The sequence below is a fragment of the Pontibacter ramchanderi genome (assembly GCF_002846395.1).
Taxonomy (GTDB): domain Bacteria; phylum Bacteroidota; class Bacteroidia; order Cytophagales; family Hymenobacteraceae; genus Pontibacter; species Pontibacter ramchanderi.
In genome coordinates, this window is the sequence record NZ_PJMU01000003.1 from 919,744 (window position 1) to 977,414 (window position 57,671).

Sequence of the window (57,671 nt, forward strand, 5' to 3'; positions counted from 1 at the left end):
TAGTTTCTTCCGGACAACCACAATTATTTACATACGTGCAGGTTCCATTCCAGCAGAAACAGGAATATCTGGCTGTCAAAGCCTTAACCCAAATCACCCCGCTATACCTGAGCTGGAAACCTAGCCGAGCACCAGCCGTTACAAAGTAAATATAGCGCTTCTTCTATCCTTTACTAACCCCCAATGCCATGGCAATAAGTAGTCTGGAGCAGCAAGTAACTGACATGTTGGCAACAGCCGGCATCATGGTAAACGGCCCCAATGCCTGGGATTTGCAGGTGCACAACGAGCGTTTCTATAAACGCGTGCTCAGCCAGGGCTCGCTGGGTTTAGGAGAATCCTACATGGACGGCTGGTGGGACTGCGAGCGCATAGACGAATTTGTGCACAAGGCTATCCGGGCCGATTTGTACAAAAACGCCCGATTTGGCTGGCGCACTGTGCTGGAGGTGCTGCTGGCTAAAGTGGTTAACTTACAACCCAAAGGCAAAGCGGCCCGCAATGCGCAGCGCCATTACGACATTGGCAACCGCCTGTACCAGCGTATGCTCGACAAGCGCCTGGTCTACAGCTGCGCCTACTGGAAAGACGCCGACACCCTGGACCATGCGCAGGAGCACAAGCTCGACCTGGTATGCCGCAAGCTGCGGCTACAGCCCGGGCAGCGCGTGCTCGACATTGGCTGCGGCTGGGGTAGCTTTGCCCGGTATGCAGCCGAAAGGTATGGCGTGGAAGTAATAGGTATAACGGTATCGAAAGAACAGGCAGCACTGGCCCGGGAGCTTTGCAAGGGACTGCCCATCGAAATCAGGCTGCAGGACTACCGCGACGTGCGCGAGCAATTTGACCACGTGGTGTCGATCGGGATGGCCGAGCACGTGGGCTACCGCAACCACCGCACCTACATGCGAACGGCTGCCCGCTGCCTCAAAGACGAAGGGCTGTTCCTGCTGCACACCATCGGCGTCAACTTCTCCAAAACCTCCCCTGACCCGTTCATCGACAAGTACATCTTCCCCAACTGCCTAATTCCTTCGCTGCGGCAACTCACGGCTGCCATGGAGCACGTTTTTGTGGTGGAGGACCTGCACAACTTCGGTCCCGACTACGACCGCACGCTCCTTGCCTGGCACCACAACTTTAACCAGCACTGGCCTGAGTTGCAGGGCGAATACGGGGAGCGTTTCTATCGCATGTGGACCTACTACTTACTGTCCAGCGCCGGCTCATTCCGGGCGCGCAACAACCAGCTCTGGCAGTTCGTGCTTTCCAAGAAAGGTATACCGGGCGGCTACGAAGCGGTGAGGTAAGTAATGAATAATGAGGAATGAATAATGAAGAATTAGTGATGAGTTATGATGAATGGTTGTACTGGGGCTACTGCGAGGTGGTAGAAGATCAGAAATAGTGATTGGGTGTGGGCCTACATACCCGGCGATAGGTATAGGAGCAGGTATAGGTATAGGAGCAGAAGCAGGTATAGATACTGGCTATACCTTAACCATAGAGCCCTGTAAAAAGCAAAGGCCGGTGGAGTGAATCACCGGCCTTGCCCTGTCAGGATAGTTAAACATGCATTATTTCTGCATCACGATTCGGATAAAGGACACGCCCTCGTCCGTTACCAGTCTGGCGATGTACATGCCGTTTGCCAGTCGGCCTTTCTCAAACGCATAGACTTTGTGCTCACCTGCTCTGCCAGCGCCCTGTGCCAGTACAGTCACCACGGAGCCGCGCATGTCCAGCACTTCCAGGGTATAGCTTCCGTCCTGTATTAGGGTAAAGCCGATGTCGGTTCTGGCGCCGAATGGGTTTGGTGTTGCACGCAGACTCATCTTCTCGGCACTGATCTCAGCTTTGGCCGTTGCTGTGGCTGTAGCAGCCAGACCGCAGTTGCCCAGCTTTCCGTTGGCAGCTGTCAGCAGGTATGGCACGGCACTAGGCGCCACACACTCTGCCACACCGTCCACACAAACCAGCACTTTGTCTTTCTTCTTGCCATCGCCGCAGCGCACATCTACCACCGAAATGGTAATTGACTTGTGCTTGATACAGCCATCGCCATTAACGGCACGCACCGTGAAGGTATAGGTACCGGCAGCTTTTGGTGTGAAGACCACACTGGCACCCGTCGTCGCGCTCAGGCCTTCCGCTCCGCTCCAGGTATACACGTTGTCGGCATCGCCACCCGCCTGCAGACGTACATTCTGCGGACCGTAACCAAGGTATAGGGTAGAGGCTACGCCGCCTGTGTAAACCTCAGAAGTAGCTACTGCATCAAGAGTAAGCGGCGTGGTACAGGCATAGGTTTCCGGCAGGTCAAAAGCCTCTACCTGGTCGAAACGACTTAGGTTAGAGCCCTGGCTTGCACTGTAGCCCAGACCTCTTTTGGCAAAGGCTTTCCAGATCAGCTCCTGGTTGGCGCCTTCATAGTTTTGGCGGTCGGCCAGCAGGATCGCATCGCGGCCATCAATGAAACCGGGGCGGCAGGCCTGTAGTTTCAGACCGTCGATCACCAGCTGCATGGCCATGTTGTTGCCACCTTTGCCATTGTACAGGTCCTCATCAAAACCGTATTTATCGATCATAGCCCAGGTCATGTCCCAGAGCATGGTAGACCATACAAAACCGACACCGTGCGGCTGGCTGATGGCCGCGTTGTTGGTAGATGCGTAGGTATGCGCGTTAATACCGAAATCAGTAGAATAAGGGGCCGGACGTATGCCGTTTCCGTCAGTTGCCTGTCCTTGTGCATAAGTACCGATACCGCGCTTTTTGGCGCCTGTGTCCCCGGGCTTCATGGTCATCATCAGGCCGAACCAGTCGCTCCAGCCTTCGCCCATCTGCTCGGCGTTGTTGAGGCAGTTTACAATGGTACGCCCGCCGGTCAGGCGGTTGGAGATACCGTGGCCGTACTCGTGCACAATGATGCCATTGTCGAAGTCGCCGTCAATTTCAGGTCTGCCATCGTCCTTCAGGCGAACGATCACGTCCTCACCGGCATTTATTCTAGCTCTAAGAAGCGCTCCTGCCTCCTGGCTGATCATCACAGCAGGTATCGTAATAGGCATGGTCGGTGTTCCCCCCATCGCAATCGGGCCACCAGGAGCGTTGTTGATCACGATAACGGCGATAGCGCCGGCCAGTTGGGCTGCTTCTACTTTCTCCGTAAACGGACAGTTTCCTCTGTACGCCACGGCGATGTTACCGGCAATCTCAGCCGTGTTAGAGAGCACACCGCAACCTTCCTGCGGCACAGCAGATGTACCCAGTCCTACCACCAGTTTGCCTACTACAGGGTCAGAGGTGAGTTTCCGGGCCCAGGCCGCTTCTGTTGCCGGGTAGCTGCCGGCCACTGAGGCTGGTGAGGAAACTGATACCATGTCCGGATCGGGCGGGCTGCTCCACAGGTACATCTGCATGCGGGGCGCGAAGCCGTCAGCCGGTGTCGAGAAATTGGCGTTGTTGCGCGAAGTACCGTTGCGGTTGTCCTGTGCCTCTGCCAGTACCGGGTCACTCTGCGATCCGCCTTTGCCATAGTTGTTGAGCTGGAAGTTTCCGCTGGCCTCGTCAAAGCCATACTGGTACCACACATCGTGGATCACGTTGTTCCAGTAAAACAGGTTGGTGATGGCCGCGTCGCGGTTAACTACCGGTGCCTTAGTAAAATCGATCGGGAAGTCGAAGCTTAGCTCAGATCCGCCGTCGGGGCTGTAGTTCAGGCTCCAGCTGTTGTTGTTAGTAGGGTCTTCGTAGGCGTACACGTTGTTGCCGCGTGTTCTGGTTTCGGTGTGCCAACCTTGTGGCGAGGCAGTTTGGTGGGCAGCAGACGTACTCACGATGGAACGCGGGCCATGGCTCGGGCTCTCCACCGGCATGGCAAACACATTGTAGGCGTTGGTCACGGCCGCTATGGTTGCCTGCGGTACCGCTACATAAGGCGAAGCCAGGGTATGTGCGTGATCATCGTGCATAAACTTGCCCCCGGGTCCGTCATTCTCGAACTGGCAATGCACCACCATGTTGTCTTTGTCCAGCACGGTGCCTGTGGTGGCGTCCAGGCGGATGTTCCACCAGTTCTGGGCATCCAGTTCGTAGATGGACACTTCCCAGGCCAGGCGCAGGCTACCGTCTTCCATAGGCTGGTAGACCAGTTTAGCAGGTATAGGCTCGAGCGAAATGCCGCCTTTGGAGAAGACAACCGCTCTGTTGCGGCCATTGCCCCGCTCCTGCACCGTAAGCGGTTCCTTCATGGCGATGCCCAGGTGCTGGGCGGCGGCGGCCACTGCTCCGGCAGCATCCAGGCCCGGCTGGTTCGATTTCACTCGCTTGCCCAACTGCTTCTGCATGCGGTTGCCCATGGTGAGCACGCGGCCCTCTTTGCTTATGCTGATGTTGGTTACGGCGCCATGTACTTCAATCCCTCGGTAGAGTTGCTTGATGTACATGTGTTTCATGCCGCTTTTAGGACTTTCGGTTTCGCTGGCCAGCTCGAGCTCCGATACGTCTTCGTCTTCTAAATCGAGCTGCTTTTTGTTTTGCTGAATGTGATTCAGGGCAGCCTGTGGGATTGGTTTTTGGTCGGACCTCCCCTGCCCGTAGGCGGTAAAAGTACCGGACAGGAATACGACCAGCAGCAGGAGCTGCCAGTGCAGTTGTACACGTTTTTTCATGCGCTAAGTTTTTAAGTGTTTGACAATCGCGGTTGGAAGACGCAGACTGATCAGGGAGAGAACTCTAAACAATCAAACATAAAAACAATGTGTGCCCAAAACCAGGAAAGTTTATCCAATTTAGTAACACTGAAAATATCCACTAATTCCTGCATTTTAATCACATAAACAGCTAAGAATGAACAAAAAGACACAAAGCGATGCACTACTTTTAATGACATAGTAACATTTATATATTTATATTATAACTAGTCAATCCAATTTAATTTTCCTTCACCTTGCCAGATCATGCATTTGCATTGGCTGCAGAAAGTGTTGCCCCCTGGATTGAGTAAATTCAACGCCTAACTAAGTTCCGGAAAAAGGTTGCCTTAGCACAGCTTGGCCCCAAGCGCCCTTTTATGGCAGAGTTTCTAAATATTTTCTCCTGGACTATTGAAAATCCAAGACTTATTTAACTATTTTTAAAGCTAGCAAACGCCTAAGCCTCCATGAAAAAGCATTACCGCTCCGATAAAAACTGCCTCAACTGTGGTGCAGTTGTACCCGATAAGTTCTGCACCAACTGCGGACAGGAGAATATTGAGCTAAAGGAGGATTTTGTGCATGTGGCCCTGCACAGCATTGGGCACTACTTCCACTTCGAATCGAAGTTCTTCAAGAGCATCGTACCGCTGTTCACCAAACCCGGACTACTGACTCAGGAGTACTTTGCAGGCAAGCGCGCCTCACACCTGAACCCGATCAGTATGTATATATTCATCAGCATTCTGTTCTTTTTCCTGTTCACGGTTAATTCCAATGTCAACAGAAAAGGCATTATTGAGGATAAAGCACCGGAGCAAAAAACGGTAGTGCAGGTAGATGTGGCAGCCCAGACAAATACAGAAGAGGAAAAAACTCCTGCCCTTAACACCACATCGCCAAAAGCGGGAGGCCACACCTATACCGTTCTCGATAAAACCAAAATGGGTAGCACCGACAACCAGGAGGGCGTTGTAGTGTATACAGGGCCAAGTGCGCAGGAAGCAGGTATAGAAAAAGCAGGTATAGCCCCTGAATCACCTTTAGAGATCAACGTTGGTGTCAGCCCAACGCTTCAGGAAAAGCTAAGTAAAGTGATGAACGATGATCTGAGCAGCGAGCTGTTCATAAACAAGCTGTGGAGCCACCTGCCAAAAATGATGTTTATCTTGCTGCCGCTGTTTGCCTTCATCCTGATGCTCGTGAACCGCAATTCAAAAAAGTACTATGTGGAGCACCTGATCTACTCGATCCATGTGCATTCGTTTATCTTCCTGTTCTTTTCAGCACTGATCCTCATCGGCTGGCTTTTGCCAGACTCCCTAACCGACTGGATTTCGCTCTTTGGCCTGCTGGTGGTGGTCTGGTACATCTACCGGTCGATGCGCAACATCTACAGGAGCACGCGCTGGCGCACGATTTACAAGTTCTTTGTGCTTTCTTTGGTGTATAGCATTTTACTGGCTGCAAGCGGCACAATCGTATTTGTTGCAACGCTCTATACCATGTGACAATACCCGGTCGGCTCCTTTAAAATTCCAGCTTCAAGAGATTTTTGCTAATTGGAACCGAGCTTACTTTTTACCCAATCCATTGCGCCCGAAGCTTTCTCGGCATAGTCGTTTATACCTTCTACTACCTCGCCTACATGGTGCTTTTCCCACAGCGAGCCGAATACCTTGCTCTGGGGTTTGGCAATGTTGAGCAGTTTGGTTTTGGCCTGGTCCCCATCCTTTCTGAAACCCATTACTTCGGTATACACATAATGCTCTTTGTTTAGCAGCACGTAAAAATAAGATGCCTTAGCCGGCCGCAATTCATACACAGCCGAATCGATGTCGGTATAAAGCACCATCTGCTCTTTCTGTCCGTTTACCTGTATATGCAGTGCGTTGGGGTTATACTCGGGTTTAATCGTCCAGAGGCCATTGACATGCACACTGCCAATGCGGGCATTCACCTTACTTGAATTTGCCTTGAGGAGCGGTAGGCCTTTGTAGGTACTTTGAGCAAACAGAGGTGCCGTCAGTGCTGAAAATAAAGCGGCTAAAAGAAGAGATTTAAGTATGTTCATGGTGTTGGAAACGGGTAATAAACTCTTAGAGTCAAAGGCGTTCCAACTTCATTATTTGCCTTTAGAGGCAGGTAAACAGCGGGCAGCACCAAGACAATAGTGATACAGCAATTTAGTATCAAAATATCAAATTATTCAAATAAAACTTTATAAACTTATTCTTGCGAGCTGCACGCAAGTATAGCAAGGCCGTTCTCAGATCGTGGATAACCCTATGGAAAACTACTGGAAAAATACCACTCCCATCTGAGCTTCAGAATGATTATCTTTGTAGTAATGGAAAATTTTGTAGTATCAGCGCGTAAATACCGTCCGGCCACATTCGATAGCGTGGTGGGGCAGCACCATATCACCAACACCCTCAAAAACGCCATCAGCAGCCACCATTTGGCGCAGGCATTCCTTTTTTGCGGGCCGCGGGGTGTGGGCAAGACAACCTGTGCCCGTATCCTGGCAAAGACCATTAACTGCCAGAACATTACCCCGGAGGTAGAGGCCTGCAACGAGTGCGAATCGTGCCGAAGCTTTAACTCCAACAGCTCTTTCAACATCCACGAGCTCGATGCTGCCTCCAACAACTCCGTGGAGGACATCCGCAACCTGGTGGAACAGGTGCGCTACGCCCCGCAGACCGGCAAATACAAAATCTACATCATAGACGAGGTGCACATGCTCTCGAACCAGGCCTTCAACGCGTTTCTGAAGACGCTGGAAGAGCCGCCTGCCTATGCCATTTTCATCCTGGCGACCACTGAGCGCCACAAGATTATACCTACCATCCTGTCGCGTTGCCAGATCTTCGACTTCAACCGGATTCGCATTGAGGACATGGTGCGCCACCTCGGCAACATCGCCCAGAAGGAGAACATACAAGCCGAGCCCGACGCCCTGCACTTGATCTCGCAGAAAGCCGACGGCGCCCTGCGCGATGCCCTGTCGATTTTCGACCAGATGGTGACCTTCTCGGGCCACAACGTGACCTACAAGGCCACGGTCGAGAACCTGCACATCCTGGACTATGACTACTACTTCCGCCTCACGGACCATTTACTCACGCAGAACCTGTCGGGCGCTTTGCTGCTTTTTGACGAGATCCTGAAGAACGGTTTTGATGCCCACAACTTCCTGATCGGCATTGGCGAGCACTTCCGCAGCCTGCTGGTGTGCAAAGACCCGCAGACAGTGCAGTTACTTGAGGTGTCCGATAACATCAAGGCCCGATATGCCGAGCAGTCGCAGAAGTCTAGTGTATCATTCCTGCTCTCAGGGCTGAACCTGGTGAGCACTTGCGACACGAGTTATAAGAGCAGCAAAAACCAGCGCCTGCACGTGGAGCTGTGCCTGATGAAAATGGCGCACCTGAATGCCGCTTTTAGTTTTGCGCAGGAAGGAGCTGAAGTAAAAAAAGCTAAGGTAGTAGCCCCGGCACCAGCCGCTACCAAGCCACTTGGTGCCCCACTTATACCTTCGGCAGCTATGCAGCAGCCGGTCGGCGCTTCTGTGCCCTCAGCGGCCATGCAGCAACAAGGCACGGCTATACCTTCGGAGGGACTGCAGCAGCGGCACCAACCAGGCCATGTGCCTTCGCAGGATTTGCAGCAGCCACCCAAACCGCAGCATGTTACACCTGATGGACATTTATCGGCCCCGCAGGACAAGGCTGTGCCAACTCCTGCTCCAGCACCTGCTCCGCAGCGCCCCTCTATACCTGTGCCGCCGCAGAAAAAGCTCGGCAAACTGCCCAGCCTGAAAGACCTGCAAAATCCGCAGGCTGCTGTAGTGGAAACCGCTGTGGCTGAGGAAGAGGATGAAACTGCCTATGGAACTGCCGCCCCACTGGACCAGGCCCGACTCAACACGGTGTGGCACGCCATCCTGCGTCGTAAAAAAGGCGAAAACATGATGGAGTATACCTTGCTCAACCGCCAGTTCCACATTGGCGAGGGCAACGAGATTGTGCTGCACCTGGAGAACCACGTGATGATGGACCAGTTCACGAGCCTGCGTCCGGAGATTTTGCGTGAACTAAAACAACAAACCGGCAACCGCAGCATCAAGCTTAGAGCCGAAGTAATCGAAGTGCAGGACGAGCGCAAACTCTATACCTCGCAGGACAAATTCAACTACCTCGCCGAGAAATACCCGGTGCTCGTCGATTTAAAGCAGCGCTTCGGACTCGACACTGACTTCTAATTGAAGAAAAAATTTATATTTGTAAAGTTCTAATTAAAACACAAGGTGAGTCATGAGGCTTTCTTTTGGGAAGCCTCGTGATTTCAGCCTTTTCTGTTTTGAACATCATTACAAAAATAATTTTAACGAAAAGCACAAAGACGCATAACTCTCTGATAAAATGACATATACCACTTAAAGTCTTTTGTCCTTTGTCTAAAGTTCTTTTGTCTTGTTACTTCCTATACCCTATCCTATACCTAACCTGAAACCCATGAAAAAAGGATTGTCCCTGTTTTTGGTTGCCTCGGCCCTCGTGCTCACGCAATGTAAAAACGAAACCTACCAAACCCAGTCAACCGACACGGCTGTGGCTACTCCAGCGCAGAAGGAGTACAAGTACGAGACTGTTGCCAACGACCCGCTCAACGCCCGCGTCTATACCCTGGACAACGGCCTGAAGGTATACCTGACGGACTACGAGGACGCGCCGCGCATCCAGACCTTCATCGCGGTGCGTGCGGGCTCTAAAAACGACCCGGCCGACGCCACCGGTCTGGCGCACTACCTCGAGCACATGGTGTTTAAGGGCACCAGCCAGCTGGGCACGCAGGATTGGGCCAAGGAGAAAGCCGAGCTCGATAAGATTGAGGCCCTCTACGAAAAGCACCGCAACACCACCGACCCGGCCCAGCGCAAGCAGATCTATCACCAGATCGACTCCATCTCGGGCGTGGCGGCTACCTATGCCGTAGCCAATGAGTATGACAAAATCCTGGGCGCCATCGGCGCGAAAGGCACCAACGCCTATACCTCTGTGGAGCAAACCGTATACACCAACGACATCCCGAGCAACCAACTGGAGCGCTGGGTAGAGCTGGAGGCTCACCGCTTCGGTGAGCTGGTGCCGCGCCTGTTCCACACCGAGCTAGAGGCTGTGTACGAAGAGAAAAACCGTACCCTCGACAACGATGGCTGGAAAGTGATGGAAACCCTGAATGCCGCCATGTTCCCGACGCACCAGTACGGCACGCAGACCACCATCGGTACCATCGAGCACCTCAAAAACCCGTCTATCACCGAGATCAAGAAATACTTCGACAAGTATTACGTGCCGAACAACATGGCCGTAGCCCTGAGTGGCGATATTGACTTTGATGAGGCTATCCGGGCGATTGATGCGCATTTCGGTAAACTGAAGCCGAGCACTGCGCCTACCTTTACCGTGGCGCAGGAGAAGCCGATCGCACAGCCGATTGTGAAAGAAGTAAGCGGACCAAGTGCTGAGAACGTTTCCATCGCTTACCGTTTCCCAGGCATGAGCTCGCGCGATGCGCAGGTGTTGAGCATGATCAGCGCCATTCTTTACAACGGACAGGCGGGCCTGATTGACCTGAACCTGAACCAGCAGCAGAAAGTGTTACAGGCTTATGGTTACGACAACCAGATGAAAGACTACTCGGTGTTCCGTTTAGGTGGTTCGCCGCGCCAGGGCCAGACCCTGGACCAGGTAAAAGACATGCTCCTCGCGCAGGTAGAACTGGTAAAGCAAGGCAAGTTTGACGACGACCTGATCCCGGCCATCATCAATGACAACAAGATCAGCCTGATGCGCGCCTACGAAAGCAACTCGGAGCGTGCCGACGCTTTCGTGACGGCCTTCATCTACGACATTCCGTGGGCGGACTACGTGCAGCGCCCTGAGGCTTTTGCCAAAATAACGAAACAAGATGTGGTGGAAGTGGCTAACAAGTACCTGGGCAACAACTACGTGCTGGTATACAAACGCAACGACAAAAACGCCACCGCCGAGAAGGTCGAGAAGCCAAGCATCACACCGGTGCCGGTTAACCGCGATACGCAGTCGGCCTACTACAGCCAGTTTATGGCCAAAGAAGCTTCGGATCTTCAGCCTGTGTTCGTGGACTATAAGGCCGATATCGAGGAAGCCAAGCTGAAAAACAACATTCCGCTGCTCTATACCAGGAACACCGAAAACGGCCTGTTCCAGCTCTACTACATCCTGGACATGGGTACCAACAACGACCAGAAACTGGGTATGGCCGTGAACTACCTCCGCTTTTTAGGCACCGACAAGTATAGCGCCGAGGAACTGAAGAAGGAGTTCTACAAGCTGGGCACTTCGTTCAACGTGTCTTCGTCCGGCGACCAGGTATACGTAACGCTGTCTGGACTAGACGAGAACTTTGAGAAAGCCCTGGCCCTGTTCGAGAGCGTGCTGCAGAACCCGCAGCCAAACCAGAAAGCCCTCGACGACATGGTACAGGGTATCCTGAAGGCCCGCAACGACGCCAAGCTGAACAAAGGCGTTATCCTGAACCAAGCCTTGGTGAACTACGCCAAGTACGGCCCGAAGAACCCGTTCACGACGGTGCTGTCGGAAAAGGAACTGAAAGCCGTGAAGCCGCAGGAATTGATCACCCTGATCAAGAGCATCCCGACTTACGAGCACCGCGTGCTATACTATGGTCCACGTGAAACGGATGCACTGGTGGCTACCCTGAACGAGGGCCACATTGTGCCCGCCAAACTGAAGCCAGTGCCAGCCGAGAAGGTATACGCGGAGCTCGACATCAAGCAGCCGACGGTATACTGGGTAGATTACAACATGGTGCAGGCCGAACTGATCTTCCTGACCAAAGCCGATGCCTTCAAGAAAGAAATGGTGCCGACCATCCGCCTGTACAATCAGTACTTCGGGTCAGGTATGAGCTCCATCGTGTTCCAGGAGCTGCGTGAGTCGAAGGCCCTCGCCTACTCGGCCTACTCGAGCTACAGCACGGCCAGCAAAAAGGACCGCTCGAACTACATCCAATCGTACATCGGTACGCAGTCGGATAAGTTGCCTGAAGCGATGGCAGGTATGCAGGAACTTCTGACGAACATGCCGCTGGCTGAAGCTAACTTCGATATTGCAAAGGCATCGCTGCGCAACAGCATCACTTCGGAGCGCATCACCAAGTCGTCTATCCTGTTCGACTACGAGCGTGCCAAGCGCCTCGGCCTGGACTACGACATCCGTCGCGACATCTACGAAAGCGCCAACAGCCTGACATTTGACCAGCTGCAGGAATTCCAGAAACAGTTCGTGAGCGGCAAGCCACAGGCGATTTTGGTAATCGGCTCAAAGGACAGACTGAACTTCAAAGAGCTGGAGAAATACGGCAAAGTACAGCAACTGACACTAGAGCAGGTGTTCGGGTACTAAGCCTGCGTGCTATACCTGCGTGAATGGAAGCGGCAGCCTGACTGGGCTGCCGCTTTTGTTTTTACAGATGAGTTAGGCAGAATTGACCTTGATCAAAAGAAGCCTGTATTACACGAACCAGGTATAGCAAAACCCAAAAGTACACCTCCAACCCAAACCCCAGCGTATGTGGCAGCATCATTCAGAGATATTGGATATCTTTATCCGACTGCCCTGCTATAACTATGAATAGACGCATAAAGCACCTGACCCGTATCACCCGCGAGCTGCAACTGCCCAGAACAAAACGCCTGCTAATGTTTTTCGGGATTGTGCTGATTGGGGTGCTGTCGGGTTGGGTTACTTCGGCTACCACCGATTACCCGCCGCCAGTCGCTTACATGACGGGCATTCTGGTAACGGCAGCTTTTCTGTGGGCGACCGAGATCATTCCGCTATTTGCCACGTCGCTCCTGATTATTGGCGCTCAGATTATATTGCTGGGCAATCCGGGCGAATGGGAGTTCCTGCAAACGGCAGGTATAGCCGCTATACCTTACCAAAGCTTTTTGGCGCCGCTGGCCGACCCGATCATCTACCTTTTTCTGGGTGGTTTCATTTTGGCCAAAGTCGGGGTGAAGGTGGGCGTGGACGTATACCTGTCGAGTGCCATGCTCCGTATTTTCGGGTTGTCTGCGAAAAGCGCCCTGATTGGCGTTATTGTGTGCACCACCATCTTTGGCATGTGGATCAGCAACACCGCTACCACCGCCATGATGATCACGCTTACGGGTTCGTTGCTGGCTTTTGTGCCAGCGGGCCACTCCTTCCGTAAGGGGCTAACACTGGCTATACCTTTCTCGGCCAGCATCGGCGGCCTGATGACGCCCATCGGTTCTCCGCCCAATGCCATTGCGGTCGGGCTTCTGGCAAACGAAGGCGTGCAGATCGACTTCCTGACCTGGATGATCATCATGTTCCCGCTTGTAATCATTTTGCTTTTCGTGCTGTACCAACTGCTCTGGCACAGGTATAAGCCCGAACCCCCCCTGATGCTCACCCCCGTCGAAGCCAAGCCTTTCGGTGGCGAAGGCATCTTTGTGATTGTTGTGTTTACCATCACCGTGCTCCTGTGGCTTACCGACAGCCTGCACGGCATTCCGTCGGCGGTAGTGGCGCTATTCCCGGCCATTATGTTCACAGCCACAGGGCTGCTCTCCGTCAAGGAATTCAACCGGATTGAGTGGAACATCCTGTTTGTGATTGCGGGCGGGCTGGCACTGGGGCAAGGCATGAGCCTGACGGGTCTCGACAAAGTAATTGCTAACTCTTTACCGCTGGAGAGTGAGTGGATTGTGCTGATCATCTTCACGATGACCTTGCTGGTAGGCACGTTTATGTCCAACACCACCACGGCGATCCTGTTCATCCCCATGGCCATGTCGATGGCACACCAGTTGGAGGGCGTGAACGTGAAATTTATGGCACTCGGACTGGCCGTAATGGCGGGCAGCAGCATGGCCCTGCCCATCAGTACACCGCCCAATGCCATTGCCTATTCCACCAACGAGCTCACCTCCAAGGATTTCATCACCAACGGCATTGTAATAGGAGTCTGCAGCCTCTTTATCACTTACGTGTATTTCTGGCTGCTCACTTACTTTGGTTTATGGTAGGTATAGCCTGTCGCAGCAGCGCTATACCTGCCCGGAGGATCTGCTTGACAGTAAGGCCTTTCTGTTTTCGGGTAAAAACTTGTGTTGGTCTGGCTTTGCGCTGTGTTAGTAGAAAAGAGAAAACCAGAGCGTTTAAATCTACTATATTAGCATAGGCATCAGGCACTTAGCCGCAGGTATAGCTATACCTGACACACAATACTGCAGGGTATAATTAAACTACCGAAACCATGGAAAACAAGATGAACTACACAAAAGCGACGCTGCTGCTTGTAGCAGGTATATTGGCACTGGCCATCTCATTTTGGCTGGGCGAAGAGAATGGGGCGTATGGCTTCTTCATTGGCTTTGGCTATGCGGCGCTGGCAGGTGGTGTATTGGGTTTGCTTATGGTAGCGCTGAAAAGAAGAGCGGAAAGAAGTGAAAAATAAAGGAGCTATACCGCTTGCCTACCCTTCTGCAGCAATTCACAAACCCTATCGCGCCTTCAGCACCTCCGCCACACGCTTCCACGTGATATCCGGATAGCGGTCGTTGTCCAGAGGATCGAGTTTTGGCAAACCCGTAAACATATCGCGCATGTACTGCATGCCCTGCCAGGCGGGGAAGACTTCCTTACTGGAAGGTGTAAGTGCTTTTGTGACCGTGATGATGGTGTTCAACAAACTAATTCCGCCTACCCGAAACAAGCTAAACTCCTCTCCCGTCGCTTCCGTGGCAGCTTCTCTTAGCCCCCTGGCACTTAGCACATCACCCGCTATCCGCAAATAACGTGGGGTGGTAGGGTCGAGGGCAGCAGCAGCGGTATAGTCGGCTGTATTTTGTATGGTTGTAAAGTCCATCAGCTGATCAGGGTTGCCGTAGTACATCACCCGCTTGATTGGAAAAAGCACGACAGGGGCCTGACCGGTAAGCAGATCGGTGAACATGCCGTTCAGGATGGAAGTGGCAGCGATGGGTGCTTTGTCCAACCGCTCGCCAAACTCCTTGCGGAGGTCCAGGTTCCGGTTATTGCCATAGGGCAGTTTGGTAAAATCAATGGAAAAATCGGATGGAATAAAGCGGGGCACACCGGCTGCCAGGGCAGCATTCAGCAGCAGAGACTGTATCCCGACCATCACGTAGTGCAAACCCGACAAGGCCGAAACCACACAGCTCGCCCCTTCACAAACTTTCGCTAATGCGGCGGGATTGTGGTAATCAACCTCGCAAATCGTAGCGCCCGCTTTCTGCAGTGCCTCCACTTTCGCTGCGTCGCTGTCGCGTCTTACGAGCACCCGCACGCTGGCCCCTTTGCTGAGCAATGACCTGGCAATGCGTCCGCCCAGGTCGCCCGTAGCCCCTGCCACCACGACAGGCCCCGACGTAATCCTGTTTTCCATAGCTGTAACTTTATCTATGGTTTGTAACAGGCTTTAGCGGGAAAGGTTGCCTGAGCATCGAAAGACTATTGATACCGCAGGTATAGCAAAGGTATGGGCTATACCTGCGCCGGACTACGGCGTTCGCTGCGATGCTAAACCAACCAGCCGGGCAATGACGATAGCGGGGAACAGAATGCCTATAGCAGCCAGGCTGGTAGACACCATTTTGGCTCCCGTACTGATGGGGTAAATATCGCCGAATCCCACCGTGGTAAGTGAGGTGAGGCTAAAATAAATAAAATGAACATAGTCCCGATCGGAGCCTGTGAGCAGGACATTTCCCCCGATGGAAACACCCGCAACAGCATGAATCACCTCCAATGTAAGGGCCCCCATCAGAGCGAGCAGCAGGTATACATTCACGGCCCCGATAATGCGGTACACATTCACACTCTGGTCGCGAAACAGCAAGCGAAAGTTGATGTACAGGAAAACCGCCGTGTTCGCAATGGCTACCACATTCTCCAGCACATAGTAAGAATAGGGATTATCTCCGAAACGGATAATTCGCAGGGTCAGGTGTATTCCGAATAGAATCGCGGAAAGCATCATCACCCAATAATTGTCGGTTGAAAAAGTACCTGACAGGAATACGCTCAGCAACAACACGTTGAACAGCAGCACACCATGCTCGCTCATTTCCATAATGACAGGAAGCACGAACACAACCGCCACCAGCATAATCAATAGCACAACAAAGCTGACATCGCCTAACCAGTAAGAGCGGAGTTTCTTTAGAAATTGAAGCATCTTTTATTCACAGCTTTGTTCCTGCTGGAGTTAGTAGTAAGAATAGATGGTCACAAAATACGCATATTACCTGAATTGGCAGATAAAATAAGAAAGGCCACCTGATCTCTCAGGCAGCCTTTCTTGTTAAGCACATATACTTCCGATTAGAAGCTAGCCAACGCCGCGTTCAGCGTTTCGCTTGGGCGCATGGCTTTGCTGGTTTTCTCTTCGTTAGGGTGGTAGTATCCGCCGATCTCAACCGGCTTGCCTTGTGCGGCGATCTGCTCGTCCACGATCTTCTGCTCGTTGTCGGTCAGTTCCTTCGCCAACTTCGAGAACTTGTCTTTCAACTCCTGGTTTTTCGACTGCTCGGCTAGTGCCTGCGCCCAGTACATGGCCAGGTAGAAGTGACTGCCGCGGTTATCGATGCCACCTACTTTGCGGGCCGGCGACTTATCATTCTCCAGGAACATGGCATTGGCCTTGTTCAGGGCCTCCGCCAGCACTTCAGCCTTTTCGTTTTTGGTTTTGTACGCCAGGTCTTCCAGCGATACCGCCAAGGCCAGGAACTCTCCCAGTGAATCCCAACGCAGGTAGTTCTCTTCCACGAACTGCTCAACGTGCTTGGGCGCAGATCCGCCCGCACCAGTTTCGAACAGGCCACCGCCGTCCAGCAACGGAACGATCGACAGCATTTTTGCGCTGGTGCCCAGCTCCAGGATCGGGAACAAGTCGGTCAGGTAGTCACGCAGTACGTTGCCTGTTACCGAGATGGTGTCTTTACCCGCTTTGGCACGTTCACAGGTATAGCGCATGGCTTCTACCGGCGACATGATCTTGATCTCAAGACCGTTGGTATCGTGGTCCTGCAGGTATTTCTCTACTTTCTGAATCAGGTTGGCATCGTGTGCACGCTGTGGGTCCAGCCAGAAAATAGCAGGTGTGTTGGTAATTCTTGCTCGGGTTACAGCCAGCTTCACCCAGTCCTGAATAGGCAGGTCTTTCGTCTGACAGGCTCTGAAGATATCGCCTTCTTCTACTTTCTGCTCCATCAGCGTGTTGCCATCCGCATCCACAATGCGAACTGTACCAGTGGCAGACATTTCAAAGGTTTTGTCATGCGAGCCGTATTCTTCGGCTTTCTGTGCCATCAGACCGATGTTTGGCACGGTACCCATGGTTGTCGGGTCGAAAGCACCGTTCTCTTTGTTGAACTGGATTACTTCCTGGTAGATCTGGGCATAAGAGCGGTCTGGAATGATCGCTTTGGTGTCGTGCAGTTTGCCGTCCGGACCCCACATCTGGCCCGACGAGCGGATAGCCGCCGGCATAGAGGCGTCGATGATCACGTCGCTTGGCACGTGCAGGTTGGTGATGCCCTTGTCGGAGTTCACCATGGCCAGTTCGGGGCGCTGCGCCATCTCTGCTTTCAGGTCAGCTTCGATCTCGGCACGCTTTTCTTCCGACAGATTCTGGATCTTCGCATATACATCACCCAGACCGTTGTTGGCATCTACGCCGATCTCTTTAAAGGTAGCGGCATGCTTGGCAAAAGTGTCTTTGAAGAACACCGTCACGGCGTGGCCGAACATAATAGGGTCAGACACCTTCATCATGGTCGCCTTCAGGTGCAGCGACAACAGGATGCCTTGCTCCTTGGCTTCTGCGATTTCCTTTTCCAGGAAAGAACGCAGGGCGTTGCGGCTCATAACTGACGAGTCCATTACTTCACCGGCTTTCAGCGCTATTTTGTCCTTTAGCACTTTGGTCTCGCCGTTGGCACCGACAAACTCAATGCGCACCTCGGCTGCTTTGTCAGCTACCACAGACTGCTCGCTGCCGTAGAAGTCGCCAGCTGTCATGTGGGCTACATGCGTTTTAGAGTCAGATGACCACTTGCCCATCGAATGTGGGTGTTTTTTGGCGTACTGCTTCACCGCATCAGCCACGCGACGGTCAGAGTTACCCTCACGCAACACTGGGTTCACGGCGCTACCTAAAATCTTGGCATAACGGGCTTTCACGTCTTTCTCCGTGTCGTTTTTTGGATCAGCCGGATAGTCTGGAATATTGTAGCCTTGTGACTGCAATTCTTTGATAGCCGCTGTCAGCTGCGGAATAGAGGCGCTGATGTTGGGCAGCTTGATGATGTTCGCCTCCGGCGTTTTGGCCAGCCCGCCCAGGTAGGCCAGGTCGTCCGACTGCTTTTGCTCCTCCGAAAGGTTTTCCGGGAAGTTCGCCAGAATACGGCCGGCCAGGGAAATGTCTCTCGTTTCTACTTCGATGTCAGCCGCTTTGGTGAAAGCCTGCACGATGGGCAGAAAAGAACGGGTCGCCAGGGCAGGCGCTTCATCTGTAATGGTATAGATGATTTTCGATGATTTTGTCGTCATGTAGGTCAGTATTTATAATTAGTTCGTTCCGGGGAGCATCGCCTACTGCCATTGTTGCCTGGCAAGTAGTCTTTTCCCCGCGCTCGTTTAAGAAGCAAATATAAGAGTCTTTTTGATAAGGCTAAACCTTCGTCTGGTGTTTCATTTGCTTCGTTTGGCAGGTCCTCTCTTTCATCAGAATTGGACAATAATCAGAGCCAACCAAAGGACATCACGCAACCGAATTTTGTACTTCTCGTTTTTAGCCACAGTGCTTACCTCATTCAGAATTTGTAATACGTACCATGTTTTCGACACTCAAGACCAACTTCAGATATATATCACTCCTTTCTTTTATCCTATTCTCGACAGCCTGCTCCGACGATGAAACAAAAGAAGAGATAGAGCCGCAGCAGGACGCGCTGTCGCTTCGGATCATGCCATTGGGCAACTCCATTACGCAGGGCGGCGAGACCAACCCCAGTTACCGCTATGAACTATGGAAAATGCTGGTAGATGCCGGACTGAAATTCGAGTTCGTCGGCTCCCTGGACACGAATTGGTATAGTCAAGCGCCCAACTCAGAACATGGCGCCGATGTGGCCTCTCCCAAAATGGGGGAAACTTACAAAGGGCAAACCTTCACAAACAAACACGAGGGGCACTGGGGCTGGATGACTGCCGATCTCCTGAACGGCTACGCAAACCCGACGCAGTACAAGCGCGACAAAGGCAAGCTGAGCGACTGGCTTAAAGGCTATACCCCGGATGTGGTGCTCATGCACCTGGGTACGAACGACATGATCCACAACAAAACAACAGGCGGCACTGTTTCCAGAATTGAACAGATTATCGGGCAGCTACGAGCCGACAATGAGAACGTTGCCATCATGCTGGCCAAGATCACGCCTATGCCTGCGCAGTATGCCAACGTTGACTCAACACAGCATTTTGTATCGCTGTTGCCAGCGCTGGCTTCGCGCCTCTCAACTCCACAATCTCCAATTATCATTGTCGATGTAAATTCGGGTTATAATCCGGACAGCTATACCTACGACGGGCTTCATCCCAACACCGCTGGTGAGAAATTTATTGCCAAGCGCTGGTACGACGCCCTGAAGGCCAATGAAGCGACATTGTACAATTTAGCAGCACAACGCGACCGCAGAGAGTCAGGCAACTAACCTCTGGTATTATCAATAATGCGCAACCCCAAGGGGTTGCGCTCGTTTTTAAGAGCCATGTAATTTCCATTACTTAGCTCTTACGCACATGCTCTTTCTACTCTCCTGCTTCCGAAAACAAGCTTATACCTTTATTCTTTTCCTTTTTCTGGGTTTTGAAGCACAGGCGCAGTCCCAGCCAATCAAGATCATGCCGCTGGGCAACTCGATCACGCAGGGCAATATGGAATTCGTCAGCTACCGCTACCCCTTGTGGACCAAGTTGATCGACGAAGGCTTGAACGTTGAGTTTGTAGGTTCGCATACAGAAAATGACGGGGGCACCCCTGTCTATAGGAAGTACAAAGGACAGTCGTTTAGCAACCGAAACGAAGGGCACTGGGGCTGGACTGCCGATGAAATTCTGAATGGCAGAGACGGGAAGGGTACTATTGCACAATGGGCAGAAACCTACACTCCGGACGTAGTACTGATGCACCTCGGCACAAATGACATGTTCCGGAATCAAGGTATAGATGAAACGGTGACAGAACTCAAGGCCGTTATAGCAGCCATTCACGAAAAATCCCCTGGTGTCACCATCTTTATCGCCAAACTTATACCTGCAGATGGGCAGCAGGTTGGCCCAACTCCGGCTCAGAACATTCAGTTATTAAACCAGCGCATTGAGGAACTGGTAGATTCGCAATCGCCAGCCGGCCCGCCGCTTATTCTGGTCGATCAAAATACCGGTTTTAATGCTGTAAAAGACACCTACGATGGTGTGCACCCCAACGCAAGCGGTATGGAGAAAATGGCGCAGGTATGGTTCGAGGCCATCATGAACGAAATAATCGTACCGCTTCCGGTAGAGCTGAACAACTTTAAAGGCGTCGCTACGCAGAGCGGAGTGCAGCTAAGCTGGGAAACGGCCTCTGAACTGGACAATGCTTTTTTTGAAGTGCAGCGCGGCCAATCGGCTACGGAGTTCGACTCTGTTGGCCGCGTAGAGGGCGCCGGCACCACCTCTTTGCCCCAACGCTATACCTATCAGGACGAAATGGCCGCACAGGGTGTTCACTACTACCGCCTCCGCCAGGTGGACTACGACGGTACCGAGAGCTACTCAGCAGTGCTGGCCGTGAGCCTGATGCAGGCCACCACAGAAGAGATGCGTGTTTTCCCCACCCAAACCAAAAGCAACCACACCGTAACGGTGCAGGTGCTGGCTCTGCAGCCCCAGGAAAAGTTCAGTATCTCGATCTATACCCTGGAAGGAAAGCTGGTGAAGGAATTTGAAGCGGAGGCAGACCATCGGGGTAACTTCACACAATTGCTCCCCACCGCCGATTTGCGTGATGGCAGCATGTACATGGTGCGAGCCACGCTGCCGGGCAGAGCTTTTATCCGGCATCTGATGGTGGGCCGCTAACCCTGGCTTCTGTCCTGTTGCCTGAGCAGGCGGATAACCTCTTCATCGCTTACCTGCTCAAACTCCTGGTAGAACTGCCCGACGGCCTGAAACATTGGGGGTACGAGCAGGCATACCACTTCGTCTACAATGCCTTCGATCTGCTTAATGGCAGCTTTGGGGGCGACAGGCACTGCTACAATTAGCCTGCGGGGTTGTTTGTGCCGGGCCATGTGTATGGTAGACAGCAACGTTTTGCCTGTGGCGATGCCGTCATCCACTATTATAACCACGCGGTCGTGCAGGTCTACTGGCTGGCGGCTACCCATAAACAACTGGTATTTTTGCCGCAGGCTCTGCTTTATCCGGTCCACTTCAGCTTGTATATACTCCTGCGAAACATCCGACCGTTTATCCACCTCCACATCCTCCAGACTCACGGCTCCTATCGCAAACTCCGGGTTGGCGGGATGGCCGATCTTTTTGGAGACGATCACATCCAGTGGCATTCCTAATCGCCTGGCAATGGGCGCCGCCACCGGAACGCCGCCCCGGGGTATGGCCAGCACCACTCCTTTCTGCCCCTTGTAGCGCTCAAGCCTGTCGGCCAGTAGCTCCGCAGCGATTTGTCTGTTCGGGATGTATTCCATAGGTATATATTTATTGAGTGATGGAGTGGGTAAGTGAAGGAATGAATTTCTAGCAAAATGATTTTGCCTTGGTAAGAGGAATGTTAGTGCGAGGTTGGGGAATTATGTTTCTATTAGACCAATCTTCACGTCAATGGTTAAAAGCTTAATCACCCATTCACTAAATCACCCATTCACTAAATCACTAAATCACTCATTCACTCAATCACCAACTCTCCCTCAACGGGTGCTGTTTGCCGGGTTCCAGGTACTTCCGAAACCAGTCTGTTGCGAGTTGCGCGGCCATTTCAAGTGCGCCGGGCTCTTCAAATAGGTGCGTGGCGTCAGGTACTATCTCCAGATCCTTCAGGCATTGCAGCCGGTCTTGCGCCCACCTGTTCAGGTCGAGCACTTCTTCATCCAGGCCGCCAACGATCAGCAACGTCGGGCTTTGCACGTCGGGCAGCACCCCGGCGGCCAGGTCCGGCCGGCCGCCACGGCTCACCACTGCATAAATGATTTCGTTACCCAACGCAGCTGCAGCACTAAGCGCCGAGGCAGCGCCGGTACTTGCCCCAAACAAACCGATGAGTAAGTTTTTGGTATAGTCGTTTTGCTGGGCCCAGGTCACGGCATCGATCAGGCGTTTGGTGAGCAAGGCAATGTCAAAGCGGTTTTCCTGCCGTTGGTCTTCCTCTTCGGTGAGCAGATCAAAAAGCAGCGTGGCAAAACGGGAGCGCTGCAGGTGCTCGGCTACAAAACGGTTACGCGAACTAAGGCGGCTGCTCCCGCTACCATGCGAAAAAATAACTAGTCCCTTTGCCGCTTCCGGCACAGCCAGATCGGCCGTTAGCTGGACGTTTCCCGCTCTCAGCGCAAGACTGTCCTTGAATATGAAATTTGTCATTCAGTTTGTTTTCGTTGATGAAGCGCTTACAAACTTAATTTACGTCTTGGAATAGTAATAGTTGAAACCTGCTGCGTATAACAGCTTCCCTAGGTATAGGCCCATGCAGCAGAAACGACGTATAGAAGCTATACCTAAATCCAAACACATGTGCAGCAAAATGTTGACTTTGCTATACCTGACGTTACTGACAGGTATAGCGTCCTGCGGATCCGGGGATAGGGAGAACAGCATGGCAGACGAGCAGGCCAGGGAGCACCAGCGCCTGGAAGAAGTGCAGGAAGAGCATCTCCGCAGGGATCGTGCTCCTGCCCAGGATTCCCTTTCTTTTGAGCAGGCTTTCTCCCATTTCATGACAGCCCTGCAAACAGCCGATACCAGCGCGGTCAACCAGTTCATCCACCCGGATCTTGGGCTTTGGGTTGTTGAACAGCCCGGTGCCCTACCCAAGATGACGCACGTGACAGATATCCGAAAGTTCCGGCGTGAGTTCCAGGGAAGGTCTTTTTTCACTATCCGGGACGAGGTAAAGGCATGTGATTTGCGGGAAGAGGCATGGCCTTCATTTGATTGCGGCAACATGGACTATGACAGAGGCCAGTCAGGCTACAGCAAGGACGGATGCTTCGTTGCAGGCCCTGCTAAGTTTCAGAAGAGCGGCTACTGGGACTATGCCAGCCTTTCCGAGACGGAGATCAGACAAGTAAAAGACACCTTGCCATTGCTTCAGCGATCTGTACTACACACGGCTACTTCTTTTGAATTCCACTTCGGCCAGATCGATGGTCAGTGGCGCCTGCTGTTCGCAAAACTGATCTACCCCTGCAGCGCTTGAGTTATTTTCAATTGAGTGGTTGAGTGAGTTAACGATTGAGTGGGTTTTGAACGAGTGAATGATTGGGTTTGATTAAGTGGATGGACGAGAGGATTTTGAATGAGTGAGTAAGCGAATGCAGGGAAGGAACATTGTCAATATCGTTCAAGGAGACAGTAGAAACAGATCCATAAATCGAACAGCCCGTCCCCACGAACGTATCCTCAATAAAAAATCACTCATTCACTCAACCACTCAATCAAAAATGCCCTACTACCGTCGCTTCGACCAGCCTGCTCCCGACCCTGCCCTGCTTGCCAGTCTCACGGCCCAGCAACAGGAAATGCAGGAGCGCGTCGTTATTCAGAAACCTGACTTTGACCTGAAGCTGATTGCGGGCTGCGACTCTTCTTTTGTAGGGGAGGATCATATTCTGTCAGTTTTCGTGCTGCTGTCTTATCCTGACTTAGAGGTACTGGAAAAGGTATGGCATTATGGGGAGGTGGAACTGCCATACGTTCCCGGCTTTCTTTCTTTTAGAGAAGCGCCCAACCTGCTCAAAGCCTACGAAAAGCTGCAGCAAAAGCCCGACCTGATCATGGTCGACGGCCACGGCATCTCCCACCCCCGCCGCTTAGGTATAGCCACGCATCTGGGGCTGCAACTGAGCAAACCAACCATGGGCGTAGCCAAGAAAGTACTCGTGGGCAGGTATAAGGAACCGGATGTAGTGATAGGCTCTGTATCACCGCTGGAACACAAGGGCGAGCTGATCGGGAACGTGCTGCGCACCAAAGACAACGTAAAGCCTGTATTCGTTTCGCCGGGCCACCTGATGGACCTGGAATCGGCGACGAAGGTAGCGATGGCCTGCACGACAAAGTATAAATTACCGGAGCCGACAAGGCTGGCGGACCACTATGCGGCGGTGTTTAAGAGTGAGGTAAAATAAAACCACGGAGTATTTCACTATCAGCAGGATAAGGCTAGCTTTGCAGCTCATATTTCATCCTACTACATGAAACACTTATACCTCTTTACCACACTTTTCTTCACCTTCATTTCGTGCCAGCTGTTTGCGCAGTCCGACTCTACCGTTTCGTTTGTGGCGTACTGGCACAAAGGCGAGACACAGAAGTACAAGGTGATCAAGAAAAAGCTGACACACCGCAACGGCAAGGAAACCCAGAACGAAGTGAGCTCATACCTGACAAGCTTCACCGTGCTGGACTCTACGGCCACCTCTTATCTGGTGGAGTACAAATACGAGAACACACTTTTCAACAGTTCGCCGGAGCTAACGCAGCAAATGGTCTCGCTCGGCGACAAGTACCGCTACCTGACGGTGAAGTACAAGACGGATGAGTTTGGCGCATTCCAAGGGATAGAGAACTGGAAGGAAGTCGGCACCATGATGAATGACATTTTTGCCCTCGTCATCAAAAACACCGAGAACTCCAAAAAGCTTGACCTCGAAAAAGCCCTGAAACCCATTAAAGAGATGTACGCCTCGAAAGAAGGTATAGAACGCCTTGTATTCAAGGAGCTTCAGAGCTTCCATAGTCCGTATGGAGGTGCCTTTAGCCTGGCAGACACCATCCGTTACGAAGATTTGCTGCCTAACCTGGTAGGAGGCGACCCGATCAAAGCGAACGCCTCACTTTACTTTAACCCGATCGATTATGAGACCGGGACCTGCACCTTCATTAACGAACTCAACCCCGACCCTGAAGATATACGCAAGATGATCACCGATATGACCAGCAAGATTATGTCGGCCACAAACTTCGGGAGCGCCGCCGAGAAAAAGCAAAAGATGGCAGAGATGCGAAAGGCTTTTGCCGACATGAAAATGGACATCAAGGACTACAGCACCTATACCTACGACCTCGAAAGCACCTGGCCCACTTTGGTAACCACCAAGCGGACAACTGTAATGGAGCTGCCCGGCGACTCAGGAAATGTTACCGAGGAGACTATTATTGAACGAGTGTATTAAAACCAGCCTTCAAGCCTCACCCCAAGTGAGGCTTTTGCTTTGCTGTCAATTTGGCTGCTAAATTGAATTTCAGCAAAATAATGTCTGCCATAATTTCAGTAAAATCATCTTTAAGTCCCATTGGTGTATCCTTTGCTGTACTGCTCGTAGTACTTAAACTAAGGGGAAAACACATAGGGATATGAATTTTAATAACTATACCATCAAAGCCCAGGAGGCCATCCAAAAGGCCACCGAGATAGCCGGTGGCTTCCAGCAGCAGGCTATCGAGACCGGGCATATTTTAAAAGCGATTCTGGAGACGGACGAGAACGTCACCAGCTTTTTACTGAAGAAACTCAACATCAACGGCAACATCCTGCACACCAAGCTGGATGAGGTGGTCGCGGCTTATCCGAAGGTGAGCGGTGGCAGTCCCTACCTGGCAAATGATGCAGCAGCAGCTCTGCAGAAAGCCACATCATACCTGAAGGAGTTTGGCGATGAATATGTGGCCATTGAGCACATGCTCCTGGGCCTGCTGGCGGACCGCGACAAGGTGGCCGGCATCATGAAGGATGTGGGCTTCAATGAAAAAGACCTCAAAAAAGCCATTAAGGAACTGCGCGGCGGTACCAAGGTAACTGACCAGAACGCCGAGGCGAAGTATAACTCGCTCAAGCGCTATGCCCGCGATCTGAACGAAATGGCCCGCAACGGTAAGATCGACCCGGTAATCGGCCGCGACGAAGAGATTCGCCGCGTGCTGCAGATCCTGAGCCGCCGTACCAAGAACAACCCGGTCCTGCTGGGTGAGCCCGGTGTGGGTAAGACCGCGATCGTGGAAGGACTGGCGCAGCGCATCGTGAGTGGCGACGTGCCCGAGAACCTGAAGAACAAGACGCTGATGAGCCTCGACATGGGTCTGCTGGTGGCAGGCGCCAAGTATAAAGGTGAGTTCGAAGAGCGCCTGAAAGCGGTGATCAAAGAAGTGGTGGATGCTGAGGGCGAGATCGTGCTCTTCATCGACGAGATCCATACCCTGATCGGTGCTGGTGCGGGTGGTGAGAGCGCCATGGACGCGGCCAACCTGCTCAAGCCAGCCCTGGCCCGTGGCGAACTGCATGCCATCGGTGCAACTACCTTGAAGGAGTATCAGAAGTACATAGAGAAAGATAAAGCTCTGGAGCGTCGTTTCCAGGCCGTTATGGTGGACGAGCCAAGCGTGCAGGACGCCATTTCTATCCTGCGCGGTATCAAAGACAAGTACGAGGTGCACCATGGGGTACGCATCAAGGACGACGCCATCATCTCTGCTGTGGAGTTATCGAGCCGCTACATCTCCGACCGTTTCCTGCCAGACAAGGCCATTGACCTGATGGACGAGGCGGCGGCGAAACTGCGCATCGAGATCGACTCGCTGCCGGTGGAGCTGGACGAGATTCAGCGCCGCATCATGCAGCTGGAGATTGAGCGGGAGGCGATCCGCCGTGAGAACGACAAAGACAAAGAAGCGGTGCTTTCGAAAGAGATCGCTGACCTGAGTGGCAAGCGCGATGACCTGAAAGCCAAGTGGCAGAACGAAAAGCAGATCATCGAGGGCATCCAGAAAGAGAAAGAGAACATCGAAAACTATAAACTGGAGGCTGAGCAGGCCGAACGCTCCGGCGACTATGGCCGTGTGGCTGAGCTGCGTTACGGCAAGATCCAGGAAGCTGAAAAGCACTTGGGTGAGCTGCAGGAGCAGGTACGCCAGATGCAGGGCGAGAACCCGATGCTGCAGGAGGAAGTTACTTCTGAAGACATCGCTGAAGTAGTGGCCAAGTGGACCGGTATACCTGTGAGCAAAATGTTGCAGAGCGACCGCGAGAAGTTGCTCAACCTGGAGCGCGAACTGGGCAGCAGAGTGGCAGGTCAGGAAGAGGCGATTGAGGCCATTTCTGATGCCGTGCGCCGCAGCCGTGCCGGTATGCAGGACCCGAAGCGCCCGATCGGTTCGTTCATCTTCCTGGGTACCACCGGTGTGGGTAAGACCGAGCTGGCCAAGGCGCTGGCTGATTACCTGTTCAACGACGAGAATGCGATGGTGCGTATTGACATGAGTGAGTACCAGGAGCGCCACGCCGTGAGCCGCATGATTGGTGCGCCTCCGGGATACGTGGGTTACGATGAAGGTGGTCAGCTGACCGAGGCCGTGCGCCGCAAACCCTACTCGGTGGTACTGCTCGACGAAATCGAGAAAGCGCACCCGGATGTGTTCAACATCCTGCTGCAGGTATTGGACGATGGTCGATTGACGGACAGCAAGGGCCGTGTGGTGAACTTCAAGAACACGATCATCATCATGACTTCGAACATCGGTTCACACATCATCCAGAGCAATTTTGAGCAGATGGACGAGTTCAACCACGACGAGGTGATTGAGCGCACCAAGGACGAAGTATTCGAGTTACTGAAAAAGTCTGTGAGGCCGGAGTTCCTGAACCGTATCGACGAGCTGGTGATGTTCCGTCCGCTGAGCCGCGGCGATATCCGCAAGATCGTTTCTATCCAGTTCGGTCACATCCAGGATCGTCTGGACGAGGCAGGTATACGCCTGATCGCGACCGACGAGGTGCTGGACTACCTGGGCGAGCAGGGCTACGATCCGCAATTCGGTGCCCGTCCGCTGAAGCGTGTGCTGCAGCGCCAGGTGCTTAACGAGCTATCGAAGGAGATATTGGCTGGTACCATAAATAAAGATTCTGTCGTAGAGGCGGTACTAGACCACGGAAAGATTCGTTTCAATAACGTGGACATCCAGTTGCCCACAGAATAGTGAATTGATTGTGTAATTAAAGTTTAGAGTTTAGTTGAGCAAAAGGCCTCTCCGTTTGGAGGGGCCTTTTTGTTTTTATAACTACCCGCAGCGGGATGCCGTACCCAAAGCACAACCATTCTCAAAACCTATACCTATGGACGAATTCATGCAACTGGCAATTAACGAGGCGAAGAAGGGCCGCAGCGAAGGTGGTATACCTATTGGCTCCGTGCTCGTGAAAGACGGTAAGGTAGTGGCAACAGGGCACAACAAGCGGGTGCAGGAGAACAACCCGATTCTGCACGGCGAGATGGACTGCCTCAACAATGCCGGCCGCATTGGGAGCTATCGCAATACTGTGATCTACTCCACCCTGATGCCCTGCTACATGTGCGCCGGTACCATTGTGCAGTTCAAGATTCCGAAAGTGATTGTGGGCGAGTCGAACACTTTTGACGGTGCACGGGAATTCATGGAGTCGCATGGCGTGGAGGTGGTGGACCTGAACCTGCCGGAGTGCATCGAGATGATGGAGGATTTCATCAAAGAGAAGCCGGAGCTTTGGAACGAGGACATCATGGAATTGTAATAAATGCTTTAATAACGTTTAACCTGCCATGTAAACCGAATCTTTTCCTACTCAATAAGCAGAATCGAAAAATTAATTTGATTGAACTTTCTTGTCTCTGCAAATCCCTATTCAAGTTAAATAGGGGCTATTTGGCAAATTAATTACTACTGTCCTAGCAGATTATCTTAGAGTGGAGAAATCATAACTTAAAGTATTCAAAATATACAAGCATTTGATTCATGAATAAAATATAAATTATTCATACAATATTATAACATATGATTTTTAATAGCGTAGACTCCCTATATAATAAATTCTATCCATTGTTATAAAAGTAGCAACAATGCTTCAAATATTAAAAAAGGGAGTCCGCTCTACCATTTATGCTTTAAAAGGTGAATCCAAACCCCAACCCGGAGAATTCGCTAAGCGAATAAAAAAAAGACATAATATCTTTTGGAAATCTATTGATGCAGATCTTGTGCGAAACAGCAACATGCGCAAAGGTGATTCACTAGAGCAGTGGCATAATGTTAAATACTGGCAGCGCAAACTAAGTAATAAGTACAATGCGCGTCTCTTTGCAGAAATGCATGGATGTAGAGTGCCTGATCTTTATTGGAAAGGTCGAAACTTAGATGATCTTGACTTTAATAAGCTCCCAAAGCAATATGTGATCAGGCCTACCATAGGACACTCTTGTAACATGGTTTTTCTGATGAACAACACCTTTAACCTGATGGATAAGAACTTTTATTCTGAAGAGGAAATTAGAGAGCGACTTCATCAGGCATTATTAGAAAACCCCTTTCAAGAGTTTCTTTTCGAAGAATTCGTTAAAAGTGAAAATGGAGAGTATAAAATACCTGATGACTATAAGTTTTCCCTTTTCAATGGGGAATTAGCAGTTATTGATGTAATTAATCGCACCAGTCCTAAAGCAGGCCTATCCGGTTGTTATGACGAGCACTGGAATAAAGTAGATACCCTCTCAGCCTACTACCATGAAGCCCCTTATCAAGCGCCTCCACATTGCCTTGCAGAGATGATTGAGCATGCTAAAAAATTGAGTAAAGCCTATCAAATTTTTGTCAGAATCGACTTTTACGCAACTGATAAAGGAGCGGTGTTTGGAGAGTTTACCCCTACTCCTGGCAGGGGGGAGGGCTTCACCATCGATGCTGACAAGAAGCTTTTGGAGTGTTGGGATAAATTCTGTCCAGGAATGATTTAGCGGTACTCAGCTATAGGTATTGCTACTCCTCCCCCTCCAGCACATACCGCATGGCCTGCTCTTTGTCGGTCAGGTTATAGTAACGTATGCCGTGTTTCTTGACGGTACTGGCCAGCTTTGCCGACCATTTCTGCCACCTCTTTTCTCCTACCATCGCCACCCGGCCATAGTCGAGCCCGTGGATGATGTCGAACAGCCCGTTTTCTATGGCAGCCACAGGGTTTATCCAGGCTACATCCACCATCTCGTAGTAGATGTGGGTCTCTTCATTCTTGAGCATCAGGTCGCGGACAATGTTGCGGTACCGATCAAAGTCAGGTATAGTCAGTCTGTCGCGCACCCGCACGGCCAGCACATTGCCGTGTGTTTCAGGCAGTATCTCGAGCATATCTTATGTATTGAATCCGGTTTCACTTCGCTTACACTTTATACCTGTACTTCTAATTAAATAGTTGAGTTAGATTGCACAAGAGGTGTTCTCTAATTTTCGAAGACGCTATTTGCCCGGTTTGCTTCAGAATACGTACTTTGCAGCTCCCCTATACCTGACGCCATGCAAAAAATACGCTATACCTTCCTCCTGCTGCTTATCTTCACCATTTTCACAGCCCAGGCCAAAGTCGATACGCTCGTCATCCAAAGCCCTTCAATGCAGAAGACGCTGAAGGCCGGCGTGGTGACACCCGAGAGTTACCAGAAGAAAAAGAGCGGCCCCTATCCCGTGCTATACCTGCTGCATGGCTACAGCGGCAACTTCAGTAACTGGCTCAAAGTGCCGCCGCAAAAAGACCTCCTCCAGACCATGGCCGATAAATACCAGCTCATCATCGTGACGCCTGACGGTGGCTACGCCAGCTGGTACTACGACAGCCCGGTGGACAAAGCAAGCCAGTACGAAACGTTCATCACGCAGGAATTGCGACAGGAGATCGAGCGCAGGTATAAGGCTATACCTGAACGCAAGAGCCGTTTTATCTCCGGCCTGAGCATGGGCGGGCACGGGGCGCTATACCTGTCGGCACGAAACCCGGGGCTATACCTAGCAGCCGGCAGCATGAGCGGTTCCCTCAACGTTTCAGGTATAGACCGTCAGAATCTCCTCCCCAGCATAGAAGCCGTGCTGGGCCCGAAAGTAGGAAACGAGCAGGTATACAAAGCCAACTCCATCGTGCACATGGTACCGCAGCTCAAGCAGAGCGGCGTGCAGTTTATTATTGATTGCGGGGTGGATGACTTCCTGATAGAAGACAACCGCGAACTGCACCGCCGCCTGGTGTACGAAAAGGTACCGCATGACTACATCGAGCGCCCCGGTGCCCACAGTTGGACTTACTGGGGTAATGCGTTGGAGTACCACCTGCTGTTTTTCCAGAAGGTAAAAGCAATGGCTGAGCAGCAAGCTCCGAACTAGGTACAGCTAGGCTGTCATCAGGTGCCGGATTTGCCGGATCACCCGCTTCAGGCGTACCCGGGAGATATCGTAAAACATAGTGATGAACAGGAGACCGGCCGGCACAAAGAAGATGCGGTGTTCCAGCATGGGGTATAGGTAACCGCCCGCCACAGCTCCTGCCAGAAAGAAAAAAATGATGACCAGACGGAGCGTGATCCGTTGCTGAAGCCCGTGCTTCTGCTCCGGTGCGGCGTGGGTAGCCGCGGCCAGGTCTATCCCCAGGTCAGTAAATATACCTGTCAGGTGGGTGGTGCGCACAACCGAGCCGGAGACCATGGTAACCAAGCTATTTTGCAGCCCCATGGCAAAGAGCAGGCTGCCGGCAAACACTTCCTGCATCCTGGTGCTCCCGTCGTAGTGGCTGCCATAGACCGCGTTTAAGATGAGGATCATGATCTCGAGCAGGATCGGAACGGTGTAGGCAAACACCTGATTGCGCCCGATCCGACCGATGATAATGCTCGTCGTGAAAGCACCCAACAGGAAGAGCAACATCCAAAGGCCAATGATGCGGACCAACCGGAAATCGCCCGCTGCCAAACTTTCAGCAAAATAAGCTGCGTGTCCTGTTACATTCGTGGTCAGCACGGCAAAGGCGAACAGACCGGCGATGTTCACAAAGCCTGCTATCAGGCAAAGCAGGGCTGCCAACTTGATGTTGTGCCTGAAATTGCGCCGCCGTCCGATGTGCCGTAACATGGGTATAGGAAACCTATTTAAATTCCGATACCACCAGCAGGCAAGCGAGCCGCGCTACTGCCACTTCATGCCTGGCCGGCGCTATACGCCCCCTTGTTTTGTCTGTCTTAAAAATCACGATGTAGGCCAGGGGTTGTTACTCCACATTATACTTATCAACGAAGTCGCGCCTTGCTTTATCTCCCTTCCGAACGAAAGGGCGGATGATGAGGCGTGTGCCGTTTTCGTAGGTGAAGAACCGGTATATCCAGTTGCTTAGTACCACCAGTTTGTTTCGGAAACCTACCAGCGCCATGACGTGCACAAACAGCCAGGTCACCCAGGCAAAGAAGCCTCCAAGGTGGATGTTGCCAGGCAAGTCCGCTACCGCCCTGTTGCGTCCGATGATTGCCAGCGAACCTTTGTCATGGTACTCAAACTCTTCCAACTTCTCGCCCCGGATCAGGCGACTCAGGTTTTTGGCCAGCAGTTTGCCCTGTTGTATGGCCGGCTGCGCAACGCCCGGGTGCCCCTTCGGCCACTTCTCTGTTTTCATCGCGGCAATGTCTCCGATTGCGAAGATGTTATCGAAGCCCAGCACCTGGTTGTAGCGGTTCACGAGGATACGCCCACGCTCCACTGCCTCTGCTGGCAAGCCGTCGATGAGGGCTCCCTGCACACCAGCCGCCCATACCAGCGTTTGCGCGTGTATCTGCTCCCCTCCTTTTATGGTGGCCACATAGCCATCGTAGTTTTCCACGAGCGTGTTCAGCTTCACGATGATTCCCATGTCTTCTTGCAGGTACTTCAAGGTCTTCGCGCTCGCCTCGGGCGACATGGGCGGAAGCACCCGGTCCATACCTTCTATCAGATAAATGTTCATCCGGCTGAAGTCTACGCCTGGGTAATCGGTGGGTAGGATGTGCTTGCGCATTTCGGCCAGGGCACCGGCGGTTTCCACGCCCGTAGGCCCGCCGCCCACAATCACGAAGTTGAGCAGGCTCTGCTGCAGTTCGGGGTCGGCGGTCATGCTAGCCTGCTCGAAGCACTGGAACAGGTGGCTGCGCAGGTTGAGGGCCTGTGGTACCTGTTTCAGCGGGAAGGCGTTTTTCTTCACCTCCTCATTCCCGAAGTAATTGGTTTTGGTACCGGTGGCGATTACCAGGTAGTCGTAGGCCAGGTCGCCTACCAGCGTATGCACCGTTTTTGCGATGGGGTTGACGCTATTAACCTTAACAAGGCGGAAGTGAAAGTCTTCGTAATTGTCGCTGCCGAACATTTTGCGGAGCGGCTCGGCAATAGAGTCCGGCTCCAGGCCGGCCGTGGCTACCTGGTAAAGGAGCGGCCAGAAACCGTGGTAGTTCTGGCGGTCAAGCATCACTACCTGAAAATCTTTGTCTTTCAGTCGCTTGGCCAGGTTAATCCCTCCAAACCCGCCGCCGATGATCACGACGCGGGGCTTGGTGGTGTCGGGTATATTGAGTGATAATTTATCTACATCAAGCATAACGAGATCTGATTTAACTGTGAAAAGTCAGTATGGACAACATGCACCCGCAGGTCAGTCCAGTATACGTTTTTTTCTATATGGACAGATAACGCAGCCTGCTGATGTTGGTTGTTTCTGATGCAATTTAACCAAACTGCCAGCCATTAAAAAGCCCGGCTCAGGTATAGCTATACCTGGGCCGGGCTCCTCTAAATCCTAAGTAATTACTTCTTGCTGTTGAACTCCCCGTTTCGGAGCATGTCGAGCAATTTGATGATTGCAAACGGGCTAACCGTTGGGAACATGTTGCGTTGCTCCTGCCGCTGCACCTGCTGCATGTTCCAGGCCCGGAAGTTGCCCCCTCCATCCATCGGTGTTGTGCTGAAGAGCTCTTCGAGGCGTTTGGGATCCAGGTTGCGCATGGCAATGGCCATCCCGTCATCGGGGAGTTTTACGGCCAGCACGGCCTCCTTAAAATCGCGCTCTGTTGGCCAAGGGAAAACGGTTACCTCGGGCAGTTGCGTGGGGTCTTCCTGCATCTGCATAATAATAGAGTAGCTCTGGCTCTGGTAGTTCTGCGGTATTTTCAGGTATTGCTTTTTGTAACCGAGCGCGCTGAACACCACACTGTCGCCGGTGAGCACGGGCACGGAGAAGAAACCGTAGGCGTTGGTCTGTGTGCCGCGGCTGGTCTTGGGCACATACACGCTTACGCCTGCCACACCGTAGAGGCTGTCTCCCACGGTTACAAAACCGGTCAGCTGCACCACACGCTTATGGCCCTGCGCCGCCGCCTCGTTGGGCGCGCCCAACATCAGGAACGCAAGAAAGGCCAAAGGCAATAGCAAGCCGAAGGTGCGTTTATTTGTAAGTAGTAGTTTTTGTAAATCGGGCATCATGTAGTACAATAATACTTCATATAATTTTATTATAGCAGCTTTTAGCTAATTTTGTTCTGACACGCCTTCCATTATGCGGCTCAAACACTTCAGTCTTACCTTCGGAGAACAGGTTTTAAAGGCCCTGGCAGACGACTCGCGGCTGCGCATGCTGCACCTGATCCTGCGCAACAAGGAAATGTGCACCTCGGACCTCGAACACGTGCTGGACTTCACCCAGACCAAGACTTCGCGCCACTTGGCCTACCTGCGCAATGCCGGCCTTGTAACGCCCCGCAAGCTCGACCAGTGGGTTTACTACTCTTTAAAGGAAGAAGCCTCTGATTTCGTTCAACAGATTTTCACTTACCTGGAGCGCGATACCCTGTTGCAGAAAGATCAGGAAACGTACCGTATCCTGTACTCTAACCGCGAACTGGCCGTTAACCGTATGCAAACCCGCCGTTGGACCGACAGTTAACTCTTATTAAGACAAAGTCTTGGGCTATTGGTTTAAACAGCGATATAGAACTTTTAGTATACTCAAGTCTGTTGCTTTTGCACATATTTTTTAAACATACCGCCCGCCAAACCGTTTCTCTTTAGCTGAACCCCTATTTATGAAGCCATACAAACATATCTTCTTCGACCTTGACCATACGCTGTGGGATTTTGAGAAAAACTCGGAGGAGACGCTCTATACCTTGTACCACGAGTTCGGATTGGCTGAATTTGACAAGTTCGACATTCACTCCTTCTATAAGAAGTACAAGTTTGTAAACCATCTGCTCTGGGATCTCTACAACAAAGGCAAGATAGACCAGAAAGAATTGCGTGAGGCCCGCTTCGTGAAAACCCTCACCGGATTGGGCCTCGAACCGCATCAGGTTCCGACAGGTATATCCGAGGCCTACACCGACCTTTGCCCCCAGAAGACGGCTGTGTTCCCCTATACCTTCGAAGTGCTCGATTACCTGAAGCCGAAATATGGCCTGCACATCATCACCAACGGGTTTAAGGATGTGCAGTACATCAAAATGAATGGCTCGAAGCTGACTGACTATTTCAAAGAGATCGTGACCTCGGAGTGTTGCGGGTATAAAAAACCGGACAAACGCATTTTTGAGCATGCCCTGGACCGCATACAGGTACGCCCGCAGGACTGCCTGATGATAGGCGACAACCTGGAGTGCGACATCGACGGTGCCCGTCTGGCAGGTATAGATCAGGTATTTTTCAACCCAGAGAAGACGAAAAGCAAGCTTTCGCCTAAGCCTACTTACCATATCCACTGCCTGAGCGAACTGCAGGCCATGTTATAGCAAAGCTATACCCTTTACAGGCCGGAAAATAAAATAATTCGCCTTACCTTTGTATAGAAGACTGCCTTGGGTAGTCTGTCGAATGTCTTATTCTGAATCTGTAAAATATCAAAACGAGATGGCAACAGGATTTTTTAGAGTACCTACCCCAATAAACGAACCTGTAAAATCGTACGCGCCGGGTTCTCCGGAGCGTGAGGAACTGCAGCGCACTTATAAAGAACTCAAGTCGAAAGAAATCGACGTGCCGATGTACATCGGTGGCGACAAGGTATACACGGACAAGAAAAAGCCGATGCTTCAGCCGCACGACCATAAGCACATCCTGGGTCACTTCAGCGAAGGCGATGCGTCACACGTGGAACAGGCCATTAACGCTGCACTAGCCGCTCGTGAAGAGTGGGCTAACATGGGCTGGGAGCATCGTTTGAGCATTTTCCTGAAGGCTGCCGAACTGTTGGCTGGTCCTTGGAGAGCGAGGCTGAACGCTGCCACGATGCTGGGTCAGTCGAAGAACGCATTTCAGGCGGAGATCGACTCTGCCTGTGAGCTGATCGACTTCCTGCGCTTCAACGTGCAGTATGCCACTGAGATTTACCACATGCAGCCAGAGTCGTCGCCGGGCGTATGGAACCGCATGGAGCACCGTCCGCTGGAAGGTTTCGTGTTTGCCTTGACGCCGTTCAACTTCACAGCCATTGCCGGTAACCTGCCGTCTTGCGTGGCCATGATGGGTAACGTGGTGGTATGGAAGCCTGCCAACACACAAATCTATGCCGCTCAGATGATCATGGAGTTGTTCCGTGAGGCGGGTCTGCCAGATGGTGTGATTAACCTGGTGTATGTAGACGGCCCGACGGCTGGAGAGGTGATCTTCAACCACGCGGACTTTGCGGGTATCCACTTCACAGGCAGCACGGGTGTGTTCCAGAACATCTGGAAAACGATTGGCACAAACATCCACAAATACAAAACATACCCACGCATTGTGGGCGAAACAGGTGGCAAGGACTTTATCGTGGCGCACAGCTCGGCCGACGCCAAGCAGGTAGCAACCGGTATCGTGCGTGGTGCTTTCGAGTACCAGGGCCAGAAATGCTCTGCCGCTTCGCGTGCCTACATCCCGAGCAACCTGTGGGAGGACGTGAAAAACTACGTGGTGGAAGACCTGAAGACTTTCAAGATGGGTCCGCCAGAGGATTTCTCTAACTTCATCAACGCGGTGATAGACGAGAAGTCATTCGATAAAATTGCCAAGTACATCGACAATGCAAAAGAGAGCAACGAGGTGGAAGTGATTGCCGGTGGCAACTACGACAAGTCGAAAGGCTACTTCATTGAGCCAACCGTACTCCTGTCGCACAGCCCGCAGTATGTGACCATGTGCGAGGAGATCTTCGGACCAGTGATTACGATCTACGTGTACGACGAGAACAACTTCGAAGAGACGCTGGAGTTGGTGAACTCTACTTCGCCATACGCATTGACAGGTGCTATCTTCGGGAAAGACCGTTACGCCGTAGAGTATGCCACGAAAAAACTGGACCAGGCAGCTGGTAACTTCTATATCAACGACAAGCCAACTGGTGCCGTAGTAGGCCAGCAGCCATTTGGTGGTGCCCGTGCTTCGGGTACCAACGACAAGGCTGGCTCTATGCTGAACCTGTTACGCTGGGTGTCTGCCCGCTCTATCAAAGAGACGTTCGTAACGCCAACAGACTACCGCTACCCATTCCTGGGCGAGAATAAATAAGGTATAGCTATACCTGAAAATAGAAAGCACCACGCCCTTACGAGCGTGGTGCTTTTGTGTTTTAGGTCATGACACGAGTGCAGACGCTCGCGCCAGAAGCCCGTCAAACCCATGTTCTAACACCCATCCTGCTATATCTGAAAAACTTTTCCAAAACCGGTCAATTTTAAACCAACCTCACCCGCTTCAGTCCAAAACCAAGTAGAATTGCATTCCCGCCGACCCATTCTACTTTAGAACAATTTTAAACGCCATTTACATTGGATATAGTCTTTTGATTGTTGGCTATTTATCCCTAATTTTGCTCCCAAATTTCAAGAAAGCATTACAGAGATATGGAAACTACTGGTACTCAGTATCTACCGTCGGACTACCTCCCCATTTTTATTCAATTTGCGGCAGCACTCGGCTTCGTTATTTTCGCGCTGGTGGTGACCCACTTGCTTGGTCCGAAAAGAAAAAGTGAGGTAAAAGACAGCTCCTGGGAAAGTGGTGTGGAGTCGGTGGGCGATGCGCGTACACCTATCTCCTATAAATACTTCCTCACGGCCATCCTGTTCGTGCTGTTCGATATTGAAATTATCTTCATGTATCCCTGGGCGGTGAACTTCCGCGTGTTTGGCTTGGAGGGCTTCCTACCGATGATGTTATTCCTTGGCGTTATCCTGACGGGCTTCTTCTACGAGATCAAAAAAGGCATTCTCAAGTAATCAGGCACCAGTAAACTTTAATAGGGTAAACGGTGTTTTTGAGAGGGTAAATGAAGGTTTAAACGCAGAATTACAGAAAAATGAGCGATACAAATAAAGATATAAACATGGCAGAGGCGCCAGAGGGCTATAGCGGCGCTGGTTTCTTTGCTACTTCTTTTGAAAAAGTGATTGGTCTGGCCCGTGCGAACTCGCTTTGGCCATTGCCTTTTGCCACCTCGTGCTGCGGTATCGAGTTCATGGCCACCATGGGCTCTACTTATGACATCTCCCGCTTCGGTTCGGAGCGCCCAAGCTTCTCGCCACGTCAGGCCGACATCCTGTTGGTAATGGGTACCATCGCCAAGAAGATGGGACCTGTAGTGAAGCAGGTATACGAGCAGATGGCTGAGCCTAAATGGGTAGTGGCCGTGGGCGCTTGCGCCACGTCAGGCGGTATTTTCGATACGTACTCGGTGCTGCAAGGTATAGACCGTGTGGTGCCGGTGGACGTGTATGTACCGGGCTGCCCGCCAAGACCGGAGCAGATTCTGGACGGCCTGATGCGTGTGCAGGATCTGGCCAAGAACGAATCACTTCGTCGCCGCCACTCTCCTGAATATCAGGCACTTTTGGCTTCTTACAACATTAAATAAGCAGCATGGAGCTTACGAACGAAAACGTACTCGGCAAACTGATAGCGCAGTTCGGTGAAGAGAACATCGTAGATGCCTACAACCCGGACGGCATTATGACTTTCACGACAAACCGTGAGAACATCATCGCCCTGATTCAATACCTGTATGACGACAAGGACCTGCAGGTGCAGTTCCTGACCACGATGGCAGGTATACACTTCCCGGACCACAAGGGCCGCGAACTGTGCATGATGTACCAGTTGCATAGCCTGCGTCACAATTTCCGTCTGCGCATCAAGGTGTTTGTACCTGCCGAAGATCCTGTGCTGCCAACGCTGACGAACATCTACGCGACGGCAAACTGGATGGAGCGTGAGGCCTATGACTTTTACGGTTTCATCTTTACCGGTCACCCGAACCTGATCCGCATTCTCAACATCGAGGAGATGGAGTACCACCCGATGCTCAAGCAGTATCCGCTGGAAGACCAGACGCGGGAAGACAAAATCGATACTTATTTCGGACGCTAAGCCAGATAAACCACTATGGCTACTGATAATAAAACAGCTGATACTGATCAGTTACAGGAGTTCCGCGACAACCGCGACCTGAAACTGCAGGACAAAAAAAACGAGAACCTGACGACCCTCAACCTGGGTCCGACGCACCCGGCCACACACGGTATCTTCCAGAACATCCTGCAGATGGACGGGGAGGTGATCATGGACGCGGTGCCGACCATCGGGTACATTCACCGTGCTTTCGAGAAGATTGCCGAGCGCAGACCGTTCTACCAGATTACGCCGCTCACCGACCGCATGAACTACTGTTCGTCCCCTATCAACAACATGGGGTACCACATGACAGTGGAGAAACTTCTGGGTATAGAAATCCCGAAGCGTGCGCAGTACATCCGCGTGATTATGATGGAGCTGGCCCGTATTTCCGACCACCTGATCTGTAACTCGATTCTGGGTGTGGACTCTGGCGCTTTCACGGGCTTCCTGTACGTAATGCAGGAGCGCGAGCACATTTACGACATCTACGAAGAGGTATGCGGCGCCCGTCTGACGACCAACATGGGTCGTATCGGCGGTATGGAGCGCGACCTTTCTCCAAAAGCTTTGCACCTGATTGGCGAGTTCCTGAAGCGCTTCCCGAAGGTATGGGCGGAGTTCGAGAAAATGCTGACCCGCAACCGTATCTTCATCGACCGTACGGTGGGTGTGGGTGCCATTTCGGCGGAGCGTGCTTTGAACTACGGCTTCACAGGCCCTAACCTGCGTGCCACCGGCGTGGACTACGACGTGCGCGTGATGAACCCTTACTCTTCTTACCAAGATTTCGAGTTTGAAATTCCGGTTGGCGAGAAAGGCGATACTTACGACCGCTTCTTGGTGCGCAACGAAGAGGTATGGCAGAGCTTGAAAATCATTGAGCAGGCCTACAAAAACTTGCCGGAGGGTTCTTACCATGCCGACGCCCCGCACTACTACCTGCCTCCAAAGCAGGAGGTATACACCAGTATGGAAGCGCTTATCTATCACTTTAAAATTGTGATGGGTGAGATTGACGCGCCGAAAGGCGAGGTATACCACAGCGTGGAAGGCGGCAACGGCGAGCTTGGTTTCTACCTGATTAGCGATGGTGGCAGAACGCCTTACCGTCTGCACTTCCGTAGACCTTGCTTCATTTACTACCAGGCGTACACCGAGATGATCAAAGGCGGTCAGCTGGCCGACGCGATCCTGACGCTGAGTAGCTTGAACGTAATCGCGGGCGAACTCGACGCATAATCTATAATACTATTCATCATCTAACACTGGCCTTTGGCTAGTGACATTTACAAAGATGGCAGAGACGATAAACGCATTTCAGTTTTCTGATAAAGCCCTAGCTGAGATTCAGCGCTATATCAGCCACTACCCAGAGGGGCGCCAGAAGTCGGCCCTGTTGCCTGCCTTGCACGTAGCGCAGGCGGAAAACAATGGCTGGGTAAGCCCTGAGGCCATGGACGCGATCGCTGAGATCCTGAACATACAGCCAATTGAGGTATACGAAGTGGCTACTTTCTATACCATGTTCAACCTGAAGCCAGTGGGCAAGCACGTGCTCGAGGTATGCCGCACAGGCCCTTGCTGCCTGCGTGGTGCCGACCAGATGATTGAGACATTCAAACAGAAACTCAACATTCAGGAAGGTGAGACAACCGCCGACGGTATGTTTACCCTGAAGCCAGTGGAGTGCCTTGCTTCGTGCGGAACAGGCCCTATGCTGCAGGTGCGCGAAACCTACTACGAGAACCTGGACAGCGAAGAGGCGGTGGACCAGTTCATCGAGATGATGCGCAACAAAGAGGTGGAAACGCCTGAGTGGAAGAAATAGTTTAGCAGGACTTTGTGACAAAAGACCATTAGACAAAAGACTTCTATACCTGAAAGAGTCCTTTGTCCTTTGTCAAAAATTCCTTTGTCCATTATAGATAAACATAGGCTAGCACCAGCAACGGTAGCTGCCGACATAGACATCCTGTAACAATGGGAATCAAGATATTAACCGAACATATTAACGTACCGGGTATCGAAACCTTGGAGGTGTATCGTAAGCATGGCGGCTACCGCTCGGTAGAAAAGGCCATCAAAACGATGACTCCAGACGAGGTGGTGGAAGAAGTGAAGACATCGGGACTGCGAGGTCGTGGTGGCGCTGGCTTCCCGGCTGGTATGAAGTGGAGCTTTTTGGCGAAGCCGGAAGGTGTTCCGCGTTACTTAGTTTGCAACGCCGACGAATCGGAGCCGGGAACTTTCAAGGACCGTGTGTTCATGGAGAAAAACCCGCACGCCCTGATTGAAGGCATGATTACATCGAGCTATGCGCTGGGTGCGAACACGTCTTATATCTACATCCGCGGTGAGTTGTTGTTCATCCTGCGCATTCTGGAGAAAGCAATCGCCGAGGCGTATGCCGCTGGTTTGCTGGGCAAGAACATTCTGGGCTCAGGCTACGACCTGGACCTGCATGTGGCCCCAGGTGGTGGTGCCTACATCTGCGGTGAAGAGACGGCTTTGTTGGAGTCATTGGAGGGCAAGCGTGGCAACCCGCGTAACAAGCCGCCATTCCCAGCTGTGAAAGGTCTGTTCGCTTCTCCTACTGTGGTAAACAACGTGGAGACCATCGCGTCTGTGCCGTGGATTGTGAACAACACAGGTGCCGAGTACGCCAAAATAGGTGTAGGCCGAAGCACAGGTACCAAACTGATTTCTGCCAGCGGTAACATCAACCGTCCGGGTGTGTATGAAATCGAGTTGGGTGTTCCGGTGGAGGAGTTCATTTACTCTGACGAGTACTGCGGCGGCATCTGGAAAGGCAAGCAACTGAAGGCCGTTGTGCCGGGTGGTTCTTCTGTTCCGATTCTGCCAGCTGACCTGATTATGAAAACAGCTGCCGGTGAGCAACGTCTGATGACCTACGAATCGCTGTCCGACGGTGGTTTTGTGAGCGGCTCTATGCTGGGTTCAGGTGCCTTTATCGTGTTCGACGAAGACCAGTGCATCGTGCGTAACACGTGGAACTATGCCCGCTTCTATCATCACGAGTCATGCGGACAGTGCAGCCCTTGCCGAGAGGGTACAGGCTGGATGGAACGCGTGCTGCACCGCATCGAGCACGGCCACGGCCATCAGCAGGACATCGACCTGTTGGTAAGTGTAGCCAAGCAAATCGAAGGTAACACGATTTGCCCGCTGGGCGACGCGGCAGCCTGGCCAGTAGCCAGTGCGATCCGTCACTTCCGCGAGGAGTTCGAGTGGCACATCAAGCACCCGCAGGAAGCTACGGCTCCAGGTGCGGTGTACAGAGGACAGCTGGCGGCAGCTACTGTTTAGAAATAAAATCATCCTGAAAAGGAAAGTATAGCTTACATCGTTTGTTGCGCCGCTTCACGAAAAACGGGCAACTAATAACGAATAACGAATAAAAAGATGGCTAAAATAACATTTGACGGCATCGAGGTAGAGGTTGAAGATGGAACCACCATCCTGCAGGCCGCCCGTAAAATCGGTGGTGATGTAGTGCCCCCTGCCATGTGCTTTTATACCCCGCTGAAAGGCAGTGGCGGTAAGTGCCGTGTGTGCCTTGTGAAGGTAACGCAGGGTTCTGCCCGCGACCCACGCCCTATGCCCAAACTGGTTGCCTCGTGCATTACCCCAGTACAGGACGGCATGGTGGTGGAAAACACAACCAACGAAGACGTACTGAACGCCCGTAAGGGAATCGTGGAGATGCTGCTGATCAACCACCCGCTCGATTGCCCGGTGTGCGATCAGGCTGGTGAGTGCGACCTCCAGAATCTTTCTTACGAGCACGGTGTGAGCGCTACCCGTTACGAGGAGCCGCGCCGTACATTCGACAAAGTAGACCTGGGTCCTTACATCCAGCTGCACATGACGCGTTGCATCCTGTGCTACCGTTGCGTGTATACCGCTGACCAGATTACGGAGAAGCGTGTGCATGGCGTATTGGGCCGTGGCGACGCAGCCGAGATTGGTACATACATCGAGAACGTAATCGATAACGATTTCTCAGGAAACGTGATTGACGTGTGCCCGGTGGGTGCTTTGACAGACAAGACTTGGCGCTTTAAGAACCGTGTATGGTTCACCAAGCCATTGAATGCGCACCGCGACTGCCCTACCTGCAGCGGTAAGGTAACGCTGTGGGGACGTGGCGACACGGTGCTTCGCGTAACCGCCCGCAAGGACGAGTACGCCGAGGTGGAGGAGTTCATCTGCAACACTTGCCGTTTCGACAAGAAGGAGATGAGCGACTGGACCATCGAGGGACCGCGCCACATCGACAGAGGTTCTGTTATCTCGGCTAACCACTACGAACTGCCTGTGGTGAACGTGCCGATTGTGCCGAACCTGCCTAAATCTACTGTTAAAAAAATGCCAACGGAATAAAGCATGGATTCTGTACTTCTGATCTACAAAGGCATCTACATTCTGGCCATTTTCGGTATTTCCCTACTGATTGCGACCTACTCGACGTACTTTGAGCGTAAAATCGCCGCTTTCATCCAGGACCGTGTAGGCCCCAACAGAGCGGGCCCAATGGGTTTGCTGCAACCGCTGGCTGACGCGGGCAAACTGTTCTTCAAAGAGGAATTTATACCTGCCAAAGCAAATAAAACGCTCTTTATCCTGGGTCCAGGTATAGCCATGCTGGTGGCGGCCATGTCGAGTGCGGTGATTCCTTTCGGGGATACGCTGATTATAGGCGAGACTTCGTTTGATCTGATCGCCATTGACGTGAACATCGGCATCCTGTATATTTTCGGAGTCGTGTCGCTGGGCGTATACGGTCTGATGATCGGTGGCTGGGCGTCGAACAACAAGTTCTCGCTGCTGGGCGCTATCCGTGCCGCTTCGCAGAACATTTCCTACGAACTGGCCATGGGTCTGTCGCTGATTGCGGTGCTGATGTTGAGCGGCTCGCTGTCGCTGAAAGTAATTGCCGAGCAACAGGCCGGTTTTAACTGGAACATCTGGTACCAGCCGCTGGGCTTCCTGATTTTCCTGATTTGTGCCTTTGCTGAGACCAACAGAACACCATTCGACTTACCAGAGTCGGAAGCCGAACTTATTGGTGGTTACCACACCGAGTACAGCTCCATGAAACTGGGTATGTACCTGTTCGCAGAATACATCAACATCTTCGTGGTGTCGGCTGTAATGGCCACGCTGTACTTTGGGGCTTACAACTTCCCGTTCATGGAGAACCTGCGCAACGCGTTTGACGATCCAGTTCTGGGTAACAACGTGGTGACAATCATCGGGGTTGCGGTGATGTTTGCGAAGATCTTTGCTTTCATCTTCTTCTTCATGTGGGTACGCTGGACATTGCCACGTTTCCGCTACGATCAGCTGATGAAACTGGGTTGGAACATCCTGATTCCGCTGTCTATCCTGAACATTTTGCTGACAGGTGGCGGTATTCTGCTCTACGAATATTTTACAAAATGATAACGATAATTGAATGCTGCTATGCTAAGGGCTGTTATAGTCAGGCAGCATTCAAGCTTGAGATACAATGGAACCATTATCAAATAGAAGAAAGAACGTAGCACAAAAGGAGATGACGCTCGCTGAGCGCATGTACTTGCCTGCTATTGCGCAAGGTTTGGGCATCACGATCAAGCACTTTTTCAAGAAGAAGGCAACGATCAACTACCCTGAAGAAACACGTCAGCGTAGCGACATCTGGCGCGGCCTGCACGTGCTGAAGCGCGACGAGAACGGTGCCGAGCGTTGCACGGCCTGTGGTCTGTGCGCCGTAGCCTGCCCTGCTGAAGCCATTACGATGACGGCTGGTGAGCGCAAGAAAGGCGAAGAGCACCTGTACCGCGAGGAAAAATATGCCGTGACGTACGAAGTGAACATGCTGCGTTGCATTTTTTGCGGTCTGTGCGAAGAAGCCTGCCCGAAAGCGGCCATTTTCCTGCAGGATGACAAAATTGCGCCAGCCCGTTACGAGCGCGACGAATTCATTTACGGCAAAGACCGCCTGGTAGAACCGTTAAAAACCACTGAAACCAAATAATCCGATGACAGAAAGTCTGTTTTTCTTCTTTGCTTCGCTAACGCTGCTCTGCGCCGTGATGGTTGTTGTTTCCAAAAACCCCGTGTACAGCGTTATCTTCCTGATCCTGACATTCTTCTCCATATCAGCACACTATATTCTGCTGAACGCCCAGTTCCTGGCGGCAGTGAATATTATTGTGTATGCAGGAGCTATCATGGTACTTTTCCTGTTCGTACTGATGTTCATCAACACTGGTAAAAACGTAGAAAGCACCTTAAAAAAGAATGTGCTGGCTAAAATTGCAGGTACCGTAGCTGGTGGTTTGCTCTTCACGATCGTAGTAGCTGCCCTGAAAGACGTAACGCTCGGTCACCCAGACCCGGCCACATTCAACTCGCAGGTAGGTATGGTGGAGAACCTGGGCAAAGTGCTTTTCACGAAGTACATGCTACCGTTCCAGTTAGTAGCGGTACTGTTCTTAGTATCGATGGTGGGCGCTGTGATGATTGGTAAGCGAGAGGCGGGAGAGCAGAACTTCTAAGTCAAGGTAAAAATCAGAGATAAAGAAAGCCAGTGCTGTAAAGCGCTGGCTTTTTTGTTTACTCCTCGCTCAACACCACCTCCAACAGCTCCGACCCGCCCTGGTCATCGTCCGAAACGACCACCAGCCTATACCTGCCTTTCCCTTCCCGCTTTTGCACCACCAACGATTCAGCTTTGCCTGTATAGGGCTTTCCATCCGATTGCAGGATAAGTGTTGCAGGAACCTCCAATGTATCCTGTCGGCCAACCCACGAGAACGGGATATAGCCGATGTAGCTTCCCAGCACGTCACCATCCGCATAAGCGTCGTTTGTGTCCTCCAGAGAAGCCGTGAAGAACAGCTTGTCGTCGTAAACGTAGGCTCCCGAGAAACCAGCTTGCAGGTAATTAAGGTCAGGCAGACGGAAATAGCTAAGTTCGGGCTGAGGCAACTCCGTATCAGGCTCTCCTAGTAGATAAGGTATAAAATCAGCTAAGCGATACGAGATCAGCACATTATGCCCCGTGCCGATGGCCCGTTGCAGCAGGTATAGCTTGCCGTGCCCTGCTGCAACTCCCTCGATGTTGAGCAGACCGCCGCCGAGCGTGTCGGCCTGTTGCTCCAGTTGCTGGTATAGCCTGTCTACATTAATAATTCTGGCACCCTGCAAACCTGCTCCTTCCTTACAAATATCATCACCGCAAATGTTGTACAGGTAAGCCTTGCGTCGGGCAGGCGCCGAACCTGAGCCCATCATCAGCAAGTAAGGCTTGCCCTGGTGCTGCAACAGCGTCATTCCCTCCAAGTCGGCTTTGTCGGCTTTGGCTACGCGGCCAGCCGCAAAACCAGCGGTATCGAAAATAGCCTCCTGCGACTCAATCTCAAATCGCTTGTTCAGGCGGTACAGGTAGGGCGAATCGTCGCCGACGACATAGTAATGGTCGCCCAATAACTCAAGCCCTGAGGCAGAGGGCAGGTTGTCGTAATGCAATGCTTGTGTAATAGTGGCTTTCATGTTGCGGGCAGTTATAATAGGCTCGGTGTTGAGAAGCGCGGCAGTTTGATGGCAGGAGAACATCGCCAGCGCGAGCAGAGGAAAGAGAACAAAACTGGCAAGTCGATTCATAAAAATTAAACGCTGAACAAGGTATAGCACTACCTGATGGACAAAAGCACAGGCAAGGTATAGGTCAGGTAAAATCTTGCCTGTATGATAAAACAATTCTAATCCATTGGGTTTATACCTACGCAAAAGCCCCTGTAAGGTATAAGGAAGTCTTCGATGCAAAAACGACAACGAGCCTGAACCCTGAAGTTGTGCACCAATATAGGTATAGCGGCAGTGATAAACGGCCTGCCCTTATCGGTCTGTATCCTGTGCTTTGCACAAGCAAGGTATAGCACAGGCCATAACAGGGCACAACTGAAGACCGACAAAATATAATTCTTCCGAGAGGGCCAACACAGACTAAATCTGGGTAAGAAGATTAGAAATATGTTATGGATTTTACAAAAATGGGGATAACTTTGCGACTTGATTTCAGAATTGTAATTTACCAGTAATACGTTCAGCAACCAGACGATGAACCAAATGCCAGAGGTTATCCGAACCATCCCGCTTGAATTCTACCTGTACTTCAGCACGGCCCTTTTCGCCATTGGCGTAATCGGCGTTCTCACCAGACGCAATGCGATTGTTATTTTTATGTGTGTGGAGCTGATGCTCAACGCCGTAAACGTGCTGATGGTCGCTTTGTCGGCCTACCGCTCTGACCCCAACGGACAGATCTTCGTGTTCTTCATCATGGCAGTGGCAGCAGCGGAGGTAACGGTTGGTCTGGCCATCATCGTGATGATTTACCGCAACATCCGCTCTACGGACGTGCAATTGCTGAACTACCTCAAGTGGTAGCCGCACACCAAAATAATCTGAATAGCTTAACTAAATCATACGCTAAATGCAAGAAGTAGTAATGCCCTTCAACAACCAGGAAATGGCGCTGCTGTGTTTGCTTGTTCCGCTCCTGCCGTTCATCGGCTTTCTGATTAACGGACTTGGCAACCGCAAATTGCCTAAGGCCCTTGTGGGGCTGCTGGGCTCTGGCACCGTGCTGGCCTCGTTTCTGATATCGGTATACCTGTTCATCGACTTCACTTCCAATGGCAGCCGCCCGTACATCGTCGACCTCTACAACTGGTTCTCGGTAGGCAGCCTTGAGATTGGGTTCTCGTTCATGATTGACCAGCTCACCCTGCTGATGCTCTTGATGGTGACCGGTATCGGTTTCCTGATTCATGTGTACTCGGCGGGTTACATGAGCCACGACGAAAACTACGGCAAGTTCTTCTCTTTCCTCAACCTGTTCATGTTCTCGATGTTGCTGCTCGTGATGGGCTCTAACTACGTGATGATGTTCGTGGGCTGGGAGGGCGTTGGTCTTTGCTCCTACCTGCTGATTGGCTTCTGGAACAAGAACACCAACTATAACAATGCCGCCAAGAAAGCCTTTATCATGAACCGTATCGGTGACTTGGGCTTCCTGCTGGGCATTTTCCTTATTTTCATCACCTTCGGAAGCGTAAGCTACCCAGAGGTGTTCCTGTCTGCCTCGCAGATGACGGGCATGACTGACAGCGGTGTGATGATTGCCATTACCATGCTCCTGTTTGTGGGTGCGATGGGTAAGAGTGCGCAGATTCCGCTCTTCACGTGGCTTCCTGACGCGATGGCGGGTCCTACACCTGTTTCAGCCCTGATTCACGCCGCTACGATGGTGACGGCGGGTATCTACATGGTGCTTCGCTCGAACGTACTGTATGTGCTGGCCCCGACCACGATGGGGTTTATCGCCATCATCGGTCTGGCTACTGCCCTGCTAGCCGCGACCATCGGTCTGGCGCAGAATGACATTAAGAAAGTACTGGCTTACTCTACCGTTTCGCAATTGGGCTTTATGTTCCTCGCACTCGGTGTGATGGCTTTCTCTTCTTCTATTTTCCACGTTCTCACGCACGCTTTCTTCAAGGCCCTCCTATTCCTGGGTGCTGGCTCTGTGATTCACGCGGTGAGCAACGAACAGGATATCCGCAACATGGGCGGACTGCGCAAGTGGTTGCCAATTACATTTATCACCTTCCTGATCGGTACGCTCGCGATTTCAGGTATACCGCCGTTCGCCGGTTTCTTCTCGAAAGACGAATTGCTGGCGCATGTGTTTGAGCACAACAAGCTGATGTGGGCGCTCGGCCTGTTGGCTTCGTTCATGACTTCGTTCTACATGTTCCGCCTCCTGTTCCTGACCTTCTTCGGTAAGTTCCGTGGCACAGAAGCGCAGCGTTCGCACCTGCACGAGTCACCGTCGTCCATGACCATTCCGCTGATTGTTCTGGCGATTCTTTCTACAGTAGGTGGTTTCATTGGTCTGCCAGCCGTTTTCAGCGACACACATACCTTGGGTAACTTCCTGGCGCCAATCTACAACTTTGCGCGTCAGGCTAACGGTGCGGCACTGGAAGCACCGCACATCGACCACGCCACGGAATACATCCTGATGGGCGTTTCGGTAATAGTGTCAGTTATCGCGATTATCATCGCTTACTTTATGTATGTGAAGAAAGAAACAGTGCCAGCTCCGGAAGGAACGCGCCTGTCTCCTATCCACAACCTGATTTACAACAAGTACTACATCGACGAGATTTACGACACTGTGTTCGTGCGTCCGGTAATGGCCATGTCAACGGCTTTCCACCGCTTCGTGGATGTCATTGTAGTGGACGGCATTGTAAACGGCTTCGGCAAACTGGTAATGGCAAGCGGCCGCGTGCTGCGCCTGACACAGAGTGGCGTAACTGGCTTCTACATCTTCGTGATGGTGGCCAGCATCGTTCTGATTCTATTTTTAAACTTCTTTATCGCTTAAGGTTCTAAGAAGATGATTACAGCTCTATTACTTTTCTGGCCTGCCCTAGCTGCACTGCTGGTGCTGCTGATTAAAGGCGAAGGTGCCAAGAAAGTGGCTTTTATAGCAACGCTAGTTGAGTTTGCCATTGCCCTGTTCGCAATCGTAAACTTTGTCCCGGACGCCACCACACAGTTCGCCCTCGATATGCCGTGGGTGGAGCGTGCAGGTATAGGCTTCAGCATCGGTATGGACGGCATTAGCCTCCTGATGGTGCTTCTGACGACCTTCCTGGTGCCGCTTATCGTCCTTTCCTCTTTCAAGCACGACTACAAAAACCCGCACGTATTCTACGCGCTGGTGTTGTTCATGCAGACAGGCCTGATTGGTGTGTTCGTAGCCATGGATGCGTTCCTGTTCTACTTCTTCTGGGAAGTGGCCCTTATTCCGATTTACTTCATCGCGGCCATTTGGGGCGGTGCGCGCAGGATTCCGGTTACGTTCAAGTTCTTTATCTACACGATTTTTGGTTCGCTTTTCATGCTGGCCGCTTTCGTATACCTGTACTTCCAGACGGCTGGCACCGAACTGGCGGCGCACTCGTCTAACGTAAACGCCTTCTACCAACTCACGCTGGACAGCGCGACGCAGAGCTGGATTTTCTGGTTCCTGTTCCTTGCCTTTGCCATCAAAATGCCTGTGTTCCCATTCCATACCTGGCAGCCCGACACCTATACTGAGTCTCCTACGCAGGCGACGATGTTGCTGGCTGGTATCATGCTGAAGATGGGTATCTACGGTGTGCTGCGCTGGTTGCTACCAGTGGTGCCGCTAGGTGTGAGCCAGTGGGCTGACCTCGTGCTGGTGCTTTCCATCATCGGTATCGTGTACGGCTCTATCATCGCCATCCGTCAGCGTGACATGAAGCGCCTGATTGCCTACTCGTCTATCGCGCACGTGGGCCTGATTGCGGCGGGTATCTTCACCCTGAACGAGCAAGGCCTGCAGGGCGGTGTGATTCAAATGCTGAGCCACGGTATCAACGTTGTGGGCTTGTTCTTCATCGTCGACATTATCTTCCGCAGAACCAACACCAGAGAGATCTCCAACCTGGGTGGCATCACCCAGACCACGCCGGCGCTTTCTATCATGTTCTTGACGCTGCTGATGGGTTCTGTGGCGCTTCCGCTCACAAACGGTTTCATTGGGGAGTTCCTGTTGCTATCGGGCGTGTTCCAGTACAACCACTACTTCGGCGCTGTAGCCGGCCTAACCATCATTCTGGGTGCGGTATACATGCTGCGTATGTTCCAAGGCGTGATGTTCGGCACGAAGTCAGAGGCCACCGAAGGCTTCGCTGACCTGACCTTCCACGAGAAAGCCGTGCTGATTCCGCTGGTGATTATGGTCTTCTGGATTGGTCTGTTCCCGAACACATTCCTGAGCATTTCAGAGCCCGCGGTTGGACACCTGCTTAGCATCATCAACCGATAGTCCGCAAAAAGAAACGATACTAACGACATGATTTCGATTATACTTCTATCTGGATTTGGGATTATCAATCTCTTCGTAGGTTTCCTGAAATCTAAAAGAATCCTGTTGCCGCTGTCGCTGCTGTTCCTGGCGATTGTGTTCGGCATCAACCTTCTCGACTGGAACGACACCAAGAGTTATTTTGATAACATGATCACCATCGACAACTACGCGGTGGCTTTCACAGGGATCATGGTTCTTTCAACACTCCTGATGCTTCCTTTCACGCAGCACTACATTACCCGCAACGACGAAAACATCGGCGAGCTTTACGCCCTGATTCTCTTCTCGCTGGTGGGCGCCATCATGATGGTGAGCTACAACAACATGCTAATGCTCTTCATCGGCATTGAGATTCTTTCCATTGCCATGTACGTGCTGGCTGGTAGCGACAAGAGCAGCATGCGCTCCGCAGAAGCTGCCCTGAAGTACTTTCTGATGGGTTCTTTCTTTACGGGCGTGATGCTGTTCGGCATTGTGATGGTATACGGTGCCACAGGTACATTTAACATCTCCGAAATTGCAGGCTCAGCCGAGGCTCTGGGCACAGGCGGCGCGAACAACGTCATGTTCATGCTCGGTGTGCTGATTATCATCATCGGTATCTCTTTCAAAATTTCTGCCGCTCCGTTCCACTTCTGGACGCCTGACGTGTACGAAGGTACGCCTACGGTATGGACGGCTTACATGTCAACGGTCGTAAAGACGGCTGGTGTAGCTGCTTTCTATAAACTGATGGACGCTGCCTTTGCAGCTTCTTACCCAGCTTGGATGCCAACCCTGGTAGCCATTGTGGTGCTGTCGCTGCTGGTTGGTAACATTGGTGCGGTGGTGCAGCAGAGCATGAAGCGTATGCTGGCCTACTCCAGCATCTCGCACGCAGGCTATCTGCTGATGACACTGCTCGCCTTCAATGAATTCTCGACCTCAGCTGTGCTATTCTACTCGTTTGCCTACTCTACTGCTTCCATTGCCGCATTCGGCGTGCTGCATCTAGTAGCCAAGCAACGCGGTAGCGAGAAATACGAAGCCTTCAACGGGCTGGGCAAAACAAATCCGCTACTGGCCTTCGCCGTAACGGTTGCCATGCTGTCGCTGGGCGGTATACCGCTGACGGCTGGTTTCTTTGGTAAGTTCTTCGTGTTCTCTGCTCTGGTGGAGAACCCTGATATGATGTGGCTGATTGTGGTTGCCGTAATTCTGGCTGCTGTAGGTATTTACTACTATTTCCGTGTGGTGATCGCCATGTACCTGCACCCTGTTGCAGAAGACCATACACCGATCAAGTCTACCAGCTTTATCAACGTAATGCTGATCATCATTACTGCCCTGACGATTCTGCTAGGTATAGCGCCTGCTCTTTTGAGTGGGGTGTTGTAAGGTATAGCTGATGATATGGAAGCGGCTGCTCTGAGAAAGGGCAGCCGCTTTTTTGTTTTTGTGTTTGCCGGGAGCGTCCACGCTTGTGTCTACTATAGGTAGGGGGCTGGCTCTTATATAGCTATAGCTGGCTGCATGGTTATACCTAAACCTATACCTAGCGTAGCTGCGAGCTAGCTCTACTTAGGCTGTTTTGTTTTATAGCTTCGCCTGTGCGGCGGGCACCTTCTTTTTGTCTTGACACAAATCGAGGGCCCCTACCCCCAAAGAAGGCAAAAAAGTCAAGACGCTCCAAACTCGCTGAACGCTCGAACAGTGGAGCGTCGAAAAGTGCACCTGGCTAAAGCGATCAGTTTCATTGCTTCCGGGGCTAGTTACTCTTGTTATACATACCTACCAGTGGGTTTAACAGTAGCTACAACGCCTATACCTTTGAAATAGTAGTAACAGAAAGTCCCCCTCCTGTTTTTAGGAGGGGCTAGGGGAGGTAATTCCCCTCTCGGGAGGGGCAGGGGTGGGTTGAATCAGTGGTTATACTAAAGTGCGACGACTACAAAGCCTATATCTAAAAACCGACAGTAAAGGAGAGTCCCCCTTTGAAGGGGAAGGGGGATGTCAATCATGCACTGGCATCCTGTAAATCCTGATTCAGACAAAAAAAGGCTGCCCTTACGGACAGCCTTTCTTTATTTCTGTATACCCATACCTTACGCCGGCAGGTTCTTCATTTTAATATGCAGTTCATCCAGTTGCGCATTGGCAATTGGTGATGGAGCGTCGATCATCACATCGCGGCCTGAGTTATTTTTCGGGAAGGCAATGTAGTCGCGGATGGAGTCGGAGCCACCGAATAGCGAGCACAGACGGTCGAATCCGAAAGCAATGCCACCATGCGGAGGAGCGCCGTACTCGAAGGCGTCCATCAGGAAGCCGAACTGGGCTTTGGCCTCGTCGTTGCTGAAGCCGAGCAGGCGGAACATCTGCTCCTGCAAGCGGCGGTCGTGGATACGGATAGAACCTCCCCCTACTTCCACACCGTTGATCACCATGTCGTAGGCGTTAGCGCGGATGTCGCCTGGGCGGTCGTCGATCAGCTCCAGGTCCTCTGGCTTAGGCGACGTGAACGGGTGGTGCATAGCGTGATAGCGGTTGCTGTCTTCATCCCACTCCAGCAGCGGAAAGTCGACTACCCACAGCGGCGAGAACACGTTCTTGTCACGCAGACCAAGGCGCTCGCCCATCTCCAGACGAAGCTCGTTCAGGGCCTTGCGGGTTTTGTCTCTGCCACCGGCCAGCACCAGAATCAAATCGCCCGGCTCAGCATTGAAAGCCTTGGCCCAGGCCTGCAGGTCTTCCGGGGTATAGAACTTGTCAACAGAGGACTTCACAGTGCCGTCTTCCTGCACACGAGCATAAACCAATCCTGTAGCCCCAATCTGCGGACGTTTTACAAAATCAGTCAGTTCGTCGAGTTGCTTGCGGGTATAGCTGGCGGCGCCTTTGGCGTTTATACCTACCACCAGTTCGGCATCGTCGAACACCTTGAAGCCTTTGTTCTTCACCAGCGGATTCAGCTCCACAAAACGCATGTCGAAGCGGGTATCTGGTTTGTCGGAGCCATAATACTTCATGGCATCGGCATAGGTCATGCGTGGCAGATTGGCAATGTGTACGCCTTTCACTTTCAGGAACAGGTGACGGATTAGGCCTTCAAATGTGTTCAGAATATCTTCCTGCGTTACGAAAGAGAGCTCGCAGTCGATCTGGGTGAACTCTGGCTGGCGGTCGGCACGCAGGTCCTCGTCGCGGAAGCACTTCACGATCTGGTAATATTTATCGAAACCCGACACCATCAGCAGCTGCTTAAAGGTCTGCGGAGACTGAGGCAGGGCGTAAAACTCACCTGGGTTCATGCGACTTGGCACCACAAAGTCGCGGGCGCCTTCAGGTGTCGACTTGATCAGGACTGGTGTTTCTACCTCAATGAAATAATGCTCGTCCAGGTAGGCACGCACGGCACGCATCATCTGGTGGCGCAGCTCGAGGTTGCGGCGCACAGGCGTACGGCGCAGGTCCAGGTAGCGGTACTTCATGCGCAGGTCGTCGCCACCGTCTGTCTCGTCCTCAATCATAAACGGAGGCAACTTGGCTGCGTTCAACACTTCGATCTTGGAAGCGTGAATTTCGATATCGCCTGTCGGGATCTTGTCGTTTTTGGAGTAGCGCTCGATCACCTTGCCTACCACCCTGATCACGTACTCGCGGCCAAGGCCACGGGCTGCTTCAAACAAATAGGCTGGCGTAACGCCGTCCTCAAACGTGAGCTGCGTAATGCCGTAGCGGTCGCGCAGATCGATCCAGAGCATGCCGCCCTTATCGCGCAGGCGCTGTACCCAGCCTGTCAGTACAACCTCTTCGCCTACATTGTCTATTCTTAGTTCGCCGCAAGTATGTGTCCGGAGCATAAATGTCGTTTTGATATGATATGATGCAAAAGTAATAATTGTTTCGCTGTTGTGCCGCGAAAAACGATCGCTTCACCAGGTATAATATTCCTGTAACGTTAATCTCAGGTATCATCAATCACGTTATTATTCCCATGGTCGTTCCATCTGAAGAAAACTTGCACGGAATTACCCGTCATTCAGAATAGAACCTGGTTTGAAATAGAGCGCCTCTAACCCCTGTAGGTGAAGCCACCGCTACTTCAGAAAGTAAGGATTCTCTTTTCCAGGATCCTTTCCGGATAACAAAAGTATAAGATAGAACGGCACTGGGATATTATACCTGTGCCTGAAATAAAGCCTTGGTTATGAAACGTCGTTTGTTCACCTTCCGAAACATTGCGCTGGCTATCATCCTGCTTGCATTGCTTATGATGCTGGTAGGATAACTCTTTGTCTATTCGCTGCCTAAAAGTAAGCGCATGCGCTTTACGTTGTTCACCTGTATAGCATCGGGCGCCATCTCCAGCATTCGGGCGATGCTTCCCTTCGACTTTCCTCCGAAAAGCACTACCTGTAGCCCTTGCATCTTTGCACTTTGCCGCTGCCCCGGGCTCACATGCTTGCCGTTTGCGGTTACGCCATGTAGTTGGTTGTCCAAGGCTTGCTTTGCAGAAAGGTCGAAATCCTCTCCGGCGTCCAGCATCAGCGTGGCCTTGGGCTCGAGTTCCCTTATCGTATGCAGCATAGCCGCATCATTGAAAATAAAAGCCAGTTTTTCGACAGGGTAGTTGTATTTACGCAGCAAGGCCAGCACCGACTCTGCGTAAAACGCGTTGCGGCTTTGGTCGTGGTTTCGGATATCAATATGCAGGTAAGGCCACTCCGCATAAGTCTGAAAACGCTGCAGCATCCCCTCCATAGTGATGATCTTTTCGCTGTGGAACAGGTCGTACAATACACCTCCCTTATACCTTATACCCACCACCTCGGTAGCAGGAAGTTCTGCGATTATACCTGCGCCTTCGCTCATGGTCTCCAGCGTATTGTCATGGTATAGAATCGGCACACCATCTTTACTCACATGCACATCCACTTCTACTCCATCGGCGCCGTCTTCTTCCATCGCCTTCGCAATGGAAGCCATACTGTTGGCAGGCAGCGGATTGTAAGGATTGAGCGGAGAGAAAAAACCCGAACCGGCATGGCCGATCACCAGTGTACGGCGGGAATAGATACCTGACTCAGGCTGCAGGACGTTGTACACACTCAGCAGTAGCACTGCCAAACCGAGTACACCAACCAGCAAGGCAGTGCTTCTGCGCTTTAGAAACGGGGACTTCTGCTTCGACTCAGTCAAATTCATTCACAAACTTAATGGTATATCTTTTAACTTTGGAACGGATTTCCTTAAAAAAATCATAGGCCGATCCATACGCCTTAACGTTGCAATATGTCGTTTCCTCAACAAACTACTGCCGATAATCTCGCTACTGCCGATCAGGCCGGGGTACACAACCGGCTTATGGTGCCGCTATCGCTTATCATGCTGATTGCCTTTGTCATCCGCATGGTGGCTGCCTTCTTTTCGAAGGGCTTCGCCTTTCACGACGATCATTTTGATGTGATCACGATTGCGCAACACTGGCTTTACGGTTTGCCCTCGTGGTTGCACGAGCCCATGCCGCCGCGTCATAGCATGTTTTATGCAGGTATACACTATGGGCTGTTTTACCTGATGGAAAGTATTGGCATCACCAATCCGGATACCAAAATGACCATCGTGCGGGTGCTGCACGGCTTGTACTCGCTGCTAGTCGTGTACTATGGGTATAAGATAACGGAACGGCTCTCGAACCAGGCCAATGCCCGCCTTGTGGGGCTGATGCTGGCGCTGATGTGGTTCATGCCTTTTATGAGCGTGCGCAACCTGGTCGAGATGGTGTGCATTCCGCCCTACCTGGCCGCGTTTTATTTTATGCTGAAGCAGGATGACCAGAAACGGAACTTGCATTTTATGTGGGCCGGGGCGCTGTTTGCACTGGCCTTTGTGCTGCGTTACCACGCCGTGCTGTTCGCAGTTGGCGCAGGCATGGTGCTGCTCTACCGCCGTCAGTGGAAGGAAATAGCCTGGCTGGTACTGGGATTCCTGCTGATGGCCACGCTCGTACAGGGCACGATCGACCTGATCTTTTTCGATTACCCTTTCCACTCGGTGGTGACCTATTTCTTCTACAACGCCGACAATGCCTACAATTACAGTACCGGCCCGGTATACCGTTTCTTGCTGACCATACTGGGCTTTATGGTGCCGCCCATCAGCGTATACCTGTTGCTGGGCTATAGCCGCACGGCCAGGCTGGCTCCCATGCTCTTCTGGGGTGGTCTGGTCTTCTTTGTGGTGCACTCACTTTTCCCTAACAAGCAGGAGCGCTTTATTCTGCCCCTCTTCCCGCTTATCATGGTATTGGGCGTCATCGGCTGGCAGGACTTTGTGCGCACGGCTAAGTTCTGGCAGAACCGCAAAAAGCTGTTGGCCGCCAGCTGG

General features: G+C 52.0%; 47 protein-coding genes (1 of these 47 running past the window's edge). 33 read left to right on the plus strand and 14 right to left on the minus strand.

Features of this window, described 5'->3' with window-relative positions:
* Window positions 1-188: 188 nt before the first annotated feature.
* Window positions 189-1,310: a cyclopropane fatty acyl phospholipid synthase gene (cfa, locus tag BD749_RS16600; RefSeq protein ID WP_101446401.1), complete on the plus strand. Its 1,122-nt coding sequence runs from the start codon at window positions 189-191 to the stop codon at window positions 1,308-1,310.
* A 267-nt stretch (window positions 1,311-1,577) separates the two neighbouring features.
* Here cfa and BD749_RS16605 read toward each other — a convergent pair whose 3' ends face one another.
* A complete protein-coding gene (locus BD749_RS16605; protein ID WP_245869345.1) occupies window positions 1,578-4,673 on the minus strand; it encodes a T9SS-dependent M36 family metallopeptidase in 3,096 nt (1,031 codons plus the stop codon).
* Window positions 4,674-5,164: 491 nt separating this feature from the next.
* On the opposite strand from BD749_RS16605, the gene BD749_RS16610 reads away from it, so the two are divergent.
* Complete coding sequence (locus BD749_RS16610; RefSeq protein WP_101446403.1) at window positions 5,165-6,208, plus strand: DUF3667 domain-containing protein; 1,044 nt, start codon at window positions 5,165-5,167, stop codon at window positions 6,206-6,208.
* A gap of 47 nt (window positions 6,209-6,255) precedes the next feature.
* On the opposite strand, the gene BD749_RS16615 is transcribed toward BD749_RS16610, so the two are convergent.
* Complete coding sequence (locus tag BD749_RS16615) at window positions 6,256-6,771, minus strand: hypothetical protein (RefSeq protein WP_101446405.1); 516 nt, start codon at window positions 6,769-6,771, stop codon at window positions 6,256-6,258.
* Between the two features lie 276 nt (window positions 6,772-7,047).
* On the opposite strand from BD749_RS16615, the gene BD749_RS16620 reads away from it, so the two are divergent.
* From BD749_RS16620 to BD749_RS16635, 4 genes are all read left to right on the plus strand, one after another.
* Entirely contained in the window at window positions 7,048-8,964 is a 1,917-nt protein-coding gene (locus tag BD749_RS16620; protein WP_180336437.1) for a DNA polymerase III subunit gamma/tau, read from the plus strand.
* Window positions 8,965-9,217: 253 nt separating this feature from the next.
* Window positions 9,218-12,172 carry a M16 family metallopeptidase gene (locus BD749_RS16625; protein ID WP_101446409.1) on the plus strand — a complete coding sequence of 985 codons (2,955 nt, stop codon included), beginning with the start codon at window positions 9,218-9,220 and terminating at the stop codon, window positions 12,170-12,172.
* A 224-nt stretch (window positions 12,173-12,396) separates the two neighbouring features.
* Complete coding sequence (locus BD749_RS16630; protein WP_101446411.1) at window positions 12,397-13,827, plus strand: SLC13 family permease; 1,431 nt, start codon at window positions 12,397-12,399, stop codon at window positions 13,825-13,827.
* A gap of 230 nt (window positions 13,828-14,057) precedes the next feature.
* Window positions 14,058-14,258, plus strand: a complete 201-nt coding sequence (locus BD749_RS16635; protein WP_101446413.1) for a hypothetical protein — start codon at window positions 14,058-14,060, stop codon at window positions 14,256-14,258.
* Between the two features lie 45 nt (window positions 14,259-14,303).
* Here BD749_RS16635 and BD749_RS16640 read toward each other — a convergent pair whose 3' ends face one another.
* From BD749_RS16640 to BD749_RS16650, 3 genes are all read right to left on the minus strand, one after another.
* Window positions 14,304-15,209, minus strand: a complete 906-nt coding sequence (locus tag BD749_RS16640; protein WP_101446415.1) for an NmrA family NAD(P)-binding protein — start codon at window positions 15,207-15,209, stop codon at window positions 14,304-14,306.
* Between the two features lie 114 nt (window positions 15,210-15,323).
* On the minus strand, window positions 15,324-16,001 hold the full coding sequence (locus tag BD749_RS16645; protein WP_101446417.1) for a potassium channel family protein: 678 nt from the start codon (window positions 15,999-16,001) through the stop codon (window positions 15,324-15,326).
* Between the two features lie 146 nt (window positions 16,002-16,147).
* Window positions 16,148-18,376, minus strand: a complete 2,229-nt coding sequence (locus tag BD749_RS16650; RefSeq protein WP_101446419.1) for an NADP-dependent isocitrate dehydrogenase — start codon at window positions 18,374-18,376, stop codon at window positions 16,148-16,150.
* Window positions 18,377-18,660: 284 nt separating this feature from the next.
* On the opposite strand from BD749_RS16650, the gene BD749_RS16655 reads away from it, so the two are divergent.
* Both BD749_RS16655 and BD749_RS16660 read left to right on the plus strand, forming a co-directional pair.
* A complete protein-coding gene (locus tag BD749_RS16655; protein WP_101446421.1) occupies window positions 18,661-19,539 on the plus strand; it encodes an SGNH/GDSL hydrolase family protein in 879 nt (292 codons plus the stop codon).
* A gap of 88 nt (window positions 19,540-19,627) precedes the next feature.
* Window positions 19,628-20,950, plus strand: coding sequence for an SGNH/GDSL hydrolase family protein (locus tag BD749_RS16660; protein ID WP_101446423.1), 1,323 nt, complete (start codon window positions 19,628-19,630; stop codon window positions 20,948-20,950).
* Here the strand turns inward: BD749_RS16660 and BD749_RS16665 are convergent.
* Window positions 20,947-21,579: a phosphoribosyltransferase gene (locus BD749_RS16665; protein WP_101446425.1), complete on the minus strand. Its 633-nt coding sequence runs from the start codon at window positions 21,577-21,579 to the stop codon at window positions 20,947-20,949. The genes BD749_RS16660 and BD749_RS16665 overlap by 4 nt on opposite strands.
* A gap of 205 nt (window positions 21,580-21,784) precedes the next feature.
* Window positions 21,785-22,465, minus strand: coding sequence for a dienelactone hydrolase family protein (locus BD749_RS16670; RefSeq protein WP_101446427.1), 681 nt, complete (start codon window positions 22,463-22,465; stop codon window positions 21,785-21,787).
* A gap of 103 nt (window positions 22,466-22,568) precedes the next feature.
* Here BD749_RS16670 and BD749_RS16675 point away from each other — a divergent pair, with 103 nt between their 5' ends.
* From BD749_RS16675 to BD749_RS16700, 6 genes are all read left to right on the plus strand, one after another.
* Window positions 22,569-23,300 (plus strand): hypothetical protein, encoded by a 732-nt coding sequence (locus BD749_RS16675; RefSeq protein WP_245869347.1) that lies wholly within the window; start codon window positions 22,569-22,571, stop codon window positions 23,298-23,300.
* Between the two features lie 244 nt (window positions 23,301-23,544).
* The gene (nfi, locus tag BD749_RS16680; protein ID WP_101446429.1) at window positions 23,545-24,231 is read left to right on the plus strand and encodes a deoxyribonuclease V; all 687 of its coding nucleotides are present in this window, start codon (window positions 23,545-23,547) and stop codon (window positions 24,229-24,231) included.
* Window positions 24,232-24,297: 66 nt separating this feature from the next.
* The gene (locus BD749_RS16685) at window positions 24,298-25,278 is read left to right on the plus strand and encodes a hypothetical protein (RefSeq protein WP_101446431.1); all 981 of its coding nucleotides are present in this window, start codon (window positions 24,298-24,300) and stop codon (window positions 25,276-25,278) included.
* 181 nt (window positions 25,279-25,459) lie between these two features.
* Window positions 25,460-28,075, plus strand: a complete 2,616-nt coding sequence (gene clpB / locus BD749_RS16690) for an ATP-dependent chaperone ClpB (RefSeq protein ID WP_101446433.1) — start codon at window positions 25,460-25,462, stop codon at window positions 28,073-28,075.
* 136 nt (window positions 28,076-28,211) lie between these two features.
* On the plus strand, window positions 28,212-28,646 hold the full coding sequence (locus BD749_RS16695) for a nucleoside deaminase (RefSeq protein WP_101446435.1): 435 nt from the start codon (window positions 28,212-28,214) through the stop codon (window positions 28,644-28,646).
* Between the two features lie 325 nt (window positions 28,647-28,971).
* Window positions 28,972-29,862: an ATP-grasp fold amidoligase family protein gene (locus BD749_RS16700; RefSeq protein WP_101446437.1), complete on the plus strand. Its 891-nt coding sequence runs from the start codon at window positions 28,972-28,974 to the stop codon at window positions 29,860-29,862.
* A 22-nt stretch (window positions 29,863-29,884) separates the two neighbouring features.
* On the opposite strand, the gene BD749_RS16705 is transcribed toward BD749_RS16700, so the two are convergent.
* On the minus strand, window positions 29,885-30,250 hold the full coding sequence (locus tag BD749_RS16705) for a SpoIIAA family protein (protein WP_101446439.1): 366 nt from the start codon (window positions 30,248-30,250) through the stop codon (window positions 29,885-29,887).
* Between the two features lie 165 nt (window positions 30,251-30,415).
* On the opposite strand from BD749_RS16705, the gene BD749_RS16710 reads away from it, so the two are divergent.
* The gene (locus BD749_RS16710; RefSeq protein ID WP_101446441.1) at window positions 30,416-31,273 is read left to right on the plus strand and encodes an alpha/beta hydrolase; all 858 of its coding nucleotides are present in this window, start codon (window positions 30,416-30,418) and stop codon (window positions 31,271-31,273) included.
* 6 nt (window positions 31,274-31,279) lie between these two features.
* Here the strand turns inward: BD749_RS16710 and BD749_RS16715 are convergent, their stop codons facing one another.
* From BD749_RS16715 to BD749_RS16725, 3 genes are all read right to left on the minus strand, one after another.
* On the minus strand, window positions 31,280-32,014 hold the full coding sequence (locus BD749_RS16715) for a YoaK family protein (protein ID WP_101446443.1): 735 nt from the start codon (window positions 32,012-32,014) through the stop codon (window positions 31,280-31,282).
* Between the two features lie 136 nt (window positions 32,015-32,150).
* Entirely contained in the window at window positions 32,151-33,500 is a 1,350-nt protein-coding gene (locus BD749_RS16720; protein ID WP_101446445.1) for an NAD(P)/FAD-dependent oxidoreductase, read from the minus strand.
* Between the two features lie 206 nt (window positions 33,501-33,706).
* The gene (locus BD749_RS16725; RefSeq protein WP_245869350.1) at window positions 33,707-34,318 is read right to left on the minus strand and encodes a carboxypeptidase-like regulatory domain-containing protein; all 612 of its coding nucleotides are present in this window, start codon (window positions 34,316-34,318) and stop codon (window positions 33,707-33,709) included.
* Between the two features lie 136 nt (window positions 34,319-34,454).
* On the opposite strand from BD749_RS16725, the gene BD749_RS16730 reads away from it, so the two are divergent.
* The 13 genes from BD749_RS16730 (at window position 34,455) to BD749_RS16790 (ending at window position 45,885) form a co-directional block, all read left to right on the plus strand.
* Complete coding sequence (locus tag BD749_RS16730) at window positions 34,455-34,841, plus strand: ArsR/SmtB family transcription factor (protein ID WP_101446447.1); 387 nt, start codon at window positions 34,455-34,457, stop codon at window positions 34,839-34,841.
* 139 nt (window positions 34,842-34,980) lie between these two features.
* Window positions 34,981-35,682 carry a YjjG family noncanonical pyrimidine nucleotidase gene (locus BD749_RS16735; RefSeq protein ID WP_101446449.1) on the plus strand — a complete coding sequence of 234 codons (702 nt, stop codon included), beginning with the start codon at window positions 34,981-34,983 and terminating at the stop codon, window positions 35,680-35,682.
* Between the two features lie 118 nt (window positions 35,683-35,800).
* Entirely contained in the window at window positions 35,801-37,435 is a 1,635-nt protein-coding gene (pruA, locus tag BD749_RS16740) for an L-glutamate gamma-semialdehyde dehydrogenase (protein ID WP_101446732.1), read from the plus strand.
* 335 nt (window positions 37,436-37,770) lie between these two features.
* Window positions 37,771-38,145 (plus strand): NADH-quinone oxidoreductase subunit A, encoded by a 375-nt coding sequence (locus BD749_RS16745; protein ID WP_101446451.1) that lies wholly within the window; start codon window positions 37,771-37,773, stop codon window positions 38,143-38,145.
* 107 nt (window positions 38,146-38,252) lie between these two features.
* Window positions 38,253-38,780 (plus strand): NADH-quinone oxidoreductase subunit B, encoded by a 528-nt coding sequence (locus BD749_RS16750; protein WP_245869353.1) that lies wholly within the window; start codon window positions 38,253-38,255, stop codon window positions 38,778-38,780.
* Window positions 38,781-38,785: 5 nt separating this feature from the next.
* Window positions 38,786-39,292, plus strand: a complete 507-nt coding sequence (locus tag BD749_RS16755) for an NADH-quinone oxidoreductase subunit C (protein WP_101446455.1) — start codon at window positions 38,786-38,788, stop codon at window positions 39,290-39,292.
* Window positions 39,293-39,307: 15 nt separating this feature from the next.
* The gene (gene nuoD, locus BD749_RS16760) at window positions 39,308-40,558 is read left to right on the plus strand and encodes an NADH dehydrogenase (quinone) subunit D (RefSeq protein ID WP_101446457.1); all 1,251 of its coding nucleotides are present in this window, start codon (window positions 39,308-39,310) and stop codon (window positions 40,556-40,558) included.
* A 55-nt stretch (window positions 40,559-40,613) separates the two neighbouring features.
* Window positions 40,614-41,147, plus strand: a complete 534-nt coding sequence (gene nuoE, locus BD749_RS16765) for an NADH-quinone oxidoreductase subunit NuoE (protein WP_101446459.1) — start codon at window positions 40,614-40,616, stop codon at window positions 41,145-41,147.
* Window positions 41,148-41,299: 152 nt separating this feature from the next.
* Window positions 41,300-42,646, plus strand: coding sequence for an NADH-quinone oxidoreductase subunit NuoF (gene nuoF / locus BD749_RS16770; RefSeq protein WP_101446461.1), 1,347 nt, complete (start codon window positions 41,300-41,302; stop codon window positions 42,644-42,646).
* A 96-nt stretch (window positions 42,647-42,742) separates the two neighbouring features.
* On the plus strand, window positions 42,743-43,723 hold the full coding sequence (locus BD749_RS16775) for a 2Fe-2S iron-sulfur cluster-binding protein (protein WP_101446463.1): 981 nt from the start codon (window positions 42,743-42,745) through the stop codon (window positions 43,721-43,723).
* 3 nt (window positions 43,724-43,726) lie between these two features.
* Entirely contained in the window at window positions 43,727-44,785 is a 1,059-nt protein-coding gene (nuoH, locus tag BD749_RS16780; RefSeq protein ID WP_101446465.1) for an NADH-quinone oxidoreductase subunit NuoH, read from the plus strand.
* Between the two features lie 67 nt (window positions 44,786-44,852).
* On the plus strand, window positions 44,853-45,362 hold the full coding sequence (locus BD749_RS16785; protein ID WP_101446467.1) for a NuoI/complex I 23 kDa subunit family protein: 510 nt from the start codon (window positions 44,853-44,855) through the stop codon (window positions 45,360-45,362).
* Between the two features lie 4 nt (window positions 45,363-45,366).
* The gene (locus tag BD749_RS16790) at window positions 45,367-45,885 is read left to right on the plus strand and encodes an NADH-quinone oxidoreductase subunit J family protein (protein ID WP_101446469.1); all 519 of its coding nucleotides are present in this window, start codon (window positions 45,367-45,369) and stop codon (window positions 45,883-45,885) included.
* A gap of 58 nt (window positions 45,886-45,943) precedes the next feature.
* Here BD749_RS16790 and BD749_RS16795 read toward each other — a convergent pair whose 3' ends face one another.
* Window positions 45,944-46,993 (minus strand): DUF6929 family protein, encoded by a 1,050-nt coding sequence (locus tag BD749_RS16795; RefSeq protein ID WP_245869356.1) that lies wholly within the window; start codon window positions 46,991-46,993, stop codon window positions 45,944-45,946.
* Window positions 46,994-47,449: 456 nt separating this feature from the next.
* Here BD749_RS16795 and nuoK point away from each other — a divergent pair, with 456 nt between their 5' ends.
* Genes nuoK through BD749_RS16815 form a run of 4 tightly spaced genes read left to right on the plus strand, consistent with a single transcriptional unit; the run spans window position 47,450 to window position 52,679 of the window.
* A complete protein-coding gene (gene nuoK / locus BD749_RS16800) occupies window positions 47,450-47,779 on the plus strand; it encodes an NADH-quinone oxidoreductase subunit NuoK (protein ID WP_101446471.1) in 330 nt (109 codons plus the stop codon).
* Window positions 47,780-47,825: 46 nt separating this feature from the next.
* On the plus strand, window positions 47,826-49,787 hold the full coding sequence (nuoL, locus tag BD749_RS16805; protein WP_245869359.1) for an NADH-quinone oxidoreductase subunit L: 1,962 nt from the start codon (window positions 47,826-47,828) through the stop codon (window positions 49,785-49,787).
* Between the two features lie 12 nt (window positions 49,788-49,799).
* Window positions 49,800-51,260: a complex I subunit 4 family protein gene (locus BD749_RS16810; RefSeq protein ID WP_101446473.1), complete on the plus strand. Its 1,461-nt coding sequence runs from the start codon at window positions 49,800-49,802 to the stop codon at window positions 51,258-51,260.
* Window positions 51,261-51,287: 27 nt separating this feature from the next.
* Complete coding sequence (locus tag BD749_RS16815; RefSeq protein ID WP_101446476.1) at window positions 51,288-52,679, plus strand: NADH-quinone oxidoreductase subunit N; 1,392 nt, start codon at window positions 51,288-51,290, stop codon at window positions 52,677-52,679.
* A gap of 707 nt (window positions 52,680-53,386) precedes the next feature.
* Here BD749_RS16815 and aspS read toward each other — a convergent pair.
* Entirely contained in the window at window positions 53,387-55,144 is a 1,758-nt protein-coding gene (gene aspS / locus BD749_RS16825; protein WP_101446480.1) for an aspartate--tRNA ligase, read from the minus strand.
* 436 nt (window positions 55,145-55,580) lie between these two features.
* Window positions 55,581-56,489, minus strand: a complete 909-nt coding sequence (locus BD749_RS16830; RefSeq protein WP_101446482.1) for a glycerophosphodiester phosphodiesterase — start codon at window positions 56,487-56,489, stop codon at window positions 55,581-55,583.
* Between the two features lie 87 nt (window positions 56,490-56,576).
* Here BD749_RS16830 and BD749_RS16835 point away from each other — a divergent pair, with 87 nt between their 5' ends.
* Window positions 56,577-57,671, plus strand: partial view of a glycosyltransferase family 39 protein gene (locus tag BD749_RS16835; protein ID WP_101446484.1) — the 5' portion only. It continues 528 nt past the right edge of the window; only the first 1,095 of its 1,623 coding nucleotides appear in the window; the start codon lies at window positions 56,577-56,579; its stop codon lies beyond the right edge, outside the window.

Excerpts from the sequence above, each read along its gene's own strand:
- cfa (WP_101446401.1), top strand. The coding sequence starts at position 189 with ATGGCAATAAGTAGTCTGGAGCAGCAAGTAACTGACATGTTGGCAACA.
- BD749_RS16605 (WP_245869345.1), bottom strand. The coding sequence starts at position 4,673 with ATGAAAAAACGTGTACAACTGCACTGGCAGCTCCTGCTGCTGGTCGTA.
- BD749_RS16610 (WP_101446403.1), top strand. The coding sequence starts at position 5,165 with ATGAAAAAGCATTACCGCTCCGATAAAAACTGCCTCAACTGTGGTGCA.
- BD749_RS16615 (WP_101446405.1), bottom strand. The coding sequence starts at position 6,771 with ATGAACATACTTAAATCTCTTCTTTTAGCCGCTTTATTTTCAGCACTG.
- BD749_RS16620 (WP_180336437.1), top strand. The coding sequence starts at position 7,048 with ATGGAAAATTTTGTAGTATCAGCGCGTAAATACCGTCCGGCCACATTC.
- BD749_RS16625 (WP_101446409.1), top strand. The coding sequence starts at position 9,218 with ATGAAAAAAGGATTGTCCCTGTTTTTGGTTGCCTCGGCCCTCGTGCTC.
- BD749_RS16630 (WP_101446411.1), top strand. The coding sequence starts at position 12,397 with ATGAATAGACGCATAAAGCACCTGACCCGTATCACCCGCGAGCTGCAA.
- BD749_RS16635 (WP_101446413.1), top strand. The coding sequence starts at position 14,058 with ATGGAAAACAAGATGAACTACACAAAAGCGACGCTGCTGCTTGTAGCA.
- BD749_RS16640 (WP_101446415.1), bottom strand. The coding sequence starts at position 15,209 with ATGGAAAACAGGATTACGTCGGGGCCTGTCGTGGTGGCAGGGGCTACG.
- BD749_RS16645 (WP_101446417.1), bottom strand. The coding sequence starts at position 16,001 with ATGCTTCAATTTCTAAAGAAACTCCGCTCTTACTGGTTAGGCGATGTC.
- BD749_RS16650 (WP_101446419.1), bottom strand. The coding sequence starts at position 18,376 with ATGACGACAAAATCATCGAAAATCATCTATACCATTACAGATGAAGCG.
- BD749_RS16655 (WP_101446421.1), top strand. The coding sequence starts at position 18,661 with ATGTTTTCGACACTCAAGACCAACTTCAGATATATATCACTCCTTTCT.
- BD749_RS16660 (WP_101446423.1), top strand. The coding sequence starts at position 19,628 with ATGCTCTTTCTACTCTCCTGCTTCCGAAAACAAGCTTATACCTTTATT.
- BD749_RS16665 (WP_101446425.1), bottom strand. The coding sequence starts at position 21,579 with ATGGAATACATCCCGAACAGACAAATCGCTGCGGAGCTACTGGCCGAC.
- BD749_RS16670 (WP_101446427.1), bottom strand. The coding sequence starts at position 22,465 with ATGACAAATTTCATATTCAAGGACAGTCTTGCGCTGAGAGCGGGAAAC.
- BD749_RS16675 (WP_245869347.1), top strand. The coding sequence starts at position 22,569 with ATGCAGCAGAAACGACGTATAGAAGCTATACCTAAATCCAAACACATG.
- nfi (WP_101446429.1), top strand. The coding sequence starts at position 23,545 with ATGCCCTACTACCGTCGCTTCGACCAGCCTGCTCCCGACCCTGCCCTG.
- BD749_RS16685 (WP_101446431.1), top strand. The coding sequence starts at position 24,298 with ATGAAACACTTATACCTCTTTACCACACTTTTCTTCACCTTCATTTCG.
- clpB (WP_101446433.1), top strand. The coding sequence starts at position 25,460 with ATGAATTTTAATAACTATACCATCAAAGCCCAGGAGGCCATCCAAAAG.
- BD749_RS16695 (WP_101446435.1), top strand. The coding sequence starts at position 28,212 with ATGGACGAATTCATGCAACTGGCAATTAACGAGGCGAAGAAGGGCCGC.
- BD749_RS16700 (WP_101446437.1), top strand. The coding sequence starts at position 28,972 with ATGCTTCAAATATTAAAAAAGGGAGTCCGCTCTACCATTTATGCTTTA.
- BD749_RS16705 (WP_101446439.1), bottom strand. The coding sequence starts at position 30,250 with ATGCTCGAGATACTGCCTGAAACACACGGCAATGTGCTGGCCGTGCGG.
- BD749_RS16710 (WP_101446441.1), top strand. The coding sequence starts at position 30,416 with ATGCAAAAAATACGCTATACCTTCCTCCTGCTGCTTATCTTCACCATT.
- BD749_RS16715 (WP_101446443.1), bottom strand. The coding sequence starts at position 32,014 with ATGTTACGGCACATCGGACGGCGGCGCAATTTCAGGCACAACATCAAG.
- BD749_RS16720 (WP_101446445.1), bottom strand. The coding sequence starts at position 33,500 with ATGCTTGATGTAGATAAATTATCACTCAATATACCCGACACCACCAAG.
- BD749_RS16730 (WP_101446447.1), top strand. The coding sequence starts at position 34,455 with ATGCGGCTCAAACACTTCAGTCTTACCTTCGGAGAACAGGTTTTAAAG.
- BD749_RS16735 (WP_101446449.1), top strand. The coding sequence starts at position 34,981 with ATGAAGCCATACAAACATATCTTCTTCGACCTTGACCATACGCTGTGG.
- pruA (WP_101446732.1), top strand. The coding sequence starts at position 35,801 with ATGGCAACAGGATTTTTTAGAGTACCTACCCCAATAAACGAACCTGTA.
- BD749_RS16745 (WP_101446451.1), top strand. The coding sequence starts at position 37,771 with ATGGAAACTACTGGTACTCAGTATCTACCGTCGGACTACCTCCCCATT.
- BD749_RS16750 (WP_245869353.1), top strand. The coding sequence starts at position 38,253 with ATGGCAGAGGCGCCAGAGGGCTATAGCGGCGCTGGTTTCTTTGCTACT.
- BD749_RS16755 (WP_101446455.1), top strand. The coding sequence starts at position 38,786 with ATGGAGCTTACGAACGAAAACGTACTCGGCAAACTGATAGCGCAGTTC.
- nuoD (WP_101446457.1), top strand. The coding sequence starts at position 39,308 with ATGGCTACTGATAATAAAACAGCTGATACTGATCAGTTACAGGAGTTC.
- nuoE (WP_101446459.1), top strand. The coding sequence starts at position 40,614 with ATGGCAGAGACGATAAACGCATTTCAGTTTTCTGATAAAGCCCTAGCT.
- nuoF (WP_101446461.1), top strand. The coding sequence starts at position 41,300 with ATGGGAATCAAGATATTAACCGAACATATTAACGTACCGGGTATCGAA.
- BD749_RS16775 (WP_101446463.1), top strand. The coding sequence starts at position 42,743 with ATGGCTAAAATAACATTTGACGGCATCGAGGTAGAGGTTGAAGATGGA.
- nuoH (WP_101446465.1), top strand. The coding sequence starts at position 43,727 with ATGGATTCTGTACTTCTGATCTACAAAGGCATCTACATTCTGGCCATT.
- BD749_RS16785 (WP_101446467.1), top strand. The coding sequence starts at position 44,853 with ATGGAACCATTATCAAATAGAAGAAAGAACGTAGCACAAAAGGAGATG.
- BD749_RS16790 (WP_101446469.1), top strand. The coding sequence starts at position 45,367 with ATGACAGAAAGTCTGTTTTTCTTCTTTGCTTCGCTAACGCTGCTCTGC.
- BD749_RS16795 (WP_245869356.1), bottom strand. The coding sequence starts at position 46,993 with ATGAATCGACTTGCCAGTTTTGTTCTCTTTCCTCTGCTCGCGCTGGCG.
- nuoK (WP_101446471.1), top strand. The coding sequence starts at position 47,450 with ATGAACCAAATGCCAGAGGTTATCCGAACCATCCCGCTTGAATTCTAC.
- nuoL (WP_245869359.1), top strand. The coding sequence starts at position 47,826 with ATGCAAGAAGTAGTAATGCCCTTCAACAACCAGGAAATGGCGCTGCTG.
- BD749_RS16810 (WP_101446473.1), top strand. The coding sequence starts at position 49,800 with ATGATTACAGCTCTATTACTTTTCTGGCCTGCCCTAGCTGCACTGCTG.
- BD749_RS16815 (WP_101446476.1), top strand. The coding sequence starts at position 51,288 with ATGATTTCGATTATACTTCTATCTGGATTTGGGATTATCAATCTCTTC.
- aspS (WP_101446480.1), bottom strand. The coding sequence starts at position 55,144 with ATGCTCCGGACACATACTTGCGGCGAACTAAGAATAGACAATGTAGGC.
- BD749_RS16830 (WP_101446482.1), bottom strand. The coding sequence starts at position 56,489 with ATGAATTTGACTGAGTCGAAGCAGAAGTCCCCGTTTCTAAAGCGCAGA.